At 69.2% G+C, this 51618-nt stretch carries 48 protein-coding genes (1 of these 48 cut by a window edge); 29 read left to right on the forward strand and 19 right to left on the reverse strand.

All coding sequences use genetic code 11. From position 1 onward, the window contains the following. The 4 genes from yidC to ACT53R_RS09165 form a co-directional block, all read left to right on the forward strand. Positions 1-209 carry the end of a membrane protein insertase YidC gene (gene yidC / locus ACT53R_RS09150; protein WP_476171553.1) on the forward strand. 1477 nt of this gene lie to the left of the window's left edge, so the window shows 209 of its 1686 coding nt (coding positions 1478-1686); its start codon lies beyond the left edge, outside the window; its stop codon occupies positions 207-209. 104 nt (positions 210-313) lie between these two features. Beyond that, positions 314-679 carry a hypothetical protein gene (locus ACT53R_RS09155; RefSeq protein ID WP_476171554.1) on the forward strand — a complete coding sequence of 122 codons (366 nt, stop codon included), beginning with the start codon at positions 314-316 and terminating at the stop codon, positions 677-679. Positions 680-692: 13 nt separating this feature from the next. Further along, positions 693-2039 carry a tRNA uridine-5-carboxymethylaminomethyl(34) synthesis GTPase MnmE gene (mnmE, locus tag ACT53R_RS09160; RefSeq protein WP_476171555.1) on the forward strand — a complete coding sequence of 449 codons (1347 nt, stop codon included), beginning with the start codon at positions 693-695 and terminating at the stop codon, positions 2037-2039. Positions 2040-2150: 111 nt separating this feature from the next. Continuing rightward, a complete protein-coding gene (locus ACT53R_RS09165) occupies positions 2151-3212 on the forward strand; it encodes an energy transducer TonB (RefSeq protein ID WP_476171556.1) in 1062 nt (353 codons plus the stop codon). A 99-nt stretch (positions 3213-3311) separates the two neighbouring features. Here ACT53R_RS09165 and ACT53R_RS09170 read toward each other — a convergent pair whose 3' ends face one another. Beyond that, the gene (locus tag ACT53R_RS09170) at positions 3312-3494 is read right to left on the reverse strand and encodes a hypothetical protein (RefSeq protein ID WP_476171557.1); all 183 of its coding nucleotides are present in this window, start codon (positions 3492-3494) and stop codon (positions 3312-3314) included. 477 nt (positions 3495-3971) lie between these two features. Between ACT53R_RS09170 and aceK the strand changes: the two genes are divergently transcribed. Further along, positions 3972-5732, forward strand: a complete 1761-nt coding sequence (aceK, locus tag ACT53R_RS09175; RefSeq protein WP_476171558.1) for a bifunctional isocitrate dehydrogenase kinase/phosphatase — start codon at positions 3972-3974, stop codon at positions 5730-5732. Between the two features lie 10 nt (positions 5733-5742). Here aceK and ACT53R_RS09180 read toward each other — a convergent pair whose 3' ends face one another. Continuing rightward, positions 5743-5991 carry a hypothetical protein gene (locus ACT53R_RS09180; RefSeq protein WP_476171559.1) on the reverse strand — a complete coding sequence of 83 codons (249 nt, stop codon included), beginning with the start codon at positions 5989-5991 and terminating at the stop codon, positions 5743-5745. A gap of 250 nt (positions 5992-6241) precedes the next feature. Here ACT53R_RS09180 and ACT53R_RS09185 point away from each other — a divergent pair, with 250 nt between their 5' ends. Continuing rightward, a complete protein-coding gene (locus tag ACT53R_RS09185; RefSeq protein WP_476171560.1) occupies positions 6242-7111 on the forward strand; it encodes a class I SAM-dependent methyltransferase in 870 nt (289 codons plus the stop codon). A gap of 123 nt (positions 7112-7234) precedes the next feature. Here ACT53R_RS09185 and ACT53R_RS09190 read toward each other — a convergent pair whose 3' ends face one another. Further along, positions 7235-7780 (reverse strand): DUF1003 domain-containing protein, encoded by a 546-nt coding sequence (locus ACT53R_RS09190; protein WP_476171561.1) that lies wholly within the window; start codon positions 7778-7780, stop codon positions 7235-7237. Positions 7781-7843: 63 nt separating this feature from the next. On the opposite strand from ACT53R_RS09190, the gene ACT53R_RS09195 reads away from it, so the two are divergent. Further along, positions 7844-8392, forward strand: a complete 549-nt coding sequence (locus ACT53R_RS09195) for a pseudouridine synthase (protein ID WP_476171562.1) — start codon at positions 7844-7846, stop codon at positions 8390-8392. A 7-nt stretch (positions 8393-8399) separates the two neighbouring features. On the opposite strand, the gene ACT53R_RS09200 is transcribed toward ACT53R_RS09195, so the two are convergent. Further along, positions 8400-8777 (reverse strand): hypothetical protein, encoded by a 378-nt coding sequence (locus tag ACT53R_RS09200; RefSeq protein WP_476171563.1) that lies wholly within the window; start codon positions 8775-8777, stop codon positions 8400-8402. A gap of 214 nt (positions 8778-8991) precedes the next feature. Continuing rightward, complete coding sequence (gene hrpB, locus ACT53R_RS09205; RefSeq protein WP_476171564.1) at positions 8992-11628, reverse strand: ATP-dependent helicase HrpB; 2637 nt, start codon at positions 11626-11628, stop codon at positions 8992-8994. Between the two features lie 267 nt (positions 11629-11895). Between hrpB and ACT53R_RS09210 the strand changes: the two genes are divergently transcribed. From ACT53R_RS09210 to ACT53R_RS09225, 4 genes are all read left to right on the forward strand, one after another. Beyond that, positions 11896-13644: an endonuclease gene (locus ACT53R_RS09210; protein WP_476171565.1), complete on the forward strand. Its 1749-nt coding sequence runs from the start codon at positions 11896-11898 to the stop codon at positions 13642-13644. A 255-nt stretch (positions 13645-13899) separates the two neighbouring features. After that, positions 13900-14286 carry a hypothetical protein gene (locus ACT53R_RS09215; protein WP_476171566.1) on the forward strand — a complete coding sequence of 129 codons (387 nt, stop codon included), beginning with the start codon at positions 13900-13902 and terminating at the stop codon, positions 14284-14286. Positions 14287-14332: 46 nt separating this feature from the next. Then, complete coding sequence (locus tag ACT53R_RS09220; RefSeq protein ID WP_476171567.1) at positions 14333-14932, forward strand: hypothetical protein; 600 nt, start codon at positions 14333-14335, stop codon at positions 14930-14932. Positions 14933-14961: 29 nt separating this feature from the next. Further along, a complete protein-coding gene (locus tag ACT53R_RS09225) occupies positions 14962-15312 on the forward strand; it encodes a hypothetical protein (protein ID WP_476171568.1) in 351 nt (116 codons plus the stop codon). Positions 15313-15474: 162 nt separating this feature from the next. On the opposite strand, the gene ACT53R_RS09230 is transcribed toward ACT53R_RS09225, so the two are convergent. Both ACT53R_RS09230 and ACT53R_RS09235 read right to left on the reverse strand, forming a co-directional pair. Next, a complete protein-coding gene (locus ACT53R_RS09230) occupies positions 15475-16644 on the reverse strand; it encodes a serine hydrolase domain-containing protein (protein ID WP_476171569.1) in 1170 nt (389 codons plus the stop codon). Between the two features lie 131 nt (positions 16645-16775). Further along, positions 16776-17951, reverse strand: coding sequence for a serine hydrolase domain-containing protein (locus ACT53R_RS09235; protein ID WP_476171570.1), 1176 nt, complete (start codon positions 17949-17951; stop codon positions 16776-16778). A 177-nt stretch (positions 17952-18128) separates the two neighbouring features. On the opposite strand from ACT53R_RS09235, the gene ACT53R_RS09240 reads away from it, so the two are divergent. The 3 genes from ACT53R_RS09240 (at position 18129) to ACT53R_RS09250 (ending at position 23542) form a co-directional block, all read left to right on the forward strand. After that, a complete protein-coding gene (locus tag ACT53R_RS09240) occupies positions 18129-18950 on the forward strand; it encodes a TatD family hydrolase (RefSeq protein WP_476171571.1) in 822 nt (273 codons plus the stop codon). Between the two features lie 405 nt (positions 18951-19355). Further along, positions 19356-20456 carry an efflux RND transporter periplasmic adaptor subunit gene (locus ACT53R_RS09245; protein WP_476171572.1) on the forward strand — a complete coding sequence of 367 codons (1101 nt, stop codon included), beginning with the start codon at positions 19356-19358 and terminating at the stop codon, positions 20454-20456. Then, positions 20453-23542, forward strand: coding sequence for an efflux RND transporter permease subunit (locus ACT53R_RS09250; protein ID WP_476171573.1), 3090 nt, complete (start codon positions 20453-20455; stop codon positions 23540-23542). Before ACT53R_RS09245 ends, ACT53R_RS09250 begins: the two co-directional genes overlap by 4 nt. Positions 23543-23557: 15 nt before the next feature. Here the strand turns inward: ACT53R_RS09250 and ACT53R_RS09255 are convergent, their stop codons facing one another. Further along, positions 23558-24142 carry a TetR/AcrR family transcriptional regulator gene (locus ACT53R_RS09255; RefSeq protein WP_476171574.1) on the reverse strand — a complete coding sequence of 195 codons (585 nt, stop codon included), beginning with the start codon at positions 24140-24142 and terminating at the stop codon, positions 23558-23560. 119 nt (positions 24143-24261) lie between these two features. Between ACT53R_RS09255 and ACT53R_RS09260 the strand changes: the two genes are divergently transcribed. Continuing rightward, complete coding sequence (locus ACT53R_RS09260) at positions 24262-24678, forward strand: hypothetical protein (RefSeq protein WP_476171575.1); 417 nt, start codon at positions 24262-24264, stop codon at positions 24676-24678. A 70-nt stretch (positions 24679-24748) separates the two neighbouring features. Continuing rightward, positions 24749-25153 (forward strand): lactoylglutathione lyase, encoded by a 405-nt coding sequence (gene gloA, locus ACT53R_RS09265; RefSeq protein WP_476171576.1) that lies wholly within the window; start codon positions 24749-24751, stop codon positions 25151-25153. A gap of 6 nt (positions 25154-25159) precedes the next feature. Here the strand turns inward: gloA and ACT53R_RS09270 are convergent, their stop codons facing one another. Next, positions 25160-26476 carry an APC family permease gene (locus tag ACT53R_RS09270; RefSeq protein ID WP_476171577.1) on the reverse strand — a complete coding sequence of 439 codons (1317 nt, stop codon included), beginning with the start codon at positions 26474-26476 and terminating at the stop codon, positions 25160-25162. A 161-nt stretch (positions 26477-26637) separates the two neighbouring features. On the opposite strand from ACT53R_RS09270, the gene ACT53R_RS09275 reads away from it, so the two are divergent. Beyond that, positions 26638-27954, forward strand: coding sequence for an amidohydrolase (locus tag ACT53R_RS09275; RefSeq protein ID WP_476171578.1), 1317 nt, complete (start codon positions 26638-26640; stop codon positions 27952-27954). Beyond that, entirely contained in the window at positions 27951-28436 is a 486-nt protein-coding gene (locus tag ACT53R_RS09280) for a hypothetical protein (RefSeq protein WP_476171579.1), read from the forward strand. Before ACT53R_RS09275 ends, ACT53R_RS09280 begins: the two co-directional genes overlap by 4 nt. A 2-nt stretch (positions 28437-28438) precedes the next feature. On the opposite strand, the gene ACT53R_RS09285 is transcribed toward ACT53R_RS09280, so the two are convergent. Both ACT53R_RS09285 and ACT53R_RS09290 read right to left on the reverse strand, forming a co-directional pair. After that, positions 28439-29221: a 3-hydroxybutyrate dehydrogenase gene (locus ACT53R_RS09285; protein WP_476171580.1), complete on the reverse strand. Its 783-nt coding sequence runs from the start codon at positions 29219-29221 to the stop codon at positions 28439-28441. Between the two features lie 55 nt (positions 29222-29276). Then, the gene (locus tag ACT53R_RS09290; RefSeq protein WP_476171581.1) at positions 29277-30413 is read right to left on the reverse strand and encodes a patatin-like phospholipase family protein; all 1137 of its coding nucleotides are present in this window, start codon (positions 30411-30413) and stop codon (positions 29277-29279) included. Positions 30414-30576: 163 nt separating this feature from the next. On the opposite strand from ACT53R_RS09290, the gene queF reads away from it, so the two are divergent. The 6 genes from queF (at position 30577) to ACT53R_RS09320 (ending at position 35465) form a co-directional block, all read left to right on the forward strand. Next, positions 30577-31395, forward strand: a complete 819-nt coding sequence (gene queF / locus ACT53R_RS09295) for an NADPH-dependent 7-cyano-7-deazaguanine reductase QueF (RefSeq protein WP_476171582.1) — start codon at positions 30577-30579, stop codon at positions 31393-31395. 122 nt (positions 31396-31517) lie between these two features. Next, positions 31518-31823, forward strand: coding sequence for a LysM peptidoglycan-binding domain-containing protein (locus ACT53R_RS09300; protein ID WP_476171583.1), 306 nt, complete (start codon positions 31518-31520; stop codon positions 31821-31823). Positions 31824-31890: 67 nt separating this feature from the next. Beyond that, complete coding sequence (locus ACT53R_RS09305) at positions 31891-32415, forward strand: hypothetical protein (protein ID WP_476171584.1); 525 nt, start codon at positions 31891-31893, stop codon at positions 32413-32415. Positions 32416-32546: 131 nt separating this feature from the next. Continuing rightward, the gene (locus ACT53R_RS09310) at positions 32547-33254 is read left to right on the forward strand and encodes a UPF0149 family protein (RefSeq protein WP_476171585.1); all 708 of its coding nucleotides are present in this window, start codon (positions 32547-32549) and stop codon (positions 33252-33254) included. Positions 33255-34032: 778 nt separating this feature from the next. Beyond that, positions 34033-34932: a hypothetical protein gene (locus ACT53R_RS09315; protein WP_476171586.1), complete on the forward strand. Its 900-nt coding sequence runs from the start codon at positions 34033-34035 to the stop codon at positions 34930-34932. Then, positions 34929-35465 carry a hypothetical protein gene (locus tag ACT53R_RS09320; protein ID WP_476171587.1) on the forward strand — a complete coding sequence of 179 codons (537 nt, stop codon included), beginning with the start codon at positions 34929-34931 and terminating at the stop codon, positions 35463-35465. Before ACT53R_RS09315 ends, ACT53R_RS09320 begins: the two co-directional genes overlap by 4 nt. Before the next feature lie 196 nt (positions 35466-35661). On the opposite strand, the gene ACT53R_RS09325 is transcribed toward ACT53R_RS09320, so the two are convergent. Then, positions 35662-36849, reverse strand: a complete 1188-nt coding sequence (locus ACT53R_RS09325; RefSeq protein WP_476171588.1) for an NAD-dependent epimerase/dehydratase family protein — start codon at positions 36847-36849, stop codon at positions 35662-35664. Positions 36850-37038: 189 nt separating this feature from the next. On the opposite strand from ACT53R_RS09325, the gene icd reads away from it, so the two are divergent. Then, positions 37039-38367, forward strand: coding sequence for an isocitrate dehydrogenase (NADP(+)) (gene icd, locus ACT53R_RS09330; protein ID WP_476171589.1), 1329 nt, complete (start codon positions 37039-37041; stop codon positions 38365-38367). Positions 38368-38609: 242 nt separating this feature from the next. After that, entirely contained in the window at positions 38610-39677 is a 1068-nt protein-coding gene (locus ACT53R_RS09335; RefSeq protein ID WP_476171590.1) for a DUF5694 domain-containing protein, read from the forward strand. Between the two features lie 104 nt (positions 39678-39781). Here ACT53R_RS09335 and ACT53R_RS09340 read toward each other — a convergent pair whose 3' ends face one another. The 3 genes from ACT53R_RS09340 to ACT53R_RS09350 form a co-directional block, all read right to left on the reverse strand. Beyond that, complete coding sequence (locus ACT53R_RS09340) at positions 39782-41182, reverse strand: hypothetical protein (protein ID WP_476171591.1); 1401 nt, start codon at positions 41180-41182, stop codon at positions 39782-39784. A 206-nt stretch (positions 41183-41388) separates the two neighbouring features. Beyond that, entirely contained in the window at positions 41389-42285 is an 897-nt protein-coding gene (locus ACT53R_RS09345; RefSeq protein ID WP_476171592.1) for an ABC transporter ATP-binding protein, read from the reverse strand. Continuing rightward, a complete protein-coding gene (locus tag ACT53R_RS09350; protein ID WP_476171593.1) occupies positions 42282-42671 on the reverse strand; it encodes a GntR family transcriptional regulator in 390 nt (129 codons plus the stop codon). Before ACT53R_RS09350 ends, ACT53R_RS09345 begins: the two co-directional genes overlap by 4 nt. A 188-nt stretch (positions 42672-42859) precedes the next feature. Between ACT53R_RS09350 and ACT53R_RS09355 the strand changes: the two genes are divergently transcribed. After that, the gene (locus tag ACT53R_RS09355; protein WP_476171594.1) at positions 42860-44671 is read left to right on the forward strand and encodes an SLC13 family permease; all 1812 of its coding nucleotides are present in this window, start codon (positions 42860-42862) and stop codon (positions 44669-44671) included. Between the two features lie 144 nt (positions 44672-44815). Here ACT53R_RS09355 and ACT53R_RS09360 read toward each other — a convergent pair whose 3' ends face one another. The 4 genes from ACT53R_RS09360 to ACT53R_RS09375 form a co-directional block, all read right to left on the reverse strand. Then, positions 44816-46009 (reverse strand): ABC transporter permease subunit, encoded by a 1194-nt coding sequence (locus ACT53R_RS09360; RefSeq protein ID WP_476171595.1) that lies wholly within the window; start codon positions 46007-46009, stop codon positions 44816-44818. Next, positions 46006-46752 (reverse strand): ABC transporter ATP-binding protein, encoded by a 747-nt coding sequence (locus ACT53R_RS09365; protein WP_476171596.1) that lies wholly within the window; start codon positions 46750-46752, stop codon positions 46006-46008. The genes ACT53R_RS09360 and ACT53R_RS09365 overlap by 4 nt, the downstream gene beginning before the upstream one ends. A gap of 210 nt (positions 46753-46962) precedes the next feature. Then, positions 46963-48474 (reverse strand): alpha/beta hydrolase, encoded by a 1512-nt coding sequence (locus ACT53R_RS09370; protein WP_476171597.1) that lies wholly within the window; start codon positions 48472-48474, stop codon positions 46963-46965. A gap of 238 nt (positions 48475-48712) precedes the next feature. After that, positions 48713-49510 carry an FAD-binding oxidoreductase gene (locus ACT53R_RS09375; protein ID WP_476171603.1) on the reverse strand — a complete coding sequence of 266 codons (798 nt, stop codon included), beginning with the start codon at positions 49508-49510 and terminating at the stop codon, positions 48713-48715. A 95-nt stretch (positions 49511-49605) separates the two neighbouring features. Between ACT53R_RS09375 and ACT53R_RS09380 the strand changes: the two genes are divergently transcribed. Together ACT53R_RS09380 and ACT53R_RS09385 are read left to right on the forward strand one after the other, a co-directional pair. Then, positions 49606-50568: an ABC transporter ATP-binding protein gene (locus ACT53R_RS09380; protein ID WP_476171598.1), complete on the forward strand. Its 963-nt coding sequence runs from the start codon at positions 49606-49608 to the stop codon at positions 50566-50568. Next, positions 50565-51347: an ABC transporter permease gene (locus ACT53R_RS09385; protein WP_476171599.1), complete on the forward strand. Its 783-nt coding sequence runs from the start codon at positions 50565-50567 to the stop codon at positions 51345-51347. Before ACT53R_RS09380 ends, ACT53R_RS09385 begins: the two co-directional genes overlap by 4 nt. Positions 51348-51618 lie beyond the last annotated feature (271 nt).

The following is a 51618-nucleotide window of genomic DNA, read 5'->3' on the forward strand; positions in this document are numbered from 1 at the left end:
GCATGACCCCGATGGTCGGCATCGATCCGATCCAGCAGCGCATGTTCCAGTTCATGCCGCTGATCTTCGGCGTGATGTTCGCGTTCTTCCCGGCCGGCCTGGTGCTGTACTGGGTCACCAACGGCGCGCTGGGCCTGCTGCAGCAGTGGTGGATGCTGCGCAAGTACGGCGAGAAGCCGAGCAGCGGCGGCACCGTCGCCAAGGCCTGATCGCCTCCCGCGACGCGACCTGCGAAAAGCCCGCCGACTGGCGGGCTTTTCGTTTTCCGGCACCATCGCTATCGTGCATGCCGACCGGGCCGGAGAAGCGCGTCGTGCGTCCGAACATCACCGAAATCTGGATCCTCGGCAGCGGCATGGTCGCGCTGTTGCTGGCGGCGATCGCCGTGAACCTCGTGGTGCCGCAGTTCCAGGACATCTTCGACGGCTTCGGTGCACAGCTGCCTTGGCTGACGATGGTGTTCGTGAAGCACCGCCACGCGTTCTTTCTGTTGCCGCTGTTGCCGCCACTGCTGTGGTGGGGCCTGGCGCGGACCGCACGCAAGGCGCCGGGCGCCGGCAGGCATGCGGCGATGATCGCCCTGCTGGTGGCGCTGGGGCTGACGTTCGTGATGGTGCCGCTCGCGATCATCGCGATGTACCTGCCGATCTTCGGCCTCGCTGGCGCCGTCGACGGTTGAGATGCACGCCGCCATGACCGCCACCGACACCATCGTCGCGATCGCCACCGCCGCGGGCGCCGCGGGCGTGGGCGTCGTGCGCCTGTCGGGGCCACGATCATGCGACATCGCGACGACGCTCAGCGGCCGTCGACCGACGCCGCGCCACGCGCACCACGCGCGGTTCCGCGATGCCGACGGTGAAGTGCTCGACGACGGCCTGCTGCTGTATTTCCGCGCGCCGGCCAGCTACACCGGCGAGGACGTGGTCGAACTGCAGGCGCACGGCAGCCCCGCCGTGCTGCGCGCGCTGGTCGATCGCTGCTGTGCGCTGGGCGCGCGCATGGCGCGGCCCGGTGAATTCAGCGAACGCGCCTTCCTCAACGGCAAGCTCGACCTCGCCCAGGCCGAGGCCGTCGCCGATCTCATCGCCGCCGGCGATGCGCGCGCCGCGCGCGCCGCGCGTCGTTCGCTCGACGGCGTGTTCTCGCGTCGCGTCGATGCGCTTGCCGACGCGCTGCTCGGCCTGCGCGTGCACGTCGAGGCCGCGATCGATTTCGCCGACGAACCGCTGGACACGCTCGGCGGCGACCGGCTGCGCGACGGCTTCGCCCGCGCGGCGGCGGATCTCGACGCGCTGCTGGTCGAAGCCGAACGCGGCCGCCGCCTGCGCGACGGCCTGCACGCGGTGATCGTCGGGCCGCCGAACGCCGGCAAGAGTTCGCTGCTGAACGCCCTGGCCGGCAGCGAACGCGCGATCGTCAGCGACATCGCCGGCACCACCCGCGACCTGCTGCGCGAGACGGTGCGCATCGACGGCATGGAACTGACCCTCGTCGACACCGCCGGCCTGCGCGCAGGAGGCGACGCGATCGAGCGCGAAGGCATGCGCCGCGCCGGCGACGAACTGACCCGCGCCGACCTCGCGCTGGTGGTGCTGGACGCACGCGATCCCGACGCGGGCCGCGCCGCCGTCGCCGAAGCCATCGTCGGCGTGCCGCAGCGGCTGTGGCTGTACAACAAGGCCGACCTGGTCGATGCCGAGGCGGCCGGTGCCGTGCTCCGTCCCGGCGAGGACGCGGTCGTGGTTTCGGCCCGGACCGGCGCCGGGCTGGACCGGCTCCACGCGCGGCTCCGTGCCCTGGCCGGCGACGGCGAGGGCACTGAAGGCGCCTTCAGTGCCCGGGCGCGTCAGGTGGACGCGCTGCGTCGCGCCGCGCAAGCCTTGGCCGAAGCGCGGCAGTCGCTGGACGACGACGTGCTGGAACTGGCCGCGGAGTCCCTGCGTGCCGCCCACGACGCGCTGGGCGAAATCACCGGCAGACTTGCGCCGGACGAAATACTCGGTCACATTTTTTCGCGCTTCTGTATCGGAAAGTAGACGCCGGTCGCGCGCTGCGTCCGGAGGCATGACGCCGGCGTCGAGCTGGCACAGGATGTGCTTGAATTTCTTGAGATTCCGCCGTTCCAGCCTTCAGGGGAGCCCATCGCGATGTCCATCGCCCGTTCAACCGTCGACTTCACCCGTCGTTCCGGATTCCGTTTCGCCGCGCTCTCGATCGCGCTGACGCTCGCCCTCGCCGCCTGCGGCAGCAAGGACGAAGGCGCGACCGATGCCGGTACCGCCGCGGGCACCACGCCCGCCGACACCGCCCCGGCGACCACGCCGGCCCCGGCGGTCTCCGCCCAGATCGCCGCGATGAGCGTCGATCAGCTGCGCAGCGCTGCCAGCGCCGCCCAGTCCGAACAGCGCATGTACGCGCCGGCCGGCAACAATGCGATGGAGTACTACCTCGCGTTGCGCGACAAGCAGCCGAACGACGCCGCGGTGTCGAGCGCGCTGACCGACCTGATGCCCTACGCGGTGATCGCCACCGAACAGAGCATCAGCCGCGACGATTTCGTCGAGGCGCAGCGCCTGCTGGGCTTGATGGAGAAGACCGACAAGGCCGCGCCCGCGCTGCCGCGCCTGAAGCAGTCGCTCGCCGAGGCGCAGACCAGCTTCGCCGATCGCCAGCAGAAGCAGCAGCTTGATGCCGAGGCCGAGAAGGAACGGCTGGCCAAGCTGGAAGAACAGCGCAAGCAGGACCAGGAGAAGGCGCAGCGTGAAGCGGCGCAGAAGCTGGCCCAGCAGCAGTCGCAGCAGGCTGAGGCGGCGCGCCAGGCGGACGCCGCGCGTGCGGCCGAAGCGCAGCGCCAGGCCGATGCCCAGCGTCAGGCGGAGGCCGCGCGCCAGGCCGAAGCCCAGCGCCAGGCGGAGGCGCAGCGCCAGACGTCGACGCCGGCCGTCGCCACCGCGAAGGACCTGCGTCCGATCAGCGCCCCGGCGCCGAAGTATCCGGCTGAAGCGCTGCGCGCCAACCAGTCCGGCGATGTGGTGGTCGAGTTCACCGTCGCCACCGACGGTTCGGTCAGCAGCGCCCGCGTGGTGCGCGGCAACCCGCCGCGCGTGTTCGATCGCGAAGCCGTGGCGGCGGTCAAGCGCTGGCGCTTCCAGCCGATCGCCAACCCGGTGACCATCACCCGCACCATCGGGTTCAAGCCGGGCAACTGATCCCGCGATCGCGTCACCGTCCGCACCACGACGAAACGCCCGGCCTGGCCGGGCGTTTCGCGTTGCGGGTGGCGCGAAGCGTCGCGCTGCGCCACGCCGTCATGCGGCACGCTCCAGGTCCGGCGTCGCCACGGGCGGCGCCGGCACGGACGCCGGCTCGGGCAGGCGTACGCGCGCATGGCCGTAGCGCGTCGCGAGGCCGCGGCGGCGACCGTAGTGCGAACGCGGCGCGACCTGCTGCGGCGGATGGAGGAACAGCATTTCGGTCCTGAACAACTGCATGGCATCTCCTGTGTGGAACATCGGGGGAAAACGTCGTCGGCGGCCGTGGTACATGCGCGGTCGATGGCAGGCGGCAAGCGGAGGCACGCCGCGCCGCCCGCGGGACGGGCGGCGTTGCGGCCTGGGTGAAGCGCTCGGCGAAGCGCCGGGTGAAGCACTGGTGGAAGCACTGGTGGAAGCGCTTCGTGAAGCGGTGCGGACCCCGCACGCGATGCGCGGGGCCCGGCGGCACGTCCCTGTGCCGGGGGATCGCCGTCCGTGCGCGCCGGCGGCTGCGTCGCGGACTTCCCCTGTCGTCTGCGCCTCCTTGCGGGCCGGGCGGACAGTGTCGCGCGAGGGTGTCTCGCCGACTGCGACGGCATCACGGAATCCCTGCTTTTCAAGAGGTTTTCCGCATCTCCGCCACGTGGGAAATGATACGTCCGGGTGGTCTCACGGACTGCGATGGCGACGTCTGCACGGGCGTACACTGCGGACATGTCCAGTGCCTCCGCCGCCCCCCGCGACACCGCCCGCGAAGCCGCCGCGCTGATCGCCCGCGGCTTCGAGGATTACAACGCGCGGTTCTCCGACCTCACCCGCCGCGCGCGCCGACGGTTCGAGCGACGCGACTGGAAACACGCGCAGGTCGATGCCGCCGCGCGCATCGATCTGTACGACGTCTGCATCAACGACACGCTGGCCCGTCTCGAAGCCCTGCTCGAAGAGCGTGTTCGCTCGCGACCGCTGTGGCGCGCGATCCTGCCCGCGTACGCCGAGCGCATCGCCGCACTGCCGGATCGCGAGCTGTACAAGACCTTCCACAACTCGCTGGTGCGGCGGTTCTTCCGCATCGACGGCGTCGCGCCGGACCTGGAATTCCAGGCGCTCGACATCGTGCCGACCGGCGATCCCGCCTGCCCGGGCGAACTCGCCCACCACGGCTTCGGCCCGGAAGGCGCGGACGCGGCAGCGGCGTGGCGTGCGATCTTCCTCGCGCCGGGCTGGGCCAATGGCTGGGCCGATCTCGATGCCAGCGTGAACGCCGTCGCCGACGTGTTCCGCCGTCGCGGCGTGGTCGGCGTGTCGCTGCTGAAGACGCCGTTCTTCCGCGAGCGCCGCGCGTACCTCGTCGGCGCCGCGCACGGTGCGTCGGGCGCGGATTACCCGGTGGTGATCGCGCTGGTCAGCACGCCGGCCGGCGTCCGTGCCGACGCTGTACTCACCGATGCCGAGGACATCTCGATCCTGTTCGGCTTCTCGCGCAGCCATTTCCACGCCGACCTGGCGCGCGTGAGCGATGTCGTCGCGTTCCTGCATCGGCTGCTGCCGCGCAAGCCGCTGGACGAACTGTTCACCGTGCTCGGTCGGATCAAGCAGGGCAAGACCGAGCGCTACCGGCAGGTGTTCCGGCATCTCGCCGAGCATCCGGACGAAACGCTGGTGCATGCCGACGGCGAGCGCGGCATGGTGATGGCGGTGTTCACGCCGCGCGATTATCCGGTGGTGTTCAAGCTGATCCGCGACCGCTTCGCGTATCCGAAGGATCTCGCGCGCAAGGACGTCGAGGACAAGTACCGGCTGGTGTTCCGCCGCGATCGCATCGGCCGACTGGTCGACGCGCAGGAATTCCGGCGGCTGCGCTTCCCGAAGCGGCAGTTCGCGCCACCGGTGCTGGACGAGCTGCTGCGCGAATGCGCGCAGACGGTGCGGCTGGATGGCGACGACGTGGTGATCGGCCATTGCTACGTGGAACGTCGCGTGCGTCCGCTCGACGTGTACGCGCGCGAGTCGCCCGTGCGCGCGGCGGAGACGGCGGTGCTGGACTACGGACAGGCGATCAAGGATCTGGCGCGCAGCAACCTGTTTCCGGGCGATCTGCTGCTGAAGAATTTCGGCGTCACCCGGCACGGGCGGGTGCTGTTCTACGACTACGACGAACTGTGCCTCGTGGAACAGTGCCGTTTCCGCGCGGTGCCGGCGATGCGCGAGGAGGACGAGACGCGCCCGCTCGACGAATGGCTGTATGCCGCGGCGGACGACGTGTTCCCGGAACTGTTCCCGCAGTTCCTGGGCCTGCCGGCCGCGCTGCGCGCGACGCTGCGCGCGGTACACGGCGAGATCTTCGATCCGGCGTGGTGGCGCGACGTGCAGGCACGCCTCGCCGCCGGCGAGCACTTCGACGTGCCGCCGTATCCGGTGTCGGCGCTGCTGGAAGGATCGTTGCGGGAAGCGAAAACGGAAAACCCCGCCGCGTGAGCGGCGGGGGTCAGGCGGCGCGGCCGATGTGCGCCGCCGCGCTTGCGGCGGCGCTGTCGCCGGCATTGCCGATCAGGGTCTCCACGACCGGCGACGCCGTCATCGACGGGGCATCGGTCAGGGACAGGGTCTCCGGCAGCGTGCGGGGCTGGTCGGCCTCGCAGGGACGGCGGCCGTAGGTGCGGCCGTAGGTGCGCCGGTAGAGGCGGGAGGCGAGCGCGGGCTCGCGGGGGGCGTGAAGCCAGGTGCAACGGAACATGGTCGATCTTCCTGATGATGGTATGGGCGGGATTCGCCCGGGGTTCCCTGGATGCGGTGGTGACCGGACATCTTTGGTACTGCGGCGTCGCAGCCTCATGCTGCAATGCAACATATTCTGCCCGGGATTTGTTTCACCGCGTTACACGCTGCTGTCACCGTTGTCACACAGTCAGGTTCGACGCGCACTGGCGACCCTGTGCCGGGGCCGCCACAATCCCGGTCCCGCCCCTGCCGTCGACGAGTCCGCCATGTCCCGCAACGCTTCCTTCGCCGCCGTCCTGGCCCTTGCTGCTGCCGTCGGCACGGCCGTCCTTGGTGCAGTGCCGTCGCCCGCGCCGGCCGCGGAGCGGGCGTCCGATGCCGCGCTGGCCAGGGTGCTCGCCGGCGATTGGCGCGATCCGAAGAACAGCGCGCGTGACGTGTACCGCCATCCGGCCGAGACCCTGTGCTTCTTCGGCATCGCGCCGACGCAGCACGTGGTCGAGATCACCCCCGGCGGTGGCGGCTGGTACAGCGAGATCCTCGGGCCCTACCTGCGCGAGAAAGGCAGCTACACCGCCGCGATGGTCGATCCCGCGGCGCTGCCCGAAGGCCGCGGTCGCGACTACCAGCAGCAGGGGCTCGACGCGCTGAAGACGCGGCTGGCCGCGCATCCGGCGCAGTTCGACAAGGTCGCGTTCGCGCTGTTCGACCCGAAGCAGCCGGTGTTCGGCGCGCCGGGCAGCGTCGACACGGTGCTGACCTTCCGCAACGTGCACAATTGGGTCGCCGCCGGCACCGCACAGGCGTATTTCGACGCGTTCTTCGCCGCGCTGAAGCCGGGCGGCACGCTGGGCGTGGTCGACCACCGTGCGAAGCCCGGCACGGACCTGGAGACGATGAAGTCCTCGGGCTATCTCACCGAACAACTGGTGATCGACTACGCGACGAAGGCCGGCTTCGTGCTCGCTGCGCGCAGCGAGATCAACGCCAACCCGAAGGACGACACCCGCCATCCGAACGGCGTGTGGACGCTGCCGCCGACCAATCGCCACGATGCCGAGGACGACGCGATGTACCGCGCGATCGGCGAGAGCGACCGGATGACGCTGCGGTTCGTGAAGCCGCCCAAGGCATGAAATGAAACACCTGGCCATCCGGGCCGCGGCCGCGGCCGGTGGCGATGAATCGCCGGTTCCGAGCCTCCTTGCTCGCCGGTCACTCGAATCAGAGGGCCCCGGCGAATCCGCCGGGAGGGCGCGTCAGTCCCGCGCCGCCAGCAGCCGCTGCAACAGCGCGATCTGTTCGCCCTGCGCGGCGAGGATCTTCTCCAGCTGCTCCACGCGCAGCTGGTCCAGCTTGTCGTGCAGCGCCATGATCTCCAGCTCGGCCTTGAGGTTGACGGCGTAGTCGTGCTCGGCCGCCTCGCGGTCGCGTTCCGCGTGCCGGTTCTGGCTCATCATGATCACCGGCGCCTGCAGCGCGGCCAGCATCGACAGCAGCAGGTTGAGGAAAATGAAGGGGTACGGATCGAACGGGTGCGCGCGCAGCAGCCACACGTTCGTCGTCACCCACGCGCCGAGGAACACGAGGAACAGCCCGATGAAGGTCCATGAGCCGCCCAGCCGCGCCACGCCATCGGCGACGCGTTCGCCGAAGGTGCGGTCGTCGTCGACTGCGGACGGCGGGCGGGCGGTACGTTCGCGACGCAGCAGCTGCGAGAGCACGGCGCGTTCGGCCTCGGAGGCGTGTTCCCAGGCCTTGCCGAGCCAGCGCGGGGCGAGTGCGGACGGATCGAGGTGGTTCATGGCGATGGTCGTGTGGGGAGCCGGCGACAGGATAGGCCCGGCCGTGGCCGGCGGCGTGTGCGGATGCTGATCGCGTTCAACAAGCCGTACGGCGTGCTGTGCCAGTTCACCGACCGCAGCGTGCCGCCGCGGCCGACGCTGGCGGCGTTCGGCCTGCCGGCGGGCGTGTATCCGGCGGGCCGGCTCGACCACGACAGCGAAGGCCTGCTGCTGCTGACCGACGACGGCGCCCTCGCCCATCGCCTCACCGACCCGCGGCACAAGGCGCCGAAGCGCTATCGCGTGCAGGTGGAGGGCGATCCGCAGCCGGAGCAGCTCGACGCGCTGCGCCGCGGCGTGTTGCTCAACGACGGGCCCACGCGTCCGGTGCCGGTGGAACGCATCGACATCGCGACCGCGATGCCCGATCTGTGGCCGCGCGACCCGCCCGTGCGTTTCCGCAAGACCGTGCCGGATGCGTGGCTGGAGCTGGAACTGCGCGAAGGCCGCAATCGCCAGGTGCGGCGCATGACCGCCGCGGTGGGCCTGCCGACGCTGCGGCTGGTGCGCGTGGCGATCGGCGCGCACGCGCTGGAGGGATTGCGGCCGGGGGAATGGCGCCGGCTGGATTGAATCGCTGTCAGGCGGAAGCGGTGTCGTCGCGCCGGGCCCGAGCTGCACGCACGCGATGCACTGGCACTTCCTTCGGCGTGCGTCGGGTCGCGTCGTCGTCGTGCGCATCGGTCGTCGCGGAGCCTTCGATCGGCGCGGTTGTGGCCTTGCGGCGACGATAGGCGCCGTAGGCCAGCACGCCGGCGCCGACGACGACGGTCGCGATGGCGAGCGCCGGATTGCGGCGTGCGAAACGGACGGTGGTCTTCGCACCGCCCCGGGCAACCGCGAGTGCCGCGCCCGACGTCACCCAGTCGCGCACGCCGGTGGCGGACGGGGCGACGAGATCGCGGGTGCGGGTGGCGAGCGCGAGGCTGCGGTCGGCGAGCGTGTCGAGGGTGCGCATGGGGTTCTCCTGTCGTGCATGTCGCGGGGGGCGACGTCGCAGCCAGTGTCCACGTGCGACACCGCGATGGCGGACGCGGTGTCGCCGCATGCAGGTCATCGTTCATTCCGGCACGTTTCGCGCCGGAAAAACATGCGCAACGCGCGATCCTGCGGGCCGCATCGTGCAGGACGAACGCGTCAGGCCGTGCAGCGAAGATGAATCGCCGCGAATGTCACGTCCCCCGCGGCTTCGCCCGATGCGTCGCCGTTGCCGACCACGGGTCGTCCGGCCACGGATGCTTCGGATAGCGTCCCTTCATTTCCTTCTTCACTTCCGGGTACGTGCGTTCCCAGAAGCCGTGCAGATCCTGCGTGACCTGCAGCGGGCGGCCCGCGGGCGACAGCAGGTGCAGCGTGAGCGGCACGCGGCCGTCGGCGATGCGCGGGGTGTCGGCAAGGCCGAACAGTTCCTGCAGCTTCACCGCCAGCACCGGCGGCTGTGGCGCGTCGGTCTCTGCGTCGTAGGCGTAGGCGATGCCGCGCTCCATGCCCGACGGCACGGTGATGCGCAGCGGCGCGAGCGCGTCGATGCGCTGCCGCGTCGACCAGTCGAGGCCCGACTTCAGCGCTTCGGCGAGCTCATCCTCGGCGAGCGCATCGAGCCGCGTCTTGCCGGCGAACGCAGGCTTCAGCCAGGTGTCGAGGGTCGCGAGCAAGGCGTCGTCGGAGAGATCGGGCAGCGCGAGGTCGGGCATCCACGCGCGCAGGCAGCGGACGCGCGCGCGCCAGTGCACCAGCGACTCGCGCCACGGCAGCGCGTCGAGGCCGAGCGTGCGCACCGCGTCGGTGAGCGCCTGCGCGGCCTGCGCGGGATCGACCTTCCCGGCCGGGCGCGCGTCCAGCACGATGCCGTCGAAGCGCTGCACGCGTTCGGCGACGAGTGCGCGGCGATCGGCATCCCAGCGGACTTCGTCGCAATCGGAGAAATGCGCCGCGAACTCGGCGCGCAGCCGGCGTTCGTCGACCGGCGCCGCGCGCAGCAGCTGCGCGTCGCCGCGTGCGTGGCGCAGTTCGCTCGCCACCAGCCAGGGTTCGCCGATCAGCGCGCTGTCGTCGAACAGTGAGGCCATGCGTCCGTTCGCCAGCTGGTAGCGGCGGCGGTCGCTGCCGTGGCGGTAGGCGATGCGATCCGGAAACGCGTGCGCCAGCAGATCGCCGAGCGCGTGCGCCGGCGCGTCGTCGGGGGCGCGCGCGTCGCAGCGCAGGCGACGTCGCCACTGCGCCGCAGCCGCGTCGATCGCCTGCAAGCCCGAGCGCGAGGCCTCGGCCGGCGTGCGTCCGCGCCGGAACGCCGCCAGCGCCTGCCAGCGCGCGGCGAGGGCGTCGCTGCGTCCGCCGCCGGGCACGGCGCGCAGGGGATCGCGCGCTTCGACGAGTGCGGCGAGATCGCAGGCCAGCGCGGCGTCGCGCGGCGTCGGCGCGGCCAGCAGCATCGCCGCGAGCCGCGGATGCGTGCCGAGCGCGAGCATCCGCCGTCCGAACGCGGTGATGCCGCCGCTCGCGTCCAGCGCACCGAGGCGCTGCAGCAGGTCGCGCGCGGCGGCGAGCGCGCCCGGCGGCGGGGCGTCGACGAAACGCAGCGCGTCGCTGCCCCAGGCGGCGAGTTCCAGCGCCAGCGACGCCAGCTCGACCTGCGCGATCTCCGGCCGCCGCTGCGGCTCCAGCCGCTGCGATTCCGGCCAGAGGCGATACGCCCAGCCCTCGGCGACGCGGCCTGCGCGGCCTGCGCGCTGGTCGGCGGACGCCTGCGCGATCGACACCACGTCCAGCCGCGAGAAGCCGCTGTTCGGGTCGTAGCGCGGCTCGCGCGCGAGGCCGCTGTCGATCACCGTGCGCACGCCGGGCAGGGTGACGCTGGATTCGGCGACGTTGGTCGCCAGCACCACGCGGCGGCGGCCGTCGGGCGCGGGTTGGAGCACGCGCGATTGCTGTTCGACCGGCAGTTCGCCGTGGAGGGTCAGGACTTCGACGTCGTCTTTCCCTTCTCCCGCCGGGAGAAGGTGGCGCGCAGCGCCGGATGAGGGCGTTGTGACGGTTGGCGCTTCCGGTCCGCCGGCCCTCACCCCCGCCCCTCTCCCGGCGGGAGAGGGGCTTGCAGCCTCCAGCAGCGCCTGCACGCGGCCGATCTCGCGCTGCCCGGGCAGGAACACCAGCACGTCGCCTGGATGCGCGGCCAGCGCGTGCTCCACCGCGCGCCGGGCCTGGTGTTCCGGTGCCTCGTCGCGGCGCGCGGGGAAGTGGGCGATCGTGACCGGGAAACTGCGGCCGGCACTGCTCAGCCGCGGTGCGTCGAGATCCCGCGCCAGTCGCTCGCCGTCCAGCGTCGCCGACATCACCACGAGGCGCAGGTCCTCGCGCAGGCCGGCCTGCACGTCCAGCGCCAGCGCGAGGCCGAGGTCGCCGGCCAGGTGGCGCTCGTGGAATTCGTCGAACAGCAGCGCGCCGACCCCTTCCAGCATCGGGTCGTCCTGCAGCATCCGGGTGAGGATGCCCTCGGTGACCACCTCGATCCGCGTCCTCGCAGAGACCTTGCTCTCGAAGCGGATGCGGTAGCCGACCGTCTCGCCCACCGCTTCGCCCAGCTGCTTCGCCATGAACCCGGCGGCCGCGCGGGCGGCCACGCGGCGCGGCTCCAGCATCACGATCTTGCGCCCCGCCAGCCAGCCGGCGTCCAGCAGCGCCAGCGGCACCTGGGTGGTCTTGCCGGCGCCCGGGGGGGCTTCCAGCACCAGCCGGGTGCCGGCGGAGAGGGTGTCGCGGATGGCCGGCAGCAGTGCGGCGATGGGGAAGGCGGGGGACGGCGTCGACATATCCGTACAGGCTAGCAGTCCGCCGCCCGTCGGCCGGGAGGGGCGGGTCCGCGGGCGACCGCTGGCACCTGTCACACGATGTCGGCTAGATTGCCCATCCCCGCCGGCGCGCCCGTGCCCCGGCGGGCCGCGTCGGGCTTTGGGGAGCCGCGCGGATGCAAAGCCGGCGGCCGGGGATCGACGGGCCGTCGCCGGAACACGCCCGGGACGTGCCTGTTCCATCCATCCAACCGAGAGACCTGACTTATGTCGCGTGTGTTGTCCACGATGTCGCCGCTCGCGTGCGCCCTGCTGCTCGCCACCGGCGCCGCCCATGCCGAAGTTTTCATCAACGAATTCCATTACGACGATTCCACCGCCTCCGGCGACACCGGCGAGCGCATCGAAGTCGTCGCGACCGCCGGCGAGACGCTCAGCAACTACAAGATCTACCTCTACAACGGCGCCACCGCGACCGCCGCGGTGATGTACGACAACGACCCGGTGCCGGCCGGCAGCCTGGTCACCTGCGGCGCGCAGGTGCGCATCGCCACCCTCGCCTACGCCACCAACGGCATCCAGAACGGCCCGGCCGACGGCATCGCGCTGGTCGACGGCGCCGGTCAGGTCGTGCAGTTCCTGAGCTACGAAGGCCAGATCAAGGCCAGCGACGGTCCGGCCGCCGGCCGCACCAGCGTCAACCTCGCCGTGTCCGAGACCGGCTCCGACGCCGCCGGCAAGTCGCTGCGCCTCAGCGGCACCGGCACCGCGTACTCCAACTTCACGTGGAACGCCCCGGCCACCCAGACCTTCGGCGCCTGCAACACCGGGCAGACCTTCGTCGCCCCGAACCCGCGTCCGTCCGTCAGCTCGACGACCCCGGTCGCCGGTGCCACCGACTTCCCGGCCGCGGGCAACCTCTCGGTCGTGTTCAGCGAACAGGTCGCCATCGCCAGCGGCGCGTTCACGCTGTCGTGCGCCACCTCGGGCACGGTCAGCGGGCTGACCTACCCGACCTCCGCTTCCAACACCGCCAGCATCTCGACCAACACCGCGCTGGTCGGCGGCGAGGCGTGCACCTTCACCGTCGTCGGCAGCAAGATCACCGACGCCAGCGGCCAGACCATGGCCGCCAACACCGTCGTGAACTTCAACGTCGCCTCCGGTGGCGGCGGCGGCACCGGCTACTACCAGCACGTCAACACCAGCAGCCCGTCGCAGTTGCGCTGCTCGCTGCACCAGACCATCCGCGGCCACACCGCGTATTCGTACAGCGGCGGCACCACCAACACGTGGACGATCCTCGAGATCGCCGACGAGGATCCGAACAACGCGGGCAAGATCCTCGACGTGTACATGAATCGCAGCTTCACCAAGGTGAGCAGCCGCGCCGGCACCGGTTCGGGCGTGGTCTACAACCGCGAACACACCTGGCCGAACTCGCTGGGCTTCAGCAGCTCCACCGGCAACCTCGGCCTGCCGCACTCGCCGTACACCGACACCCACATGCTGTACCTGTCGGAATCGGTCTACAACGCCGATCGCGGCAACAAGCCCTACGCCAATTGCCCGCAGTCCTCGGGTTGCGGCGAGCGCGTCACCGACGTGAACAACAGCTCCGGTGGCGGCAGCGGCGTGTACCCGGGCAACTCCAACTGGGTGATCAGCCCGGACGGCAACGGTGGCTCGTTCGAAGTGTGGAACAAGCGCAAGGGCGACATGGCCCGCGCCGTGATGTACATGGCCATCCGCTACGAAGGCGGCACGCACCCGACCACCGGCCAGAACGAGCCGGACCTGGAGCTGACCGACACTCGCAGCCAGATCGTCATCACCTCCAGCTCGCCCGCCTACATGGGCCTGCTGTCCACGCTGATCGCCTGGCACCAGGCCGATCCGCCGGATGCCGCCGAACTCGCCCGCAACGAAGTGATCTACAGCTTCCAGGGCAACCGCAACCCGTTCATCGACCATCCGGAATGGGCCACCAGCGCGCTGTTCACCTCGGCCAAGCCGGGCACCTGCACGCTGAACTGATCGGTTCGACATCGCGATGCGACACGGAAACGCCGGCGGGGGACCGCCGGCGTTTTTCGTGCCCGTAATCGCGCCCGCAACAGCCGTGATTGACACAATCGAAAACGCGGCGCAGTCTGCGACCGGCGCCGCCATCGGCATGCAGTGAAGACTGGAAAACAAGAGACTTTTTGCAACTGAAAATCACCCGCGATCCAGGCTGGATCATGCATGGGGCGTGCGTCGAACCCAACCAATCAGAGAAAGGAGATTCTCATGAAAGCAATTCGCGGCTTGAAGGTCATCGCACTCATCGCCGGCATGTTGGTCATCGGCGTCGCGGTTGCAGCCAACTATGTCGGCAAAAGCAGCATCCGTGTGAGCGGCGGCATGATCAGCGGAAGCGGATACACGCAGAGTGCGGTCCTCGCGACCTGGATCAGCACGCAGTGCTCTCTCATTGTGCCTGGGTGGGGCGCGGCCGCCAACGGCAGTCTGGTCTCGAGAACCAACAGCTACGGACCGGTGACTGCAGGCGCCGAAGTCGGGCAGCAATACCACCATGGCGAGCAGATGTACACGATGTGCACGCATCGAGTGACCATCAACAACGTGCTGCAACCGGTGCTGGTGACCACGTCGAATACCATCGTCATTCCGTGAATCCTCGCGGGACGGGTGCGCCCCGGATTCGGGGCGAGCATTCTTGATGCCGACGCGGATGACCATGCAGGAAAATAAGGTGAAAGTGCAGCAGCAACATAGAAAGCATCCCGGAACGTACGACACGGAAAAATTGAAACGACTGGAAGAGGACCTCAAGGCAAGGATGAAGAAGGAATTCGCCGGCTTCTTCAGGGGCGATTTCTTGGCCAATGATGGAGAAGATTTCCTTCCCGAGCCGATCAGGTCGTTTGAGGACGCGAGTGCTTTGCATGCGGGCGCAGGGTTCTACCTCATCATGTCGGACTGCAAGTACGAAGAAAACGAATGCAGTTTCGTCTCGAATGGCTTGAAAGCCATTTACAGGGGGCATTGTCATGGCGTGAAGAAGCGGATCCTGAGCCACCTCTTCAACGCGCACTATCGGCGCAACCTTCCGGAACGAGGCACTCGATACGACGTCTGCATGAAGCTGGATGGGAACAATGGCATCAACATCACGGATCCGCCCTACAGCCAACATCGCTGGAGCGTCATCCTGTGCCGGATGAAAGGAAGCTCGAAAATGATGCGCGAACAGGCCGAAAAGGCTTTCGATGAAGTGTTCGGCCAACCTGCCGGCTCCAGAGACAAGACAGGGAAATAATCGAAGTATGCATTTCGAGACGGCGACAGATGGCCGACGTTGGAACAACGTCGGAAAAGGTCGGCGCATGGATATTTTCGCTTTCCTGCCTATCCGCACCCTGCTTCCATGACGTCCATGAACCATCTGGAAAAATCGCCGGGACGCTGAGAGCCCGCCTTTGGTGGATCGTGCTGGTGGTGGTGTCGGGCATGACGATTACGGCTGCGACCATAGTCTTCGTGCCATCGCAACTCGGGTTTGTCCTGGCGGGGCCTCTGGTGGTCTTTCCATGGACGCTGCTGTGCGCAGCGTTCGCACACCAGCCTTCGCGGTCGTCGCTCGTGTTCCTGGTGGTCTTCGCAATCGCGGGCCCCGCATGGCCGCTTCTTTTCATCTAGCCAGTCGCCGAACCGCACGCTGACACCGGTTCCGAGTCGAACACGACACAGTCGTCATGCTCCAGGTCGATCGCATCGACCAACGGGACACCTTCGGAGACCTGCACCGCGACGCGGCGGACCCGAAGGCCCGCCGCGTCGCAGTCGTTCGACCGCTGTCGCTCAGCGGCGGTCGTTCGCGCGCGTGACCGTGGCGCGCGCTGGTGCTGGCGCATGCTTGTCCGCCACCGGCTGCACGGGCAGCGCTTCGGCGCGGTACAGCGTGCCCGTCGGCGAGGTCACGACGTTGACCATGGCGCGGATGTCGGTGATGTCCGGCGCCAGCTTGAAGCGCTGGTCTTTCACCAGCAGCACGCCGCCGACGTTCGAGCCGTAATCCACCCATGGCGTGAAACCGAAGGCGCCCGGGCTGGAAATGACCAGCGCGGTCGCGTTCGGATCGTTCGCGCTGTCGATCCAGTGGCCGATGCCGTAGCCGAAGCCGTCGGTGTACGGCGGGCGCGACAGGTTCTGCGTGCCGACGGTGCGGTCGATCGACATCGCCGCCAGCGTCGCCTGCGAGAGGTACACCTTGCCGTTGTAGCGGCCGTTGGCCAGCAGCATGTCGACGACGTGGCCGTAGTCTTCCTGCGTGCTGCGACCGCCCTCGGCGATGCGCGGGTTGGCCATGCGCACGTAGCCGGCGACGGTGGAGTCGTAGGCGTAGTCGGTCTGGGTCAGGCCCAGCGGCGTCACCGTCTCGGCGATGAAGAGGTCGTCCCAGCTCTTGCCGCTGGCGATCTCGGCCATGCGGCCGGCGACCTGCATCGAGTTGCCGCCGTACGCGAACACGGTGCCCGGCGTACCGATCAGCGTGGAGTTCGTCAGGATGGTGTTGGCGCAATCACCGAGCGTGATGCGCTGGTTCGACATGCACAGGTTGTCGGTGTCGGGCAGCGCGCTGGTGTGCGAGAACAGCTGCGCGAGCGTGATGCCCTTCTTGTCGGCCGGCGCGTTGGGGAAGTACTGGCCGACGGTGTCGGTCCAGCGCATCGTGCCCTTGTCGACCAGGCGGGCGACGGTGAGGCCCGACAACCACTTGCTGCCGGAAGCGATCGGCACGCGCGTGGTCAGCGAATAGCCGCCGAACGCGCGGCGGTAGACCACGCTGCCGGCCTTGTTCACGCGCAGCGACGCGCCGTCGAGCGTGTGGTCGGTGACGAACGCCTGCATGGCGTTGGTGACCGGCGTGAAGTTGTAGAGCGTTGCCGCCATCGCCGCACTGGCGGTGACGAGGGCGACGGCGAGGACGGAACGGGCGCGGTGGGGGAGGGAACGCGGGGAAAGACGCATGGGAACTCATCCGGAATTGAAGTGGAAGGAACAGCGGAACGACCGCGTCACGCCGCGGCATCGCGGGCGACGACGGCAGACGCCCGCCCCGGCGGACCGGGGCGGGCGGGTGCGCCGCAAGGGCGCGGCACTCAGCGGCGGGCGGCGGTATTCACCGGCGCCGGGACGCGCACCGCAGTGGCCTTCGGCGCGAACGGCACCATGGGCTGCGCAGGCAGCGGGTCGGCGACGTACAGCGCGGCGGCGGGCGAGGTCACCACGTTCACCATGTCGCGGATGTCGTTGATGTCTTCGAACAGGCGCGTGTTGACGTCCTGCACCAGCAGCACACCGGAGACCTGGGTGTTGTGGTCGACCCACGGCGTGAAGCCGAACGCGCCGGGCGAGGACACGATCAGCGGCGAGGACGGATCGATCCACTGTCCGAGGCCGTAGCCATAGCCGGTGGAGGTCGGCGGACGCGAGACGTCGACGGTGCCGACGGTGCGGTCGCGCGCCATGTACTCGATGGTGAGGCGGGTGAGGAAGCGGCGGCTCGGCAGGCAGGTGCCGTCGGTGCGGTAGTCGAAGCAGCCCCAGCCCAGCACCATGTCGACCACCTTGCCGTAGTCGTCCAGCGTGCTGCGCACGCCGCCGGCGATGCGCGGATTGGTGTTGCGCACGTAACCCGGCGCGGTCGAGGACGTGGCGTAGTCGGTGCCGGTCAGGCCGAACGGCGTGACCATCTCGGCGATGAAGACGTCGTCCCAGGACTTGCCGGTCGCGATCTCGGCCATGCGGCCGGCGACCTGCATCGAATTGCCGCCGTAGGAGAACACCTTGCCGGGCTCGCCGATCAGCGGCTGCTGCAGGATGCGCTCTGCACAGGTGGTCAGCGTGTACAGCGGATTCGACATGCAGAAGTCGTCGCCGCCAGGCAGCGCGCTGGTGTGCGAGAACAGCTGCTCCAGCGTGATCGCACGCTTGGCCGGTTCGACGGTCGGGAAATACTGGCCGACGGTGTCGGTCCAGCGCATCTGGCCCTTCTCGACGAGGCGGGCGATGGTGATCGCCGACAGCCACTTGCTGGCCGAGGCGATCGGGATGCGGGTGTCGACCGTGTAACCGCCGAACGCGCGGCGGTAGACCACGCTGCCGGCCTTGTTCGCGCGCAGCGACGCGCCGTCGAGCGTGTAGGTGTCGACCAGCGCTTGCATCTCGGTGGTGACGGGGCGGAAGTCGTAGCGGATGGCGGCGTCGGCGGTGCAGGAACCGACGACGAACAGCGTGACGGCGGTGGCGAGGGCGGAACAGAGCGATCGGAACATGGCGTGTCTTCCTTGTGGCTGGGGGATGCGCAGGGAAACGCCGGCCTTCGGGGCGGGTTGACCCTGCACCGGGGCGGAGTTGTGAACGGATGTTTCGTCGGAAACGTCTTGTCACAGGTGCGGGTCGCGACGCGGCATTCCGTACAATGCGCGCCTGCCTTTCCACGTCCTGCCCGCATGCACACGAGCGCCACGCCGCTGATCGACATCGGCGCCAACCTCACCCACGAGAGCTTCGATCACGATCGCGAGGCCGTGCTCGCCCGCGCGCGCGACGCGGGCGTGACGAAGCTGGTGGTCACCGGCGCCAGCCGCGAGCACTCGCCGAAGGCATTGGTGCTGGCGCAGACGTTCCCCGGCACGCTGTACGCCACCGCCGGCGTGCATCCGCACCACGCGGTCGAATACACAGACGAATGCGATGCCGAGATGCGCGCGTTGCACGCGCATCCGGACGTGGTGGCGGTGGGCGAATGCGGCCTCGACTACTTCCGCGACTTCTCGCCGCGGCCGGCGCAGCGGCGCGCGTTCGAGCGCCAGTTGCAGCTGGCGGCGGATCTCGCCGCCGGCGGGAATGCCAAGCCGCTGTTCCTGCACCAGCGCGATGCGCACGCCGATTTCCTGGCGATGATGAAGAACTTCGACGGCCGCCACGGCCCGGCGGTGGTGCACTGCTTCACCGGCACCCGCGAGGAGCTGTTCGACTGCCTCGATCGCGACTGGTACATCGGCATCACCGGCTGGCTCTGCGACGAGCGCCGCGGCACGCACCTGCGCGAACTGGTGAAGCACATCCCCGCGGACCGGCTGATGATCGAGACCGACGCGCCCTACCTGCTGCCGCGCACGGTGCGCCCGCAGCCCTCGCACCGGCGCAACGAGCCGATGTACCTCGCGCATATCGTCGAGGAACTCGCGCGCGATCGCGGCGAGTCCGCGGGCACCGTCGCCGCCGCGACCACCGCGACGGCGACGACGTTCTTCCGGCTGCCGGCGTGAGGCGTCCCGGTCCGGGGCACATCACGGCGTAGCCGTTGTCGTCGTTGGCGCGGCACTGGCCGCGGCACGGGGTGTCGCCGATGGCGTAGTCCAGCGGCGGGAAGGCGGCGCGGTACCCGCCGGCCACGCGCGGGCCGATCTGCAGCCCGACGACGAATGCCGGCACCGGCCGCCAGGGCAGGCGCGTCTTTGATGCGTTCCGGCATCGCGCTTCCGTGCGGGCGCCGCCGGACGGCGCGACGTTCCATGATCGAGGCCGACGATGGCACCGGCCGTCGCGATCGCTCGCAGCGATGCGGCATGCGACGAAAGTCAGCTGAATCCTGCATTCATCCGCCGCGGGAGGGCGCCGGACATTAGTGAACTTGCCGGTACACTGCCGCCTCCCCCACCGCGATCCCTTCCATGTCGGCCCGTGTCCGCTCCGCCCTGCTGGTCGCAGGGTTCAGTCTTGTCCTCGTCGCCTGCCAGGATGGCAGCCATTCCCCGCAAGATGCGGGCACGATCAAGGCGATGGCGGTCACCGTCGCACCGGTGCGCGCCCGCAGCCTGCCACGCGGCGTCGTGGTGTCCGGCGCGGTGGCGCCGGTGGAGGAAATGCAGCTCGGCGTCGAAGTCGGTGGCCTGCGCGTGACCGCGCTGCACGTCGACGTGGGCGCCCGCGTCGAACGCGGGCAGCGCCTGCTGGAACTCGACCACCGCACGCTCGACAGCGACCTTGCGCAGGCCGAGGCCGCGCTGCACGAGGCCGAGGCCGGCGCCCAGCTGGCCCGCGCCAACCTGGCCCGCGGCCAGGCGCTGGCGAAGGACCGCTTCATCAGTGCCGGCCAGCTCGACGAACTGCGCGCCGCGCGCACCCAGAGCGAAGCCCGTGTCGGTACCGCGCGCGCCGCCCGCGATGGCGCCGCGCTGCGCCGCAGCTTCGCCGACCTGCGTGCACCGGCTGCGGGCATCGTCTCGAAGCGGCTGGTGCAACCCGGGCAGGTGGTCGGCGCCGGCGGCGAACTGCTGCGGCTGATCCGCGACGGCCGCCTGGAATGGCGCGCCGAACTGCCGGTGGCCCAGCTCGGCCAGATCTCCCCCGGCGACCGCATCGTGCTGACCGCGCCGTCCGGCGCTTCCGTGGAAGGCCGCGTGCGCGCGGTCAGTCCGGGCGTCGACGCCACCACCCGCACCGGCACGGTCTACGCCGACCTGCCCGATCCGCAGGGCCTGGCGCCCGGCGCCTACGTCGAAGGGCGGATCGACACCGGCCTCGCCGATGGCGCCACCGTCCCGGTCGCCGCCGTGGTGCTGCGCGACGGCTTCCCCACCGTGTTCCTGGTCGACGACAAGGGCGTCGCCCACGCCCGGCGCGTGCGCACCGGCGCGAAGCCGGGCGACGAGATCGAGCTGGTCGATGGTCCGAAGCCCGGCGTGCGCGTGGTGGTGCAGGGCGCGGGCTTCCTCGCCGACGGCGACCACGTCCGCATCGTCCAGGCACCCGTCGCGGGCACCACGCCGTGAGCGGCGGCGGCACGCTGTCGTCCTGGGCCATCCAGCGGCCCCTGCCGTCGCTGATGGTCTTCTTCGTGCTGTGCGTCGCCGGGCTGTGGGGCTTCCACGCGCTGTCGGTGGCGCGCTTCCCGGACGTCGCCTATCCGATGACCACGGTCACCGTGAACCTGCCCGGCGCGACGCCCACGCAGCTGGAAAGCGAAGTCACGCGCCGGATCGAGGATTCGGCGGCGACCATCCCGAACGTCAAGCGCGTGATGTCGATCGTGATGGAAGGCAGCAGCGTCACTTCGATCGAGTTCAACCTCGAGGCCGATCTCGCCGAGGCCCTGGACGACACCCGCGACGCCGTCACCCGCGTGCGCAGCGACCTGCCGCAGGACATCCTGGAACCGGTGATCGGCAAGATCGACATCGGCGGTTCCTTGCAGACGTATGCCGTGTCCGCCCCGACGATGACCGCCGACGAGCTGTCGTGGTTCGTCGATCACGACGTCTCGCGCGCGCTGTACGGCGTGAAGGGCGTCGCCAGGCTGACCCGCATCGGCGGCATCGATCGCCAGGTGCGCGTCGACCTCGATCCGCAGGCGCTGATGGCCTATGGCATCACCGCCGGCGCGGTGTCGCAGCAGCTGGCGCGCACCCAGGTCGAGCGTTCCGGCGGCCGGGTGGAGATCGGCGGCGAGGAGCAGGTCGTCCGCACCCTGTCGACCGTGGGCGACGCGCAGCAGCTGCGCGACTACAGCATCGCCCTGCCCGACGGCCGCTCGGTGCGGCTGTCGTCGATCGCGAACGTCCACGACGATGCCGCCGACCCGACCGAGGCCGCGCTGCTCGACGGCAAGCCGGCGGTCGGCTTCTCGCTGTCGCGCACCCGCAAGGCCGACGAACTGCGCGTCTCCGCGGCGGTGCGCGAGGCGCTCGACGCGCTGGAGGCCACGCACCCTGGCGTGCGTTTCAAGCTGGTGACGAGCATCGTCGACGAGACCGAGCGCTCGTACAGCTCCTCGATGACCATGCTGTGGGAAGGCGCGCTGCTGGCGCTGCTGGTGGTGTGGTGGTTCCTGCGCGACTGGCGCGCGACGTGGGTGTCGGCGGTGGCGCTGCCGCTGTCGATCATCCCGACCTTCGCGGTGATCGCGTGGCTGGGCTTCAGCCTCAACATCATCACCCTGCTGGCGCTGTCGGTGGTGGTCGGCATCCTGGTGGACGACGCGATCGTCGAGATCGAGAACATCGTGCGCCACCTCGGCATGGGCAAGTCGCCGAAGCAGGCCGCGGCCGATGCCGCAGACGAGATCGGCACCGCGGTGATCGCGACCTCGATGACGTTGGCGGCAGTGTTCGTGCCGGTGGCGTTCATGCCCGGCATCGCCGGCAAGTTCTTCCGCGAATTCGGCTGGACCGCGGCCACCGCGGTGCTGTTCTCGCTGCTGGTGGCGCGCCTGCTCACGCCGATGATGGCGGCCTACCAGCTCAGGCCGCACGTCCCCGAAGCGCGCGAATCGTCGCTGATGCGGCGCTACCTCGGCTGGGTCGACACCGCGCTGCGCCATCGCGGCAAGACGCTGGTGGCGACGCTGGTGGTGTTCGTGATCTCGATGCTGCCGGTGCTGGTGATCCCGAAGACGTTCATGCCGTTCACCGACATGGGCCGCAGCAACCTCAGCATCGAGCTGCCGCCGGGCACGCCGATCGAGCAGACCATCGCGGTGTCCGAACAGGTGCGCGCGCGGCTGCGCGACATCCCCGAACTGAAGCAGACCTTCACCATGGTCGGCAGCGTGCTGGACCTGGGCGATCCCGGGCGCAGCGGCACGCCGGAGGTGCGCAAGGCGACGCTGGTGCTGGAATGGGGCGCGGCCGCCGATCGCGAGCGCGGCCAGAAAACGCTGGAAGCGCTGGTGCGCGAACGGGTCGCCGACATGCCGGGCATGAAGGCGCGCTTCGTCAGCAACGAACCCGGCGAAGCGCTGCAACTGGTGCTGGCCGGCGACGATCCGGTGAAGCTGGAAGCTGCGGCCGCGGCGGTCGAGCGCGACCTGCGCGGCATCCACGGGCTGGGCAGCGTGACCTCGTCCGCGTCGCTGCTGCGGCCGGAGCTGCGCATCCTGCCCGACCCCGCGCGCGCCGCCGACCTGGGTGTGGCCACCGCCGACATCGCCGAGGCCGCGCGCATCGCCACCAGCGGCGACTACCTCCAGCGCATGGCCAAGCTCAACCTGTCCGATCGCCAGATCCCGATCCGCGTCGGCTTCGCCCGCGAGGCGTTGCGGGACCCGGCGCTGATCGGCCAGCTGCGCGTGCCCGGCCGCAACGGCCCGGTGCCGCTGTCGGCGGTCGCCGAGCTGCGCGACGGCAGCGGGCCGACCGTGGTCACGCGCTACAAGCGCCAGCGCAACGTGATGCTCAGCGCCGAGCTCGACGGCCGCGCGCTGGGCGACGTGATGAAGGAACTCGAAGCGCTGCCGGCGATGAAGACGCTGCCGACCGGCGTCGACTACCTCATCGCCGGCGATGCCGAAGTGTTCGTCGAACTGTTCACCGGCTTCGCGCTGGCGATGGTCGCCGGCATCGCCTGCATCTACATGGTGCTGCTGCTGCTGTTCAACCACGCCATCCAGCCGCTGACCATCCTCACCGCGGTGCCGCTGTGCGCCGGTGGCGCGTTCGGCGCGCTGCTGCTGACCGGCCACGCGCTGTCGCTGCCGGCGCTGATCGGCCTGCTGATGCTGATCGGCATCGCCACCAAGAACTCGATCCTGCTGGTCGACTACGCGGTGGTGGCCGAGGACGAACACGGCCTGAGCCGCCACGACGCGCTGGTCGACGCCTGCCGCAAGCGCGCGCGCCCGGTGATGATGACCACGCTGGCGATGGGCGCCGGCATGCTGCCGCTGGCGCTGGGGTTCTCCGGCGATTCCAGCTTCCGCGCGCCGATGGCGTGGGCGGTGATCGGCGGCCTGATCACCTCGACCCTGCTCAGTCTGATCGTGATCCCGGCCGCGTACTCGCTGCTGGACGACGTGGGCAAGTGGATCGGCCGGCGCGTGCGTCGGCGGCGCGTGCAGGCGGTGCAGGGCGCGGGCGCTTAACCCCGGCCGCCCGCGTCAGCGGCCGTCGCCGTCGCCGTCGCGCAACAGCGCGGCGGCCGCGGCATCGGCGATGCGGTCGGCCAGCGCGGGATCGGCCACCGCGCGTGCCAGCGTGACCGCACCGGCCAGCAACGACAGCGCGACCAGCGCTTCCGCCTCGCCGGCGGGTTTTCCCGGCGACGCGGGGCCGTTCGCGATCGCCGCGACGATCTCGCCCAGTTTCCCGTCGTAGCACGCCCGCGACGCGGCGTCGGCGCGCGCCATTTCCGGGCTCAGGCTCTGCAGCGCGCAGCTTTCGGCCAGATCGCAGCGCCGGCGTTCGCCCAGGTAGAAGCGCACGAACGCCGGCCACCAGTCGGCGCCGCGGTCGTCCTGCAGGCCGCGGATCGCGACCCGGAGCTGCTCCAGGCCCTCGACCACGGCTTCGCGGAAGGCGTCGGCCTTCGAGCCGAAGTGCACATAGAACGCGCCCGACGTCAGCCCGGCCTCCTTCGCCAGCCCGTCCACGCCGATGCCGCCGAAGCCGCCCTTGCGGAAGCCGCGCCCGGCGGCGTCGAGGATGCGGCTGCGGGTCTGCTGCTTCTGGAGGCTGCGGGACATGGCAAGGCACCACGAGACGGGAGGCCAGCATTGTACTTGACGACATCACGATCGTTATGTAATTTGAAATAACGATCGTTATTCAAACGGTCGTGCCCTTTCCCCACCGGAGCAGGACCATGCCCATCAGCCTCACCCTCACCGAAGGCGTCATCCCCGCCGACAAGCTCGGCCTCGCCGTCCAGCAGATCACCGACAGCTTCCTCAGGCACCACGGTCTGGGCGGCAACCGGGTGATGACCCCGAACGTCACCACCCACCTCAACGTCCTGCCGCGCGGCCACACCTTCTCCGGCGGCCAGCCGGTCGAAGGCGCCTGGATCGAGACCAAGACGCCGTCGTTCGCGCTCGCCGACCACGACGTCCAGACCGCGTTCTTCGGCGAGGCGACCGGCATCCTCCACGCCCTGTCCGGCGGCACCCTGGCCCGGGACCGGATCTGGTCGAACGGCGTCCACGCCGTCGATGGCACCTGGAACCTCGATGGCAAGGCGCTCACCAACGCCGAGCTCGGCGCGGCGGTTTCGGCGGGTTGATGTGTCCTGTCGACGCAGTGCCGGCCCTGCGCCGGCGCTGCGGCCGCCCCCCGCATTCCGGAGACTCACCATGCGCCTGCTCCACACCATGCTGCGTGTCGCCGATCTCGACCGCGCGCTCGCCTTCTACGTCGACACGCTCGGCATGACGTTGTTCCGGCGCGAGGATTACCCGACCGGCGGCTTCACGCTCGCCTTCGTCGGTTATGGCAACGAAGCGACGTCGGCGACGATCGAACTGACCTGGAACCACGGCACGTCCGAATACCTCCGCGGCAACGCCTACGGCCACGTCGCGATCGGCGTCGACGATGTGCAGGCGACCTGCGATGCGCTGGCGGCGAAGGGCGTGCGCATCGTGCGGCCGGCCGGCCCGATGACGCACCGCTCGCCCGATCGCGACGACGTCGAGATCATCGCCTTCATCGAGGATCCGGATGGCTACCGGATCGAACTGATCGAAACGCCGGCGTAGAGGCGCTCAGCGCCGGAACGCGCGCAGTCCGGCGTAGATCGCGACCAGCGCCGCCAGCGCAATGAGGATCGCGGCCCATTCGTCGGGCTTGAGCGTGGTGACGATCGCGATCATCGCCGCGACCGCGACCAGGGGGATCGCCGGGCCGCCGGGCAGCACGAAGGGTTCGCCGCGCTCGCGCAGGTCGCGCGCCTGCGCGCGCCACGCGGCGACGCCGACGAAGCCGTACATCAGGCAGATCGCGCCGCCGGAGATCAGCGCCAGCTTGTCGAAGCTGCCGAACAGCGCCAGCGTCCACGCGATGCCGGCGTGCGCGACCAGCGCCAGCAGCGGCACGCGATGCGCCGGCGACACGCGCCCGAACGCACGCGGCAGGTAACCGTCGCGGCCCAGCGCGAACACCAGCCGCGACGTGCCCAGCAGGTTGCCCATCAGGAAGCCGGTCATCGACACCGCGGCGGTCAGCAGCAACAGCGTGCGGCCCGGTGCCCACAGCGCGGCGGCGGTGTCGGCCAGCGGCACGCCGCTCTTCGCCAGCGCCGGGCCCAGCAGCGTCTGCCCGGCGAGCTGCAGCCCGAGGTACAGCAGCACGACGAGCAGGATCGCGGCGATCGTGGCGCGCGGCACGCTGCGCGCGGGATCGCGCAGTTCGCCCGACGGCACCAGCGCGGTCTCCATGCCGGAGTAGGCGAACATCACCAGCACCATCGACGCGCCCAGCGCCGAGAACGACGGCACGTCGGCGAGGCTGAAGCTGATCTTCGCCGGATCGAGGAACCACACGCCGATCGCCGCCAGCGCGAACAGCGGTGTCAGCTTGAGCGTGGCGAGCGTCGCGATCGCGCGCGCGCCGAGCTTCACGCCGAACGCATTCAAGGCGAGCAGCGCGAGATACACCACCGTCAGCAAACCCGCGCGATGCCACGGCTCGGCGAACGCCGGCGACAGCGCCGCGACCTGCGACGACAGGCCGTCGGCGACGCCGGCGCTGGAGGCGAGGTTGCTGATCCACATCAGCGCGCCGGCCAGGAATCCGGCGAACGGCCCGAACACCGCGGTGAGATACGTGTACGGCCCGCCGGTGGCCTGCGTGCGGCTGCCGATCGCGGCGAAGCACAGCGCCACCGGCACGATGGCCAGTGCGCCGGCGATCAGCGCCAGCGGCGCGGCGATGCCCATCTGCGTCGACAGCGAGGCCGGCATGCGGAAGATGCCGCCGCCGACGATCACGTTGATCACCGCCGCGGTCAGCGCCAGGCTGCCGACCGCGCGGACCAGGGCGGCATCGCCTTCGAGCGGACGGGCGGCGGGCGTGTCGGACATGGGCGGCTCGGTGCGGACGGCGGACGCGGCAGCCTCGCACGGGGCGCCGGCTTTGGCGAGTGCGCCCGCGGCATGACGCCATGCCCGCGCGCACGGTGTCGCGGCCGGCATGCGGTAGCATCGCGACACCCCCTGTATCGCCCCCGTCCGGAGATCGCCGCATGCGCCACGCCCTGCTTGCCCTGTCGCTGACCGCCGCCCTCGGCGCGGTCGTCGCGCCCGCTTCTGCCGGTGACGCGCGTCCCGACGTCGACGCCCAGGCGCAGCGGCTGCAACCGAAGGTGCTGGCCTGGCGCCGCGACTTCCACCAGCATCCCGAACTCGGCAACCGCGAGACGCGCACCGCGAAGATCGTCGCCGACCACCTGCGCACGCTCGGCTTCGAGGTGAAGACCGGCATCGCCACCACCGGCGTTGTCGCGGTGCTGAAGGGCGGCAAGCCCGGCCCGCGCATCGCGCTGCGCGCCGACATGGACGCGTTGCCGGTGACCGAACGCAACGCGCTGCCGTTCGCGTCGAAGGCCACCGCGGTGTTCCGCGGCGAGACCACCGGCGTGATGCATGCCTGCGGCCACGACGCGCACACCTCGATCCTGATGGGCGTGGCCGAGGCGCTGGCGGCGATGAAGGCCGACCTGCCCGGCGAGATCCTGTTCGTGTTCCAGCCGGCCGAGGAAGGCCCGCCGGACGGCGAAAAGGGCGGCGCCTCGGAGATGCTGGCCGAAGGCCTGTTCCGCGACTTCAAGCCGCAGGCGGTGTTCGGCCTGCACGTGTTCAGCACGCTGCCGGCGGGCACCGTCGGCTATCGCAGCGGCCCGGCGATGGCGGCGTCGGACCGCTTCAACATCGTGATCAAGGGCCGGCAGACGCACGGCTCGCGGCCGTGGGGCGGCATCGACCCGATCGTCGCCGCGGCCGAGGTCGTGACCAGCGCGCAGACGATCGTCAGCCGCCGCCAGAACCTCTCGCACCTGCCGGTGGTGGTGAGCTTCGGCGCGATCAAGGGCGGCATCCGCTACAACATCATCCCCGACCAGGTGGAACTGATCGGCACCATCCGCACCTTCGACGAAGGCATGCGCCAGGCCGTGTTCGCCGATCTGAAGAACGTGGCCGAACATGTGGCCGCCGCGCACGGCGCCACCGCCATCGCCCATGTGCCCGACACCGAAGGCAACCCGGTGACGGTGAACGATCCCGCGCTCACCGCGCGCATGGTGCCCAGCCTGGAACGCGCCGTCGGCAAGGATCGCGTGCTGCCGCTGGACCTCAACATGGGCGCCGAGGATTTCTCGTACTACGCGAAGGAAGTGCCCGGGTTCTTCTTCTTCGTCGGCGCCACGCCGGCGGGCAAGGACCCGGCGACCGCCCCGTCGAACCACTCGCCCGAATTCTTCCTCGACGAATCCGCGCTCGACGTCGGCCTGCGCTCGATGCTGCAGGTGGTGCTGGATTACCAGAACGGTGGCGCGCAGTGAGCCGCGTCAGGCTGTCGATGGCGCTCCTGTTCGGGGCGGCCATCGCCATGATCGGCCCGGTGGCGGCGGACAAGCGCATCGACGACCTGTCCGGCCACTACCGTGTCCGTGGCGAATGCGCGTACCGGACGGAAGACGGCGAGTACCGCGACTGCGTGGCGTGGAACACGCTGGCGCTGAAGCGGGACGCGGAGCCGGGGCGCTACCGTTATGAACTCGAAACGGCGACCTTCGCGACCACCGCGGGCGGCTGCGACCTCCGTGGTTCGCTGCAGGAAACCGTCGTCGGCGGGGAGCGCCGGCTCGTGGCCGTTCCCGACGAGGAGAACCGCTGCCCGCTGCGCTTCGTCGAGCGGTCGCGGTCGCTGGTGCTGGAAGTGGATGACACGCCCGACGCCGAAGCCGCATGCCGCAAGTTCTGCGGCTTCAACAGCAGTCTCTACAGCGATCCGTTCCCGTTGCGCTCCCGGCGTCGCCGCTGAGGTCAATCCATGTGCCAGCCGTGGCTGACCAGCAGCGACTGGCCGGTCAGCGCGTTGGTCTCGAATGCGGCGAACAGCAGGGCGACCGCGGCGACATCGGCGACGGTGGTGAACTCGCCGTCCACGGTCTCCTTCAGCATCACCTTCTTCACCACGTCCTCTTCGCTGATGCCCAGTTCCTTCGCCTGCTCGGGGATCTGCTTCTCGACCAGCGGCGTGCGCACGAAGCCCGGGCAGATGACATTCGCGCGGATGCCGTGCTTGCCGCCTTCCTTCGCCACGGTGCGACACAGGCCCAGCAGGCCGTGCTTGGCGGTGACGTAGGCGGACTTCAGCACCGACGCTTCCTTGGAGTGCACCGAGCCCATGTAGATGATCGCGCCGCCGCGGCCGGAGGCCTGCATGTGCGGCACGCAGGCGCGGGTCGTGAGGAACGCGCCGTCGAGGTGGATCGCCAGCATCTTCTTCCAGTCGGCGAACGAGAATTTCTCGATCGGGTTGACGATCTGGATGCCGGCGTTGCTCACCAGCACGTCGACGCCGCCCCAGGCCGCGACCACGGCGGCAACGCCGGCCTCGACCTGCTCCTCGCTGGTGACGTCCATCGCCACCGGCATGGCGGTGCCGCCGGCGGCGACGATCTCGTCGACGGTTTTCTGCGCATCTTCCAGCCTGAGGTCGGCGATGGCGACGCGGCCGCCGGCGCGGGCGTAGACGTGGGCGATCTCGCGGCCGATGCCGCTGGCGGCGCCGGTGACGAGGCAGACTTTCTGGTCGAGTTGCATGGGGAGGACTCCGGACGGACGAGGGAAAAGGGCCGGTCGCGCGTTGCAGGCGCAGTCACGCCGGGTGGCGCGTGCCGGCGGGGACGAGGTCGAACACGTGCACGCCGCTGCGGCGACGACTGCGCCGGCGCCAGCGCGCATCGTCGAGCGTGCGGCAGGCGTCGTCGTGGCCGGCGGTCCAGTGCTCGTGCATGGCGCGTCGCGAGAACGCGAAGTCCTTGCTCTCGCCTTCGCAAGGCCGCGTGCGGTAGATCAGGTGGACGACGTCGACGCCGCCGCCTGGGCCGCGCAGACCGGCGAGCAGGCGCGCATCCGGATCGTCGCGCAGCGCGGGCGGCAGCTTCGCCACCAGCCGCGCCGCGGCGCGCGACAGCGTCTCCAGCCGCAGTTCGAGGTCGGTGTTCATGCGTGTGCGGCTGGAGAAGCGGATGTCCTTCTCGCGCGCGCCCACGTCCAGCATCGTCTTCGGCAGATCGCCGCGTGCGGGGAAGAGGTCGATCTGGAACACCGTGCGGCGGTGGTCGCCGGGCTGGTCCATCACGTACTGCAGCGGCGTGTTCGAGACCAGCCCGCCGTCCCAGTAGTGCTCGCCGTCGATTTCCACCGGCGCGAAGCCCGGCGGCAGTGCGCCGCTGGCCAGGATGTGGCGCACGTCGATGCGCTGACGGGCGGAATCGAAATAGGTGAAGTTGCCGGTGCGCACGTTCACCGCGCCGACCGACAGCCGCATGGTCCCGGCGTTGATGCGGTCGAAGTCGACCAGCGCTTCCAGCGTGTCGCGCAGCGGTGTGGTGTCGTAGACGCTGATCGCCTGCGGTGTGCCCGGCAAGGCAAAGGCCGGCGGTGGCCAGTGCGGCACGAAGAACCCCGGCACGCCGAACACCAGGGCTTGCAGCGCGCTGGCGTTGTCGTGGGCGGCCGGCAGCAGGCGGCCCGCGTCGAACGGGCCCATCGGCAGGGGCGGGTCACGGGTCACGCGTTCCCAGAAGGTCCGCAGGCGTTCGATCCTGCGTTCCGGCGGATTGCCGGCGATCAGCGCCGCGTTGATCGCGCCGATGGAGATGCCCGCGACCCAGTCCGGCACCTCGCCGCGTGCTTCCAGCGCGGTCTGCACGCCGGCCTGGTAGGCGCCGAGCGCGCCGCCGCCCTGGAGGACCAGGATGCGTTCTTCGGAGGGGCCGGGCTTGGGCATGGCGGGTCCGTCGGGGGCGTGGCCGCCGCCATGTTGCAGCGCGGCATGGGCGCACGCTAGGCGTCATGGCCTGAACGCTGTGGAACGCCAGGCGTACGGCAGGCAATGCGCCCGGCGTGCGCGGTGCGACCGGGCGCATTGCCCGGGACGCTAGACTGTCGCGATGACGCATCCCGACATTCCGCTCGGCCGCGAGGTCGCGTATCCCGGGCAGTACGACCCGTCGCTGCTGTTCCCGATCCCGCGTGCACAGGCGCGCGGCGAGATCGGCGTCGATGCGGCGGCCTTGCCCTTCATCGGCCACGATCGCTGGCATGCCTACGAACTGAGCTGGCTCGACGCGCGCGGCAAGCCGGTGGTCGCGACCGCGACGCTTACCGTGCCGGCGACCTCGCCGCACCTGATCGAATCGAAGTCGCTGAAGCTGTACCTGAATTCGTTCAACGGCGGCCAGCGCTACGACAGCGCCGCAGTGGTGCGCGCGGTGATCGTCGCGGACCTGTCCGCCGCCGCGGGCGCGCCGGTCGACGTGACGTTCGGATTGCCGCCGTTAGCCGAAGGTGCGGACGGTGCGGAATCGATCGACGGCCTCGACATCGACATCGATCGCTACGGTCCGCCCGACGCGTCGCTGCTGTCGGCCGACGACGGGGCGATCGTCGAGGAGACGCTGCACTCGGCGCTGCTGAAGTCGAACTGCCCGGTCACCGGCCAGCCGGACTGGGCCGGCGTGCGCATCGCCTACCGCGGGCCGCGGATCGATCGCGCCGGCCTGCTGCGCTACCTCGTGTCGTTCCGCGATCATGCCGAATTCCACGAGCAATGCGTCGAGCGCGTGTTCGTCGACCTGCTGGCGCGCTGCCGGCCGCAGGCGCTGTCGGTGGAAGCGCGCTACACCCGTCGCGGTGGCCTGGACATCAATCCGTGGCGCGCGACGGCGGGCATGCCGCCGCCCGCGGCCGGGCGCGATGCCCGCCAATAGCGCGGTCGTCGTGCGCGATCCCGCGACTGATTCGCGGTACGGAAAAATACCCGGGATCGATATGGATTCTTAACAGGACGCGTGTCAATGTGGCCCCGCCATTCCGGCAGGAGCCCGTCATCATGACCACCCCCGACAAACCCGATTTTTCCAACGTGCAGTCCGGCTTCACCACCACCGAAGAAGTGATCGGTGGCAGCGGCGGCGGCGGCGGCACCGGCGAGCAGACCTACACGATCGAGAAGGGCGACACGCTGTCGGCCATCGCCAAGCGCTTCTACGGCAAGTCGAAGTACTGGCACCAGATCTACGAGGCCAACCGCGACACGATCGAGGACCCGGACCGCATCTTCCCCGACCAGGTGATCAAGCTGCCGGCGATCGACATCGACGGCGACGGTGATCTCGACGATCCGACGCTCGGCTGAGCCGGCGTCCCGCCTGCTTCGACCGGATTCCCGCAGGATTTCCATCGCCCGTTCCGAGGATTGCCCCATGACCCGCAAGACCCAGACCCCGTTCCGCAATGCCCTGTTCGTCGCCGCGATCGCCGGCGTCGCCATCGTCGGCTGCAAGAAGAAGGAAGAAGCGCCGGCCCCCGCGCCCGAACCCGTCGCCGCCGCGCCTGCGCCGGCCCCCGCGCCGCCGCCGGCCCCCGCCGCCACCGCGTCGGTGGTGTCGGTCGACCTCGGCACCGCCGTCGGCCCCGACCTCAAGCTCACCGCGTCCGGCACCACCTTCAAGCCGAAGGACACCATCTACGCCGTCATCGGCACCAACACCAGCGACCCGGCCGCCTCGGTCCCGGGCAAGCTGGGCGTGAAGTGGACCTACAACGATGCCAGTGGCCCGATCGTGATCAACCCGAACGACGCCGCCAAGGACATCAGCTTCACCGGTGCCGGTGCCAACGAGTTCCACATCAGCAAGCCGGACGGTTTCCCGGTCGGCAAGTACAAGGTGGAAGTCTCGCTCGATGGCAACGTCGTGCAGACCAAGGAATTCGACGTCGCCAAGTAATCCTGCCACGTCGTGATCCACGCGCAGGGCGCGGCTTCGGCCGCGCCCTGTGTCGTTTCCGGCATGCGGGTCCGGGCAGGCCCGGGCGCGGTCGATTACTCTATGCCGCCCTGAAAAGCGCAGGCGCCGCCATGTCCACGCCCGATTTCCTCGACGACGCCCGCCTCGAGCGCCTGTCCGAACTGCTCGACACCCGCGCCGTGCCGTTCAAGGGCTTCAACCTCGAAGCGCTGGACGGCTTCTTGTCCGCGCTCGCCGTCGGCCCCGAGGACGTGCCCGCGGAGGAATGGCACCCCGTCGTCTGGGGTGGCAAACCGCCGCGCTGGGACGGCGAGGCCGAAGCCGCCGACGTCGCCGGCCTGCTGGCCTCGCACCAGGCGATGGTGGTGCAGCGCGTGCGCCACGGCAGCGAAGACCTGCCCGACGCCTTCGCGCCGCTGCTGTGGCTGCCCGAGGATCCGTCCGAACACGAGGACGACGACCTCGACGTCGGCCGCGACTGGGCCTACGGCTTCTTCCGCGGCGTCGAACTGCGCGAGGCCGCGTGGGAAGCGTGGCTGGACGAACACGACTGGATCGACGAGATCTTCGGCATGCTCGACCGCCTCGCCAGCGGCGAAGTGCTGGGCGAGGACCCGACCGCGGAACCGACGCCGCTCGAATACCGCGAGCGCCTCGGCATCGTGATGGAACTGCCGGACATGCTCGCGGACCTGCACCACCACCGCATCGACGCCCTCACCCCGCGCACCCCGATCCGCCGCGACGCCAAACCCGAGCGCAACGATCCCTGCCCCTGCGGCAGCGGGAAGAAGTACAAGAAGTGTTGCGGGGCGTGATTGCGTCGCAATGACTGCGGCCCATGCCGCACCGTCGTCCCGGCGGAAGCCGGGATCCCGCTTCGACGATCGATGGAAACCCGGAGTCGATTCGGAGCTTTGGAGTAGCCCGGGTAAGGCCGCAGGCCGCACCCGGGAATCGCTCGTCCTTCATCCCGGGTGCGCTTCGCTTGCCCGGGCTGCTTGCTTCATGCGCCCTGCTGCGTCACCGAAGCCAATGCCTTGAAGAAGATGAATGACGCATCGCTCATGCAACCTGCTCGTACGCACTTCTCGGCCTTGAGTGGCGTTTAGGCCTCTAGATAGTTTCTTTGAATCGAATTGCGGTTAATGAGGCAAGATGGCTCGGGAATGGAGATGCCGTCAGCGTTGCGATGGCATACCACTGGCCATGCGTCCCTTGCTCTCCAAGACCTATCGCTGCGAATCCGTGGCCAGTAGTGTTGCGATATGCGTGATCAATCACGACTTGGCTGAAGCGCCGCAGGGCTGGCATCTAGGGTTCTTATAAGTCCGGTTGCTGGATACGGTGCGGTAGTGCTGACGATCTTGGTGTTGCGCCTCAGGGCGATGGGCACGTCGGCCCTATCTGAGTTGGCTATTCATAGTAGAAATCCCTCGGAAACAGAGGTCTAATCCAATGTCAAAGCCCGTTCAGGGACAGTCTTAACGCCTGCGACACAGGGGGAGTCAAATGGGAAGGCCAGCGAGGAAGCGCATCCACTACCTGCGTGCCGTCTTTGCGCAAGGGGCGCGAGGAAACATCAGGTTTGAGACCATGGTTGCGAACGCCCTTCAAACACTGCCGACTATGCAAAGAACGGAAATCACAATCGCAAGTCATGGTGTGCTTGCAATTCGCACTCGCCAACCGGGACGTGGACGATTGAAGGTTGCCATTGGTGCTGGTGCGCCGGGCGAGTCTATGAGCACAATGGGACTCAGAGTTCGTGCACAAACGGATGCCGAAGTCGCCGAAGCTCCGCCCGAGAATCGTGCGTTTAAAACTGCGGATGCCTTCTGCTTATTTAGCGGCGACGAAGTGCTGATGCTTGTCGAAGGTATGCGAGTTAGTGTTGTCGAGAATTATCTTCGTCAGCTTCTTGCGCAGGCCAATCAGCCGGCAGGGCATTCCGCGTTTGAGCTTCGTCCGGTCGGCGATCAGGACCAAGAGGCTATTCTCGCTGACGAAGGAGTGAAAGAGCTCCGATTGAGCGGTACGGCGTATCAAGCCGAAGCTGAGTTAGACCGAGTCGAGTATGGCGACACAGCCGAGAGCATCATTTTTCGACTGTGGGCTGAAACGAAGGATCGCGTTCGATCGCTGCTATCGGAGCAGCTAGAGAACGAACGCGAGCGCCAAGTCTTAGCTGAACATTGGGCTGATCTGAATATTACGACAACCATCCAGGCGAGGGGCGGCAGTCGCGCTGAGCCCGTCGTGCTGGAGTCGATGCAGAATGCCGGCCTTGAACTTGTCGAAGAGCGACCTGATAACGTGAGTGTCACTCTTGTTACCGAGAAGGGAAGCAAGATCTCGGGAAATTCCCTCGTACTTGGCAAATTTGTGAATCTTTCCAGGAACGATGAGCGCAATGATTTGCCTTGCATGGACGTATTCTTGGCTTTGGAGCAATACCAAGCCGAGTTGATTCAGCAGCGGCGTTGGCGCGGATGAAGAAGATGGGCGCGAGCAAAGTTGATTGGACCTTTGCGAGGTATCTTGCAATTTGCTTTGTCTCTGCGCTAGCGTTGGCCCCGTTATTGCAGCCTTCCTACCATGGGAAGGCCGATGCGATGACTGCACTGGTGACCGTCTTTACAGTGCTTGCAGGTTTTATGCTTGCGGTCATGGCACTGGCTGCCGATGGTCGGAACCTACGGCGTAGAAATTGGCGGCAAGATGCCTACTATCTAAAAGAAATTCGAGATCGGCTGACACGCTATCGCATAATGTTCCATCTCTATTTGTTTGTTTCGGCGCTGGCAATACTGATTTTTATCGGCCCCGCGTGGAGCGACGACGTGCAGCGGTATGCCGAATGCTTCGTCTTGTTTCTCGCAACTTTCGCTCTGCTGTGGTCATTCCGCATACCCGGTGAGATAACGAGTGCGCATATGCGTCAGCTCCAAGCGGCAATAAAGGAGCAGCGTGAAACTGAGCACGATGCAATCTTGAGTGACTCAAAAGAGACAAGCGACATCGCGTAGGGTGGGGTGAGCACAGCGAACCCCACCATCAGAGTTTCAGCCGCTGCACCCTCCGACGACAGCCGCCGTCGATTCCGTCCGCGCAGCGGTGGGGTTCGCTGCGCTCACCGCCACCCTACGACGTTGGCTTGAAACGCCGGATACGCCCGCAACGCATCCGCATCCAGCTCCCACATGCATCGCAACGAGCCCCCGCTCAGCCACCCGCCCGCGCCCTCCACGCCGCCAGCAATTCCTTCTCCCGCTCCGCCGTCAGCCCCGCCTTCAGCGGAGCGTTGCGACGCGCTTCTGGTTGCGCGTCGAACCACGCCAGCGTCGCGGCGGTGGTGTCGGCGAGGCTGCGGAAGGTCAGGCCGGCGGCGATCGCGCGGGCGTTGCTGCGGCGGTGGAAGCCGGCGGTGTCGCCGGTGCCGGGCACCCATACCGGCTGGTCGATCCACGGCGACACGCCGTGGGCGTCGAGGAACTCGGCGGACACGAACACCAGTCGCGCGCCCTGCGTGGTCGAGGCGCGGATGCCGTACAGCAGCGCGGCCATGTCCAGCGGATAGTCCGGGCCGAAGGCGTTGAAGGTGCCGTGCGTGCGCGTTTCCGCGAGCCGCACCATCCATTCGCCGAGGTCGCGCGCGTCGACGAACGTCGCCGGGTCGCGGCCGTTGCCGGGGCACAGCACGTCGCCGCCGCGGCGCAGGCGCAGCGGCCAGTAGGTGAAGCGGTCGGTCTCGTCGCCGGGGCCGACGATCAGCCCGGGCCGCAGGACCGTGGTGCGGTCGCCGAAGTGCTTGCGCGTTTCCGCTTCGGTCGCCGCCTTCAGGCCCGGATATTTGGCGAGGTCGGCGCGCAGGTCGGGCGCGGTTTCCTTGAGCGGATCGCCGTCGAACGTGGCCAGTGGCGCGGTCTCGTCCTGGCCGGGCGTCGCGTTGTCGGCGTAGGCCGAGACGCTGGACACCATCGTGTAGCCGCCGACGCAGCCCTTCAGCACCGCGGCCGCGTCGCGGATCCACACCGGCACGCTGCTCGGGTTGTCGATGCAGGCGTCCCAGCGCCGGCCCTTCGCGACTTCGGCCTTCAGCGAGGCGTAGTCATTGGTGTCGCGATCGCCGAGCAGCTGTTCGACCTGCCCCGGCCATTCCGGCTGCTTGCGGCCGCGGTTGAAGATCGTCACGCGATGCCCGCGCGCCAGCGCGTAGCGCACCTGGTGCGGGCCGATCAGGCCGGTGCCGCCGAGGATCAGCAGGTCGAGCGGCTTGTCCGCGCGCGCCACCGTCGTGGCCGTCGTCGTCGTGGCGTTCGATGTCGCCGATGCTGCGGCCCACGCGGGACCGGCGACGGCGGCGGCCCCGAGCGCGCCGAGGCGGAGGACATCGCGACGATGGATCGGCATGGGCGAAGCTCCGCGGTCGGCAGGGACGAGGCTTCGATCCTGCGCTGCGGGCACGGCGTGCTCCCGTGCCGGAAGTCAGCCGCCGGCACTGCCGCATGTCCCGCCGATCGTCGGGCTTCCCCCACTTCCCCCGACCCGCGACAATGGGCGTCTGGCCGGCGCGCCGTCGGCCACCAAGGAGACCGTTACATGGCCGATTTCACCCCCGTGGTGCCCGAAGGGGGCGCCCGGATCACCAAATCCGCGGCCGGGCTGAATGTCCCGGACCGCCCGATCATCCCCTTCATCGAAGGCGATGGCACCGGCCCGGACATCTGGCGCGCCAGCGTCCGCGTGCTCGACGCCGCCGTGGCCAAGGCCTACGGTGGCCAGCGCCAGCTGATGTGGATGGAAGTCCTCGCCGGCGAGAAGGCGTTCAACGCCACCGGCAGCTGGCTGCCCGACGCCACCGTCGACGCCTGCCGCGACTACCTGGTCAGCATCAAGGGCCCGCTGACCACGCCGGTCGGTGGCGGCATCCGCTCGCTCAACGTCGCGCTGCGCCAGATGCTGGATCTGTTCGTCTGCCTGCGCCCGGTGCGCTGGTTCGAGGGCGTGCCCTCGCCGGTGAAGAAGCCCGGCGACGTCGACATGGTGATCTTCCGCGAGAACACCGAGGACATCTACGCCGGCATCGAGTTCGAGCCGGGCACCGCCGACGCGCAGAAGGTGCTGGATTTCCTGCAGAAGGAATTCCCGAAGGGTTTCGACAAGATCCGCTTCGGCACCAAGGCCAGGACCGACGACTGGAACAAGGCGCTGGAAGGCATCGGCGCGCCGGGCCGCGACCTGCCGGTGCAGGTCGGCATCGGCATCAAGCCGGTGTCCTACCTCGGCACCGAGCGCCTGGTCCACAGCGCGATCGCCTACGCGATCGAGAACAAGCGCAAGTCGGTCACGCTGGTCCACAAGGGCAACATCATGAAGTACACCGAAGGCGCGTTCCGCGACTTCGGCTACAAGGTGGCCCGCGACTTCTTCGGTGCGGTCGAACTCGACGGCGGTCCGTGGCACGTGATCCCGGAAGGCAAGCCGGGTGCGGGCCTCGTGATCAAGGACGCCATCGCCGACGCCTTCCTGCAGCAGATCCTGCTGCGGCCGAAGGAATACGACGTGTGCGCCACGCTGAACCTCAACGGCGACTACCTGTCCGACGCGCTGGCCGCGCAGGTCGGCGGCATCGGCATCGCCCCGGGCGCCAACATCAACACCGTGACCGGTCACGGCGTGTTCGAGGCGACCCACGGCACCGCGCCGAAGTACGCCGACCTCGACAAGGTGAACCCGGGTTCGGTGATCCTGTCGGGCGAGATGATGCTGCGCTACATGGGCTGGACCGAAGCCGCCGACGCGATCATCAAGGCGATGGACGGTGCGATCGCCAGCAAGCGCGTCACCTACGACTTCGCCCGCCTGATGGACGGCGCGACCGAGGTGAAGTGCAGCGAGTTCGCGGACGAGATCATCAAGCACCTCTGATCTTTCGCGCAGTTCGCGGTAACGAAAAAGCCCGGGGAAACCCGGGCTTTTTCGTGAGGCGCCTGCCGCGGATGCACGCCACGGGAATCGAAGCGCGCCGCGGCGACGGTGCGGGCGGCGACTGCCCGGCCCCATGACTTGCGCGACTGTCCGCCGCCGCCCGGCCCCGGCATCCTGTGCCGGCGGGAAGCCCTGATCATCGTCGGGACACCCGTGCCTTCCTTCCTCGCCAGGTGTCTCGCATGTCCACGTCACGCGCGCTGCGGTCGCTTTCCGTCCTCGCCCTGTCCCTCGTCGCCCTCCATGTGTCCGCCCAGGTCGTGGATCTCGCGGAATTCGAGCGCGACATCCCCGGGCCGCGCACGCAGGTGCTGGTGCTGGGCTCGACGCATCTCTCCGGCATGCCCGACGGCTTCCGCGCCGAGCAGCTGGAACCGGTGCTCGAACGGCTGGCGCGCTACAAGCCCGACATCATCACCATCGAAGCGCTGCCCGGCGAAGCCTGCGACACGTTGCAGCGCTACGAAGCGACGTATCCGGACGTGGCGAAGGACTACTGCCGGGACACCGATGCGGCCCGCAGCGCGACGGGGCTGGACGTGCCTGCGGCCCAGGCCGAAGTGGAGAAGACGCTGGCCGCATGGCCGGCCTCGCCCACGCCCGCGCAGCGCCGGCATCTGGCCGCGCTGTTCGCCGCTGCCAACGACCGGGCATCGATGGTGGTGCAGTGGTTGCAGCTGCCCGAGGCCGAGCGCCGGCCGGGCGATGGCCTGGACGACGCGCTGGTCGCGCTGGCCGCGAAGACCGCGCAGTCGAAGAACGAGAACGTCATGATCGCAGCCGTGCTGGCGGCGCGCCTCGGCCTGCAGCGCGTGTATCCGGTCGACGATCATTCCGCCGATGCCATCCAGGCCAAGGCCGGTCCGGCGCTCGGCGAGACGATGCAGACGATCTGGTCCGCGTCGGCCGGCGCGCCGGTCCTGGTCCGGGCCAAGGCGCTGGAGGATGCCGGCGACATGCTGGCGCTCTACCGGTTCTACAACGGGGCGGAAGCGCAGCACGCGCTCATCGCATCCGATTTCGGCGCAGCGCTCCACAGCCGCGACCCGCAGCGCCATGGCCGCCAGTACGTGGCCTGGTGGGAAACCCGCAACCTGCGCATGGTCGCCAACATCCGCGAAGCGATCGGCAACCGGCCCGGCGCCCGCGTGCTGTCGATCGTCGGCGCCTCGCACAAGTCGTATTTCGATGCCTACCTCGGCCTGATGCACGACATCGACGTGGTCGATGTCGCACCGTGGCTGCGCTGACGCGGACGTCGTCATCGCGACGTGTCCTGCGACGCCCGGCCCATGGCCGGGCGTCGTGCGTTCGGGCGCGACGCGCGCGTGCACCCGCGCTCAGCCGACGAAGATCAGCCGGCGAAGAAAGGCCGCGGCCTGCGGAGCAAGCGCGATGCCGCCCACGCGCAGGCGGCGAGCGCAAGGCCGGTGCCCGTGACCGACGCGACGACACCCACTTCCCCGGCCGCATGCAGCGGCCACAGGACAGCGCTGTATCCGAGGATGCCGGCCGCGACGATCTGCGGCGGCCAATCGGCGAGGCGCGGGTCCGCGAGCACCGCGCAGACGTACGCGAGCAGCCACGCGGTCCCCGCGATCATCATGATCGCCGCCGGGACGAACAGCGTCGCGCCACCCGCCAGTCGGACGAACAGCAGGAACAGCCCGAGGGCGGCGGACAGCAGGCCGGCGTCCAGCAGGATCGGCTTCGCCAGGGCCGGCAACAGCAGGGACTGCATGCGAGCGTTGCCGCCCCAGGCCGGCAGCAGGCCGAGTTCGGCGCTCTCCGATCCCGACGCGAGGTCCTGCGCGCGTTCCAGGTACATCACCGTGCGCTCGATCAGCAGGACGGCGATCGGCAACACGAGGGCGATCATGATGGCGATCGCCGCCGAACCCTCGTTCCATCTGCCCCAGTAAAAGACCGGCAGCAGCAGGAGCAGTTTCCTCATCAGGCCTTCCGGCGCGAACCGGAAGCCGTCGCTCTCCGCGAAGGGAGGTCCCAGGCACGCGCGCAGCGCGGGCAGGCGCTGCGTCTCCCGCGGCGGCGCGTAACCGCCGGACAGCAGGGAATGCCGGCGCTGTCGCGGCAGCCACCCGCTGTCGTCCTCCGCGCCCAGCAAGGCGCCGCTTTCCCCGGGGATCCGCCGGCGTCGGTACACCACGTCTTCCAGCACGGAGAGGAATGCCCGTCCCTCCTTCGCCCGCGGCGCATGCAGCCCGCCGCTGACCGCCACCGACACCCACAGGGCGATGCAGGCCGGGGCAAGGAAATAATGGAAGACGAACATGACGCGGCCGAACGACGCCTCCGGCAGGGAGACGAAGGCCGCCAGCGGAAGCAGCAGGACGACGATGCCCGTGACGACACCCCTGCGCGGGCGGGTTTTCGAGACGATCGCCTCGTAAACCATCCCCGCCGCCATCAGCGTCGACAGGAGCAGCAGGATGCGGGGGTACTGCGACCTGAGCGGGAGGTGGTGCCAGTCCTGTCCGGAGATGTGGACGAGCGTCGGAATCGTCAGCAGGAACAGCACGAAGAGCTGGTGTTCGAGCGGGATCGCCCACAGCAGGACGACGCTCATCGCCAGCGCGCAGTAGAGGATCCCGGCCACCACCGGTACGCCACCGGTGGCCTCCGCGATGCTCCAGGTCGCGGCGAAACCGCCGATGCCCAGCAGCGCCAATGCCAGCGCGCCCCGGGTGCGGATGGACGGCAGTCCTTCGCGGTAGGCGCCCGACATCAGCAGCACCAGTTTCGGCCAGCAGATGCACAGCGGCAGCAGGCCGAGGATCGCCGCGCGGATCGTCCACGACATCGGCAGCAGCGGGATGGCCGCAAGCGCGAGCAGGAAGCCGAGGCCGATCGCGCTCCCGGGCAGGCTCGCCCAGAGCAGTGACGGCAGCCACGGCCGGAAACGCCGGATGGGCGGCGGTGCGTGCGTCGACGTCGGCGCCGTCATTGCGAGATCTCGACGAAAAGGTCTTCGAGCGACACCCGATCGCTGCGTACGCCGGGGGCGTCGAGCAGCGCGGGCCGCGGCGCGCCCGGCTCGGGCAACAGGAACAGGCTCGCGCTGCCGTCCTCGCGTGGGCGGTACGCGATCTTCCCGGGGATCGTGCGATCGAGGTTCGCGGCGATCTCCGCCGGCAGGTGCACGCGCAGGTGCCGCTCCTTCAGCGCGTCGAGTTCCGCGTGCAGCACGATGCGGCCCTCGTGCAGGACGGCCACGTGCGACGCCACGCGCTCCAGGTCCGAGACGATGTGGGTGGAGAACAGCACCGTGCAGCCGGATTCGCTGCCGCGCTCGACGATGTCCCGCAGCAGCTCGCGGCGCGCGACCGGATCCAGCGACGCGGCCGGTTCGTCCAGCACCAGCAGGTCCGGCCGCGTGGCCAGCGCGCGCGCGATCGCCACGTGCTGGCGTTCGCCGGGCGAGAGACGGCTCAGCGGCACCCGCGCCGGCAGGCGGGCCCGGGCGAGGAACTCGCGGATGTACGCGTCGTCCCATTCCGGATAGAAGCGCCCGACGAAATCCAGCATCTGCGGTGGCGTCATCCAGCCCATCGCTTCGGCATCCTGCGGGACGTAGCCCAGCCGCTGCTTGATGTCGTCGCCGAGCCGGTCCGCGGACCGACCCCAGACCTGCGCGGTCCCGCCATCGGGCATGAGCAGCCCGAGCAGGCAGCGGATCAGGGTGCTCTTGCCCGCGCCGTTGCGTCCGATCAGGCCGAGTACCTGGCCGGGCTCGACCGTCAGCGAGACGTTCGCCAGGACGTCGCGGCTGCCGTAGGCCTTCCGCAGGCGTTCGGTGCGGATCGGCGGGGCGGTGATGCTGATCGCGGCGTGGCTCATCGGGAATCCTCCTCCATGGTGCGACGAAGCCGGTCCAGCACGGAATCCGGCGAGAGTTCGAGTTCGCGCGCCTGCCGCGCGAGGGCGGTCAGTGCGGGCGCCAGCAGCGCCCAGCGGGCGTCGTCGTCGGCGTCCTGCGTGCGCGCCGCCACCGCCATGCCCTTGCCGCGTAGGCGTTCCAGCACGCCTTCGGCTTCGAGCTGGCTGTAGGCCTTGGACACGGTCATCGGATTGATCGCGTAGGTCGCCGCCACGTCCCGCACCGACGGCAGCACCGTGCCGGCCGCCAGCTGCCCGCCGGCGACCAGGCGCCGGATCTGGTCGCCGATCTGGCGGTAGATCGGCTCCGGCGACTGGGGCTGGATGTGGAGGATGACTGTGTCCATGTGTATTACTACAACAATACACATGGCGCGCGTCAAGCATGAGGGATGGCAGGGGTCCCGGCCCCGGCCGGACCGGTCACGCCGCCCGGGCCGTGCGGGATGCGGGCAAGCCGTCGCGGCCTGCACGCGGGCAAGGGTTCGGGTGTGATGCCTTAAGGTGGAGGACCCGGAACGGCCCGAAGGCGTCGATGGAAGCGCAGCAATTCCTGTTCCTCGTGATCCTGTTCGCCTCGCTGGTGTTGTTCGTCAGCGAGAAGCTGCGCGTGGACCTCGTGGCGATGCTGACCCTGCTGGCGCTGACGCTGACCGGCATTCTCGATGCGAAGCAGGCGCTGTCGGGCTTCTCCAGCGAGCCGGCGATCATCGTCGCGACGGTGTTCGTGCTGTCGGCGGGCCTGTCGGCGACCGGCATCACCGATCGCATCGGCGCCGGCATCGCGCGCGCGGCCGGCCGCAGCGAATGGCGCACGATCGCGGTGGTCATGCCGGCCACCGCGGCGCTCGCGGCGTTCACGCACCACGTGATGGTCACGGCGATGATGCTGCCGATCCTGATGCGGCTGGCACGAGAGCAGAAGCTCGCCGCCTCGCGCGTGCTGATGCCGATGTCGCTGGCGGCCTCGCTGGGCACCACGCTGACGCTGATCAGCGCGCCCGCGTTCCTGCTCGCCAACGATCTGCTCAAGCGCGACGGGCAACCGGCGCTGGACATCTTCGCGATCACGCCGATCGGCGTGTCGCTGGTGCTGCTGGGCACCGCGTACATGCTGCTGATGCGCTGGCTGGTGCCCAAGCGCAGCGGCGAGACTGGCCAGCCGGACTATTTCCGGCTGGAGCATTACTACACCGAACTGGTGGTGGAAGCCGCATCGCCGTGGATCGGCAAGTCGCGCGCGGCGCTGGAAAAGGCGTTCGCCGACCGCCTGCAGGTGCTGGAACTGGCGCGCCCGGACACGCACTGGCATCGCCCGCCGGACGACGTCCCGCTCGACGCCGGCGACGTGCTGCTGGTGCGTGCCTCGCCCGACGAGATCGCATCGATCGCGCACGAGCCGGGGCTGGCGCTGCATGCCGTGGCGAAATACGGCGAACGCACGGAGCAGGAAGCCGGCACCAAACCCGTGAGCGACGAGCAACTGGTGCAGGCGATGGTCGCGCCGCGTTCGGAATTCATCGGCCGCAGCGTGGCCAGCATCGACTTCATGCGCAATCTCGGTGTGGCGGTCGTCGGCCTGTGGCGCAAGGAAGGCTGGCTGCGCGGCGTGCTGTCCGACACGCCGTTGCAGGAAGGCGACCTGCTGGTGTTGTGGGGCCGTCCGCAGGCGCTCGAACCGCTGGCCTCGCACCACGGCTTCCTGATGCTGATGCCCTTCGGCGGGCAGCAGAAGAGCCGCCGGCGCGCGCCGATGGCGCTGCTGATCATGGTCGCGGCCATCGTCGCCTCCGCGACCGAACTGTTGCAGCCGCAGATCGCCTTCCTCGCCGGTGCGATGGCGATGGTGCTCACCCGCTGCGTCGGCGTGGAGCAGGCGTACCGCGAGATCGACGTGCGCATCTACGTGATGATCGCCGGCGTGATCCCGCTGGGCATGGCGATGGAGCGCACCGGCACGGCGGCGCTGTTCGCCTCGCTGCTGCTGGACCACGCGGCGCAGTGGTCGCCGCTGGCGCTGCTGCTGGTGATGTTCGCGGCGGCGGGGCTGCTCACGCAGATCCTGTCCGATGCCGCGACCACCGTGCTGCTCAGCCCGATCGCGGTGGCGCTGGCCCACGGGCTGGGGCTGCCGCCGACGCCGTTCGTGGTGTGCACGGCGATGGGCGCGGTGGCGTCGTTCCTCACGCCGATCGGCCACCACGGCAACCTGCTGATCCTCAATCCCGGCCGCTACACGTTCGGCGACTTCCTGCGGATCGGCATTCCGCTGACGCTGTTGATCGCCTTCGTCAGCGCCTGGCTGTCGCGCTGGCTGTGGCTCGGCGGCCCGCTGCTGCCGGCGTGACCAGGCGGATCGTTGCTCACGAAAAAAGCCCGGCATTCGCCGGGCTTTTCTTTCGCTTTCGGTAGAGCGGCCTTCAGGCCGCTGCTTTCTGAAAATCCCTGTGGAAAAGCAGCGGCCTGAAGGCCGCTCTACCGAGCAGGTCGATCAGGACGAGATCGCCAGCTTCTCCTGCCGGTAGCGCCAGATCGCGGCCAGCCACAGCGCGCCGGCCAGCGCGAAGGCGCAGACGAGGTAGATCGCCCACTGTTCCATCGACGCCGCTTCGCCGCGGGTCGCCTTCACCAGCATCTGGTTCTGCGACAGGAACGGCACCGCGTACTGCCACAGGTCCTGGTCCTTCAGCGGATACGCCATCAGCGCGTAGCCGGGCAGCATCGGCATGAACATCAGCCAGACCATGTGGCTCTGCGCTTCCTTCATGCTCTTCGCGCCGGCGGAGATGAAGGTCAGCAGCGCGGTGCCGATCAGCACCAGCGGCGCCAGCACCAGCAGCATCCGCCCGATCGCCGGGAACGACACGTCCAGTGACGAGGCCATCGCGGTGTGCGCCATCGCCGCGCTGAGCTTGAACGACAGCAGGGTCAGCACGACGCTGCTGATGCCGATCAGCCCGGCCGCGGCCATCTTGCCGGTGACCAGCGTGCCGCGCGGCGCGGGCGTGGCCAGCAGCGGTTCCAGCGACTGGCGCTCGCGTTCGCCGGCGGTGACGTCCATCGTGAGGTTGGCGCCGCCCATGAACGCGAACAGGGTGAGGATCAGCGGCAGGATCACCGACATCAGCCGGCCCTGCTTGGCCTCGGGCGTGGCCACGTCGCGCTGGGTGACGGCGACCGGCGTGCCCACCAGCGGGCTGACGCCGCGCGCCACCAGCCGCAGCGCGCCGACCTGGCGGCCGTAGCCTTCCAGCGCGCTGCGCAGGCGCTGGATCGGCACGTCGGTGTTCGTGCGCGTGGTGTCGGCGACGATCTCGACCTTGGCCGGCTTGCCCGCGCGCCACTGCTCGGCGAAATCGGGCGAGATCACCAGCGCGACGTCCTCGCTCTGGTTGCGGATCGCGGCCACCAGGTCCTTCGGCGGCGTCTTCGGGTGGATGTCCAGCGTGCCGAGGAATTCGATCAGGTTCGGCGCGTACTGCGCGCCGACGACCGGGATCTCCAGCGGTTTCTCCAACTGCGTGCTGACCCGCGATTCCATCAGCTTGCCCATGCCCAGCATCAGCAGCGGATACATCAGCGGGCCCAGCAGCAGCGCCATCAGGAACGTGCGCCGGTCGCGGACGAAGTCGCGCAGTTCCTTGCGGAACACGGCGAGGAAGGTGGCGAAGGACGAGGGTTTCATGCGTGCAGGCCCTCCTCCGAGCCGATCAGCTGGACGAAGGCGTCCTCGAGGTTGTCGTGGCCGGCGCGCGCACGCAGTTCGTCGGGCGTGCCGTCGGCCTTCACTTCGCCGGCGGCGATCACCACGATGCGATCGCACAGCGCGGCGACCTCCTGCATGATGTGGCTGGAGAAGATCACGCAGCGCCCCTCGGCGCGCAGCTGGCGCAGGAATTCGCGCAGGCCGCGGGTGGTCATCACGTCGAGGCCGTTGGTCGGCTCGTCGAGGATCACGTTGCGCGGGTCGTGCACCAGCGCCCGCGCGATCGCGGTCTTGGTGCGCTGGCCCTGCGAGAAGCCTTCGGTGCGGCGGTCGAGGAAGTCCTCCATGCCCAGCGTCGCCGCCATCGCCGCGGTGCGTTCGGCGATCGTCTTCGCGTCCAGCCCGTGCAGCTCGCCGAAGTAGGCGATGTTCTCGCGCGCGGTCAGGCGCTTGTACACGCCGCGCGCATCCGGCAGCACGCCCAGCCGGCGACGCACCGCGGTGGCGTCCTTCGCCACGTCGATGCCGTCCACCGTCACCCCGCCCTGGTCGGGCGACATCAGCGTGTAGAGCATGCGCAGCGTGGTGGTCTTGCCCGCGCCGTTGGGGCCGAGCAGGCCGGTGATCTCGCCGTCGCGCGCCTCGAAACTCACGCCGCGCACGGCCTGGACCAGACCGGTCTTGGTCTTGAACGATTTGTGCAGGTTCTGGACCTGGATCATGACTGCCTCTGGATTTCGAAAAGGGAGCGCGGCGCCGTTCGCAAGGGGTTCGCGGCGGACAGGACCGGCATGGCGACCGGTGCGATGGCATCGAACGCAGTGACTGGCAATGCCCCCCGAGTCGGGGGAGCGCGACGCGCAGCGGCGCGAGGGGGTTGGAGGTACGTCGGCGTCACCGGGCCGACGGTCGTGCAGGCGCGACGAGGCACGTCAAGGCTCCCAACCGTAGTTGCCCGCGAACGGCGGCGACGGCTTCAGCCGCTTGAGGCAGCCGGCGTCCAGCGACTTCGCATCGGCCTTCTCCACGAACTGCGCGACCAGCTTCGGCATGCAGCCGGTGGCAATGACGTTGTGGCCCTGGCCCGGCGCCAGCAGGTGGCGACCGTTCGGCAGCGTCTTCACCACCGCCTCGCCGTAGCGCGGCGGGGTCACCGGATCGTATTCGCCGCTCATCGCCAGCAGCGGCACGTCGCCAGCCAGCGGCTTGCGGAAATCGGCCGCGCGCTTGCCCTTCGGCCAGACCGCGCACTGCGCCTGCTGGAACGCGACGAACTCGTTGCCGATCACGGTGTTCGCGTCCTTCGGGTCGACCGCGATCTCCGGATCCTCGGTGCAGATCACCGACAGCTCCATGCCGTGCATCATCGCCTCCGACACGTCGCCGTAGACCATCCGCGACTGCGCCAGCAGGCTTTCGTAGCGGCCTTCCGATGCCTCGTGCACGATCCACGGCAGGATCGACGCCGCCTGCGGCTGGTAGGCGTACATGCGCAGCAGGATCGCGAGGTGGCCGTAGGTGGGCGCTTCCTCGCGCCAGTCACCGCTGGTGGGATCGCGGTAGCGCACCGGCGCCAGGCCGCCGGCCTTCAGCCGCTCGCGCAGCGTCTTCATCGTCGCGGCCGGGTCGCCGAGGTGGTCGCGGCAGGCCGGCTCGGCACGGCAGCGCGCGAACTGCGTCGCCAGTGCGGCGTCGAGGTTGCGCGCGTGCTCCTGGCCCAGCACCAGCGAGTTGGGCACCACCGAATCCAGCACCACCGTGCGCGTATGCGCCGGGAAATGCATCGCGTACTGCTGCGCGACACGGGTGCCGTAGGAAATGCCGATGAGGTTGAGCTTGTCCGCACCCACTGCCGCACGCAGCGCGTCGAGGTCGCGGATGTGATCGGCGGTGCCGTAGTAACGCAGGTCGGAGGTCTTCGAGAGCGTGTCGCGGCAACGTTCGGCGAAGGCGCGGGCGCTGTCCGGCGAATCGTCGTTCTCCTCGGTCACGGCGTTGCGGCCTTCGCTGTTGCGGCATTCCAGCGGATGCGAACCGCCGGTGCCACGCGCGTCGACCAGCAGGATGTTGCGCGAGTTGCGCAGGTCCGACAGCGCGTCGTCGAGCATCGGATAGCTGTCGAGGATCGACTGCCCCGGGCCGCCGGCGATGATCACCACCGGATCGGGCTGCGCCTGCTTCTTCGCCGGGATCATCGCCACCGCCAGCGTGATCTTGCGGCCTGCCGGCGCGTCGTGGTTCTCCGGCACGTCGTACTTCGCGCATTCGGCCTCGACCGCGCGGCCGAACTCGCCGCCCAGCGCGCAGGGCTTGAACACGACGCTGCCGTAGCGCAGGTCGCCGCGGGCGTCGGTATGCGGTGCCGACTTCGGGGCCGCCGCGTCCTGGCCGCTGCAGGCGGCGAGCGACAGGGCGAGCAGGGACGGCAACAGGGGTCTGGTCATGGACGGACTCTCGGGCGGGGCCGGCCGGTACGGGCGCGGCGAAACAACGGGGATGCCGACCAGGACGCGGCGGCGCGCCGAATGTGACCGGCTCGCGTGACGGGGGCAAGGCCCGGAGGTGGGGTGCCGGGGCTGGTCCGCGGCAACGGGACGCCGGCCGCGACGCGGCGGCGTGCGGTTCCGGGCAGGGGATCGATGGGGACAGCAGGCGCGGCCGGCGTGCGGCCGCGCTGCGTCGTCACTTGCTGCTGACGTACTTCTCGCGGCGCACGTGCGCCACCGGCAGCCCGTGGTGCTTCAGCGCCTCGAAGCAGGCGTCGACCATGTGCGGGTTGCCGCAGAGATAGGCGATGTCGGTTTCGCCGTCGGGCACGAACTCGGCCAGCTGGTCCTGCACGTAGCCCTTGCGCACGTCGGCGTGCGCGTGCGGCGAGCCGGCTTCCGGCAGTTCGCGCGAGAAGCAGGGCACGAAGCGGAAGTTCGGGTGCGCATTGGCGAAGGCGCGGAACTCGTCGCCGTACAGCAGCTCGACCGGCGTGCGCGCGCCGAACAGCAGCACCACCTGGATGTCGTGCTTGGCGATGCGTGCGGCGATCTGCGGCAGCATTGCCCGGTACGGCGTCACGCCGGTGCCGGTCGCGATCAGCAGATAGCGGCGGTTGGTGTCGTTGGGCAGCAGGCAGAAGCGGCCATACGGACCGCTGGCATTGATGCTGCCGCCGATCTCCAGGCCCTCGAACAGCGCCGTCGCGGCGCCGCCGGGCACGTAGCTGACCGCGATCTCCACCGTGCTGTCGGGCGAAGGGGCGTGGTCGTGCTGGGTCGCCAGCGAATAGCTGCGCTTGGTCGCGGTGCCGTCGGCGTAAGTGAAGTGCACCTGCAGGAACTGGCCGGGGACGTAGTCCAGCGACTGTCCATCGTCGCGGACGAAGCTGAGGTGGGCCACGGTCGGCGCCAGCATGCGGCGGCCGACGAGCTTGAGCGGGAAGTGGGCGGACACGAAGCGAAACCGTCCTTTGGAGAAGCGCGTTGGAATGGAGTGTTGTCCGGCCGCTCCGGGCCGGCGCCCTATACTACCCGTTCCGCCGCGCGCCACCTCCCGCACGACCGCCGCGGCCCCAGGAACCCGCCATGACCGCCGATCCCAGCCCTTCCGGCGCGCCGACCGCGCCTGCCCTCGCCGTCCGTGACCTGCGCAAGACCTACGACAACGGCGTCGAGGCGCTGAAGGGCGTGTCCCTCGACGTCGCCCCCGGTGACTTCCACGCCCTGCTCGGCCCCAACGGCGCCGGCAAGTCCACCCTGATCGGCATCGTCAGCTCGCTGGTCAACAAGACCGCCGGCGAGGTCCGGATCTTCGGACAGGACATCACCGCCGACCGTGACGCCGCGATGCGCCTGATCGGCCTGGTGCCGCAGGAAATCAACTTCAACATGTTCGAGAAGCCGTTCGACATCTGCGTGAACTACGCCGGCTTCTACGGCGTGCCGCGCGCGGAGGCGATGGTGCGGGCCGAGCAGGTGCTGAAGGAGGCGCAGCTCTGGGACAAGGCCGACAAGATGAGTCGCACCCTGTCCGGCGGCATGAAGCGGCGCCTGATGATCGCCCGGGCGATGATGACCTCCCCGAAGCTGCTGATTCTCGACGAGCCTACCGCCGGCGTCGACATCGAGATCCGCCGCGGCATGTGGAAGACGCTCAAGGAGATCAACGCGGCCGGGACGACCATCATCCTCACCACGCACTACCTGGAAGAAGCCGAACACCTGTGCCGGCACCTGGCGATCATCGACAAGGGCCGGATCGTCGAGCAGGGCCCGATGAAGGCGCTGCTGGCCAAGCTCGACGTCGAAGGCTTCCTGCTCGACATCGACGGGGCGTTGCCGGCGATATTGCCGGTGATTCCCGGCGCCACCCTCGTCGCCGAGGACGCGCAGACCCTCGACCTGGAGATGCCGCGGGCGATGGACCTCAACGGCGTGTTCGTCGCGCTGGATGCTGCCGGCATCCGCGTCCGCTCGATGCGCACCAAGACCAACCGGCTGGAAGAGTTGTTCGTGCGCCTGACCGGCCAGCAGGAGGTGGCGGCATGAGCCAGACCCTCGGCCAGCGCCACCGCACCGCGCTCTACACCATCGTCCGCCGCGAGGTCATGCGCATCCTGCGCATCTGGGGCCAGACCCTGGTGCCGCCGGCGATCACCATGACCCTCTACTTCCTGATCTTCGGCGGCCTGATCGGCTCGCGCGTGGGCCAGATGGACGGTATCCGCTACATGGACTTCATCGTCCCCGGCCTGGTGATGATGAGCGTGATCCAGAACAGCTACGGCAACATCTCGTCGAGCTTCTTCGGCGCCAAGTTCGGCCGCCACGTCGAGGAGCTGCTGGTCAGCCCGATGCCGTCGTGGGTGATCCTCGGCGGCTACGTCGCCGGCGCGGTGCTGCGCGGCCTGATGGTGGGCGCGATCGTGCTCTGCATCGCGATGCTGTTCACCCACGTGCGCGTTCCGCACCCGCTGGTGACGTTCACCACCGTGCTGCTGGGCGCGACGATCTTCTCGCTCGCCGGCTTCGTCAACGCGGTGTACGCGAAGAAGTTCGACGACATCGCGATCGTGCCGACCTTCATCCTCACGCCACTCACCTATCTCGGCGGCGTGTTCTATTCGGTGAAGCTGCTTCCCGGCTGGGCCGAGGCCGCGACCCACCTCAACCCGATCTTCTACATGGTCAACGCCTTCCGCTACGGCCTGCTGGGCGTGTCCGACGTGCCGCTGTGGGTGGCCTTCGCGCTGATGCTGGGCTTCGTCGTCGTGCTGGGCGGCATCGGTCTGTGGCTGTTGAAGCGCGGCGTTGGCCTGCGCAGTTGAGTCTGCAGTGCAGATGAAGACCGTCAGGCGGGATGCATGATTCGCTGTTGACGAAATCCGAATAACCCCCCATCATGTAAGACCTCCTCGGGCACGGCGAACGCCGCGACCGACGAAAGAAAAACGCAGCAGGGTGTTGACGGCAACGGAAACCACCCTATAATGTGCGGCTCCCTCGGACGCTTCGGCGGCGGCGGGAAAGAGGCAAAAAAGGATGAGGCGCTGAGGCCGATTCCGAAGTTCTTTGACAGTGTGCGCAGGTGACTTGTGC

This window comes from Lysobacter sp. DMC104 (genome assembly GCF_056313665.1).

Excerpts from the sequence above, each read along its gene's own strand:
- ACT53R_RS09300 (WP_476171583.1), top strand. The coding sequence starts at position 31,518 with ATGACCACCCCCGACAAACCCGATTTTTCCAACGTGCAGTCCGGCTTC.
- ACT53R_RS09220 (WP_476171567.1), top strand. The coding sequence starts at position 14,333 with ATGCCGACGCGGATGACCATGCAGGAAAATAAGGTGAAAGTGCAGCAG.
- ACT53R_RS09215 (WP_476171566.1), top strand. The coding sequence starts at position 13,900 with ATGAAAGCAATTCGCGGCTTGAAGGTCATCGCACTCATCGCCGGCATG.
- ACT53R_RS09180 (WP_476171559.1), bottom strand. The coding sequence starts at position 5,991 with ATGTTCCGTTGCACCTGGCTTCACGCCCCCCGCGAGCCCGCGCTCGCC.
- icd (WP_476171589.1), top strand. The coding sequence starts at position 37,039 with ATGGCCGATTTCACCCCCGTGGTGCCCGAAGGGGGCGCCCGGATCACC.
- ACT53R_RS09305 (WP_476171584.1), top strand. The coding sequence starts at position 31,891 with ATGACCCGCAAGACCCAGACCCCGTTCCGCAATGCCCTGTTCGTCGCC.
- ACT53R_RS09190 (WP_476171561.1), bottom strand. The coding sequence starts at position 7,780 with ATGAACCACCTCGATCCGTCCGCACTCGCCCCGCGCTGGCTCGGCAAG.
- mnmE (WP_476171555.1), top strand. The coding sequence starts at position 693 with ATGACCGCCACCGACACCATCGTCGCGATCGCCACCGCCGCGGGCGCC.
- ACT53R_RS09335 (WP_476171590.1), top strand. The coding sequence starts at position 38,610 with ATGTCCACGTCACGCGCGCTGCGGTCGCTTTCCGTCCTCGCCCTGTCC.
- queF (WP_476171582.1), top strand. The coding sequence starts at position 30,577 with ATGACGCATCCCGACATTCCGCTCGGCCGCGAGGTCGCGTATCCCGGG.
- ACT53R_RS09310 (WP_476171585.1), top strand. The coding sequence starts at position 32,547 with ATGTCCACGCCCGATTTCCTCGACGACGCCCGCCTCGAGCGCCTGTCC.
- ACT53R_RS09315 (WP_476171586.1), top strand. The coding sequence starts at position 34,033 with ATGGTTGCGAACGCCCTTCAAACACTGCCGACTATGCAAAGAACGGAA.
- ACT53R_RS09290 (WP_476171581.1), bottom strand. The coding sequence starts at position 30,413 with ATGCCCAAGCCCGGCCCCTCCGAAGAACGCATCCTGGTCCTCCAGGGC.
- aceK (WP_476171558.1), top strand. The coding sequence starts at position 3,972 with ATGTCCAGTGCCTCCGCCGCCCCCCGCGACACCGCCCGCGAAGCCGCC.
- ACT53R_RS09235 (WP_476171570.1), bottom strand. The coding sequence starts at position 17,951 with ATGTTCCGATCGCTCTGTTCCGCCCTCGCCACCGCCGTCACGCTGTTC.
- ACT53R_RS09270 (WP_476171577.1), bottom strand. The coding sequence starts at position 26,476 with ATGTCCGACACGCCCGCCGCCCGTCCGCTCGAAGGCGATGCCGCCCTG.
- ACT53R_RS09380 (WP_476171598.1), top strand. The coding sequence starts at position 49,606 with ATGACCGCCGATCCCAGCCCTTCCGGCGCGCCGACCGCGCCTGCCCTC.
- ACT53R_RS09345 (WP_476171592.1), bottom strand. The coding sequence starts at position 42,285 with ATGAGCCACGCCGCGATCAGCATCACCGCCCCGCCGATCCGCACCGAA.
- ACT53R_RS09360 (WP_476171595.1), bottom strand. The coding sequence starts at position 46,009 with ATGAAACCCTCGTCCTTCGCCACCTTCCTCGCCGTGTTCCGCAAGGAA.
- ACT53R_RS09170 (WP_476171557.1), bottom strand. The coding sequence starts at position 3,494 with ATGCAGTTGTTCAGGACCGAAATGCTGTTCCTCCATCCGCCGCAGCAG.
- ACT53R_RS09365 (WP_476171596.1), bottom strand. The coding sequence starts at position 46,752 with ATGATCCAGGTCCAGAACCTGCACAAATCGTTCAAGACCAAGACCGGT.
- ACT53R_RS09325 (WP_476171588.1), bottom strand. The coding sequence starts at position 36,849 with ATGCCGATCCATCGTCGCGATGTCCTCCGCCTCGGCGCGCTCGGGGCC.
- ACT53R_RS09385 (WP_476171599.1), top strand. The coding sequence starts at position 50,565 with ATGAGCCAGACCCTCGGCCAGCGCCACCGCACCGCGCTCTACACCATC.
- ACT53R_RS09370 (WP_476171597.1), bottom strand. The coding sequence starts at position 48,474 with ATGACCAGACCCCTGTTGCCGTCCCTGCTCGCCCTGTCGCTCGCCGCC.
- gloA (WP_476171576.1), top strand. The coding sequence starts at position 24,749 with ATGCGCCTGCTCCACACCATGCTGCGTGTCGCCGATCTCGACCGCGCG.
- ACT53R_RS09245 (WP_476171572.1), top strand. The coding sequence starts at position 19,356 with ATGTCGGCCCGTGTCCGCTCCGCCCTGCTGGTCGCAGGGTTCAGTCTT.
- ACT53R_RS09200 (WP_476171563.1), bottom strand. The coding sequence starts at position 8,777 with ATGCGCACCCTCGACACGCTCGCCGACCGCAGCCTCGCGCTCGCCACC.
- ACT53R_RS09320 (WP_476171587.1), top strand. The coding sequence starts at position 34,929 with ATGAAGAAGATGGGCGCGAGCAAAGTTGATTGGACCTTTGCGAGGTAT.
- ACT53R_RS09275 (WP_476171578.1), top strand. The coding sequence starts at position 26,638 with ATGCGCCACGCCCTGCTTGCCCTGTCGCTGACCGCCGCCCTCGGCGCG.
- ACT53R_RS09195 (WP_476171562.1), top strand. The coding sequence starts at position 7,844 with ATGCTGATCGCGTTCAACAAGCCGTACGGCGTGCTGTGCCAGTTCACC.
- ACT53R_RS09225 (WP_476171568.1), top strand. The coding sequence starts at position 14,962 with ATGGCCGACGTTGGAACAACGTCGGAAAAGGTCGGCGCATGGATATTT.
- ACT53R_RS09185 (WP_476171560.1), top strand. The coding sequence starts at position 6,242 with ATGTCCCGCAACGCTTCCTTCGCCGCCGTCCTGGCCCTTGCTGCTGCC.
- ACT53R_RS09240 (WP_476171571.1), top strand. The coding sequence starts at position 18,129 with ATGCACACGAGCGCCACGCCGCTGATCGACATCGGCGCCAACCTCACC.
- ACT53R_RS09230 (WP_476171569.1), bottom strand. The coding sequence starts at position 16,644 with ATGCGTCTTTCCCCGCGTTCCCTCCCCCACCGCGCCCGTTCCGTCCTC.
- ACT53R_RS09285 (WP_476171580.1), bottom strand. The coding sequence starts at position 29,221 with ATGCAACTCGACCAGAAAGTCTGCCTCGTCACCGGCGCCGCCAGCGGC.
- ACT53R_RS09350 (WP_476171593.1), bottom strand. The coding sequence starts at position 42,671 with ATGGACACAGTCATCCTCCACATCCAGCCCCAGTCGCCGGAGCCGATC.
- ACT53R_RS09355 (WP_476171594.1), top strand. The coding sequence starts at position 42,860 with ATGGAAGCGCAGCAATTCCTGTTCCTCGTGATCCTGTTCGCCTCGCTG.
- ACT53R_RS09210 (WP_476171565.1), top strand. The coding sequence starts at position 11,896 with ATGTCGCCGCTCGCGTGCGCCCTGCTGCTCGCCACCGGCGCCGCCCAT.
- ACT53R_RS09165 (WP_476171556.1), top strand. The coding sequence starts at position 2,151 with ATGTCCATCGCCCGTTCAACCGTCGACTTCACCCGTCGTTCCGGATTC.
- ACT53R_RS09255 (WP_476171574.1), bottom strand. The coding sequence starts at position 24,142 with ATGTCCCGCAGCCTCCAGAAGCAGCAGACCCGCAGCCGCATCCTCGAC.
- ACT53R_RS09260 (WP_476171575.1), top strand. The coding sequence starts at position 24,262 with ATGCCCATCAGCCTCACCCTCACCGAAGGCGTCATCCCCGCCGACAAG.
- hrpB (WP_476171564.1), bottom strand. The coding sequence starts at position 11,628 with ATGTCGACGCCGTCCCCCGCCTTCCCCATCGCCGCACTGCTGCCGGCC.